Origin of the sequence: Streptomyces sp. NBC_01352 (assembly GCF_036237295.1) — a bacterium.
GTDB classification, from domain to species: domain Bacteria; phylum Actinomycetota; class Actinomycetes; order Streptomycetales; family Streptomycetaceae; genus Streptomyces; species Streptomyces plumbiresistens.
In genome coordinates this window covers 6,670,778-6,726,872 of the sequence record NZ_CP108354.1, presented here as the reverse complement: position 1 = coordinate 6,726,872, position 56,095 = coordinate 6,670,778, and the positions used below count along the sequence as shown (strand labels likewise).

Annotated in this window: 53 protein-coding genes, 1 tRNA gene and 3 pseudogenes (2 of these 57 cut by a window edge); 26 read left to right on the top strand and 31 right to left on the bottom strand. The window is 68.2% G+C overall.

All coding sequences use genetic code 11. The features are described from left to right. Positions 1-145, bottom strand: the 5' portion of a protein-coding gene (locus OG252_RS31340) for a peptidoglycan-binding protein (protein ID WP_266439124.1). The gene continues 1,229 nt to the left of window position 1, outside the view; the window shows 145 of its 1,374 coding nt (coding positions 1-145); it begins with the start codon at positions 143-145; its stop codon lies beyond the left edge, outside the window. A 188-nt stretch (positions 146-333) separates the two neighbouring features. Here OG252_RS31340 and OG252_RS31335 point away from each other — a divergent pair. The 3 genes from OG252_RS31335 (at position 334) to OG252_RS31325 (ending at position 4,795) form a co-directional block, all read left to right on the top strand. Next, positions 334-407, top strand: a tRNA-Lys gene (locus OG252_RS31335). A gap of 438 nt (positions 408-845) precedes the next feature. Then, positions 846-2,861 carry a glycosyltransferase family 2 protein gene (locus OG252_RS31330; protein ID WP_266439121.1) on the top strand — a complete coding sequence of 672 codons (2,016 nt, stop codon included), beginning with the start codon at positions 846-848 and terminating at the stop codon, positions 2,859-2,861. After that, a complete protein-coding gene (locus OG252_RS31325) occupies positions 2,858-4,795 on the top strand; it encodes a kelch motif-containing protein (RefSeq protein WP_266439119.1) in 1,938 nt (645 codons plus the stop codon). Before OG252_RS31330 ends, OG252_RS31325 begins: the two co-directional genes overlap by 4 nt. Before the next feature lie 71 nt (positions 4,796-4,866). On the opposite strand, the gene OG252_RS31320 is transcribed toward OG252_RS31325, so the two are convergent. Next, on the bottom strand, positions 4,867-5,886 hold the full coding sequence (locus OG252_RS31320; protein ID WP_266439117.1) for a glycoside hydrolase family 6 protein: 1,020 nt from the start codon (positions 5,884-5,886) through the stop codon (positions 4,867-4,869). Positions 5,887-6,053: 167 nt separating this feature from the next. Between OG252_RS31320 and OG252_RS31315 the strand changes: the two genes are divergently transcribed. Then, positions 6,054-6,968, top strand: coding sequence for a GAF and ANTAR domain-containing protein (locus OG252_RS31315; protein WP_266439115.1), 915 nt, complete (start codon positions 6,054-6,056; stop codon positions 6,966-6,968). Between the two features lie 178 nt (positions 6,969-7,146). Here the strand turns inward: OG252_RS31315 and OG252_RS31310 are convergent, their stop codons facing one another. The 6 genes from OG252_RS31310 to OG252_RS31285 form a co-directional block, all read right to left on the bottom strand. Next, on the bottom strand, positions 7,147-8,721 hold the full coding sequence (locus tag OG252_RS31310) for a hypothetical protein (protein WP_266439113.1): 1,575 nt from the start codon (positions 8,719-8,721) through the stop codon (positions 7,147-7,149). A gap of 354 nt (positions 8,722-9,075) precedes the next feature. Continuing rightward, positions 9,076-9,741 carry a class F sortase gene (locus tag OG252_RS31305; protein WP_266439111.1) on the bottom strand — a complete coding sequence of 222 codons (666 nt, stop codon included), beginning with the start codon at positions 9,739-9,741 and terminating at the stop codon, positions 9,076-9,078. Between the two features lie 6 nt (positions 9,742-9,747). After that, complete coding sequence (locus OG252_RS31300; RefSeq protein ID WP_266439109.1) at positions 9,748-10,326, bottom strand: hypothetical protein; 579 nt, start codon at positions 10,324-10,326, stop codon at positions 9,748-9,750. A gap of 128 nt (positions 10,327-10,454) precedes the next feature. Next, positions 10,455-11,234, bottom strand: a complete 780-nt coding sequence (locus OG252_RS31295; protein ID WP_266439107.1) for an HAD-IIA family hydrolase — start codon at positions 11,232-11,234, stop codon at positions 10,455-10,457. Between the two features lie 119 nt (positions 11,235-11,353). Beyond that, positions 11,354-12,157, bottom strand: a complete 804-nt coding sequence (locus tag OG252_RS31290; protein WP_329340289.1) for a hypothetical protein — start codon at positions 12,155-12,157, stop codon at positions 11,354-11,356. A 596-nt stretch (positions 12,158-12,753) separates the two neighbouring features. After that, positions 12,754-13,992, bottom strand: coding sequence for an ROK family transcriptional regulator (locus OG252_RS31285; protein WP_443068438.1), 1,239 nt, complete (start codon positions 13,990-13,992; stop codon positions 12,754-12,756). 56 nt (positions 13,993-14,048) lie between these two features. Between OG252_RS31285 and OG252_RS31280 the strand changes: the two genes are divergently transcribed. The 3 genes from OG252_RS31280 to OG252_RS31270 all read left to right on the top strand — a co-directional run bounded on the left by OG252_RS31280 (position 14,049) and on the right by OG252_RS31270 (position 16,612). Then, positions 14,049-15,131 carry a Gfo/Idh/MocA family protein gene (locus tag OG252_RS31280; RefSeq protein ID WP_266439101.1) on the top strand — a complete coding sequence of 361 codons (1,083 nt, stop codon included), beginning with the start codon at positions 14,049-14,051 and terminating at the stop codon, positions 15,129-15,131. Then, positions 15,131-15,664 carry a heme-degrading domain-containing protein gene (locus OG252_RS31275; RefSeq protein ID WP_329340287.1) on the top strand — a complete coding sequence of 178 codons (534 nt, stop codon included), beginning with the start codon at positions 15,131-15,133 and terminating at the stop codon, positions 15,662-15,664. Before OG252_RS31280 ends, OG252_RS31275 begins: the two co-directional genes overlap by 1 nt. 81 nt (positions 15,665-15,745) lie before the next feature. Continuing rightward, positions 15,746-16,612, top strand: coding sequence for an LLM class F420-dependent oxidoreductase (locus tag OG252_RS31270; RefSeq protein ID WP_329340285.1), 867 nt, complete (start codon positions 15,746-15,748; stop codon positions 16,610-16,612). Positions 16,613-16,711: 99 nt separating this feature from the next. Here OG252_RS31270 and OG252_RS31265 read toward each other — a convergent pair whose 3' ends face one another. The 4 genes from OG252_RS31265 to OG252_RS31250 all read right to left on the bottom strand — a co-directional run bounded on the left by OG252_RS31265 (position 16,712) and on the right by OG252_RS31250 (position 19,440). Next, positions 16,712-17,569 carry a fumarylacetoacetate hydrolase family protein gene (locus tag OG252_RS31265; protein WP_266439093.1) on the bottom strand — a complete coding sequence of 286 codons (858 nt, stop codon included), beginning with the start codon at positions 17,567-17,569 and terminating at the stop codon, positions 16,712-16,714. A gap of 145 nt (positions 17,570-17,714) precedes the next feature. After that, entirely contained in the window at positions 17,715-18,431 is a 717-nt protein-coding gene (locus OG252_RS31260; RefSeq protein ID WP_329340282.1) for a YidC/Oxa1 family membrane protein insertase, read from the bottom strand. Between the two features lie 91 nt (positions 18,432-18,522). Continuing rightward, positions 18,523-18,834 (bottom strand): DUF6412 domain-containing protein, encoded by a 312-nt coding sequence (locus tag OG252_RS31255; RefSeq protein ID WP_266439087.1) that lies wholly within the window; start codon positions 18,832-18,834, stop codon positions 18,523-18,525. Between the two features lie 78 nt (positions 18,835-18,912). Beyond that, entirely contained in the window at positions 18,913-19,440 is a 528-nt protein-coding gene (locus OG252_RS31250) for a winged helix-turn-helix transcriptional regulator (protein ID WP_329340279.1), read from the bottom strand. A 69-nt stretch (positions 19,441-19,509) separates the two neighbouring features. Here OG252_RS31250 and OG252_RS31245 point away from each other — a divergent pair, with 69 nt between their 5' ends. Beyond that, positions 19,510-20,922: an MFS transporter gene (locus OG252_RS31245; protein ID WP_329340277.1), complete on the top strand. Its 1,413-nt coding sequence runs from the start codon at positions 19,510-19,512 to the stop codon at positions 20,920-20,922. A gap of 90 nt (positions 20,923-21,012) precedes the next feature. Here the strand turns inward: OG252_RS31245 and OG252_RS31240 are convergent. From OG252_RS31240 to OG252_RS52390, 3 genes and pseudogenes are all read right to left on the bottom strand, one after another. Beyond that, positions 21,013-21,375, bottom strand: a pseudogene (locus OG252_RS31240) (sortase domain-containing protein); the annotation flags it as partial. Position 21,376: 1 nt separating this feature from the next. Next, positions 21,377-23,047, bottom strand: a complete 1,671-nt coding sequence (locus OG252_RS31235; protein ID WP_329345225.1) for a transposase — start codon at positions 23,045-23,047, stop codon at positions 21,377-21,379. A 199-nt stretch (positions 23,048-23,246) separates the two neighbouring features. Next, a pseudogene (locus OG252_RS52390) lies at positions 23,247-23,688 on the bottom strand (class E sortase); the annotation flags it as partial. Between the two features lie 253 nt (positions 23,689-23,941). Here OG252_RS52390 and OG252_RS31225 point away from each other — a divergent pair. From OG252_RS31225 to OG252_RS31205, 5 genes are all read left to right on the top strand, one after another. After that, positions 23,942-25,414 carry a glycoside hydrolase gene (locus OG252_RS31225; protein ID WP_329340274.1) on the top strand — a complete coding sequence of 491 codons (1,473 nt, stop codon included), beginning with the start codon at positions 23,942-23,944 and terminating at the stop codon, positions 25,412-25,414. Positions 25,415-25,475: 61 nt separating this feature from the next. Continuing rightward, entirely contained in the window at positions 25,476-25,859 is a 384-nt protein-coding gene (locus OG252_RS31220) for a hypothetical protein (protein ID WP_329340272.1), read from the top strand. 110 nt (positions 25,860-25,969) lie between these two features. After that, positions 25,970-26,983, top strand: a complete 1,014-nt coding sequence (locus tag OG252_RS31215; RefSeq protein ID WP_329340270.1) for an SEC-C domain-containing protein — start codon at positions 25,970-25,972, stop codon at positions 26,981-26,983. 38 nt (positions 26,984-27,021) lie between these two features. After that, positions 27,022-27,999 (top strand): NaeI family type II restriction endonuclease, encoded by a 978-nt coding sequence (locus OG252_RS31210; RefSeq protein ID WP_329340268.1) that lies wholly within the window; start codon positions 27,022-27,024, stop codon positions 27,997-27,999. A gap of 11 nt (positions 28,000-28,010) precedes the next feature. Beyond that, positions 28,011-28,508 (top strand): very short patch repair endonuclease, encoded by a 498-nt coding sequence (locus tag OG252_RS31205; protein WP_329340265.1) that lies wholly within the window; start codon positions 28,011-28,013, stop codon positions 28,506-28,508. On the opposite strand, the gene OG252_RS31200 is transcribed toward OG252_RS31205, so the two are convergent. Further along, positions 28,419-29,693, bottom strand: a complete 1,275-nt coding sequence (locus OG252_RS31200) for a DNA cytosine methyltransferase (protein ID WP_329340263.1) — start codon at positions 29,691-29,693, stop codon at positions 28,419-28,421. The genes OG252_RS31205 and OG252_RS31200 overlap by 90 nt on opposite strands. Positions 29,694-29,785: 92 nt before the next feature. Next, complete coding sequence (locus OG252_RS31195) at positions 29,786-30,493, bottom strand: HNH endonuclease (RefSeq protein WP_329340261.1); 708 nt, start codon at positions 30,491-30,493, stop codon at positions 29,786-29,788. 132 nt (positions 30,494-30,625) lie between these two features. Here OG252_RS31195 and OG252_RS31190 point away from each other — a divergent pair, with 132 nt between their 5' ends. Next, entirely contained in the window at positions 30,626-31,723 is a 1,098-nt protein-coding gene (locus OG252_RS31190; protein WP_329340259.1) for a DNA cytosine methyltransferase, read from the top strand. Here OG252_RS31190 and OG252_RS31185 read toward each other — a convergent pair. Further along, a complete protein-coding gene (locus tag OG252_RS31185) occupies positions 31,713-32,963 on the bottom strand; it encodes a DNA cytosine methyltransferase (protein WP_329340257.1) in 1,251 nt (416 codons plus the stop codon). The genes OG252_RS31190 and OG252_RS31185 overlap by 11 nt on opposite strands. A gap of 295 nt (positions 32,964-33,258) precedes the next feature. Next, a complete protein-coding gene (locus tag OG252_RS31180) occupies positions 33,259-33,846 on the bottom strand; it encodes an ATP-binding protein (RefSeq protein WP_329340255.1) in 588 nt (195 codons plus the stop codon). A gap of 261 nt (positions 33,847-34,107) precedes the next feature. On the opposite strand from OG252_RS31180, the gene OG252_RS31175 reads away from it, so the two are divergent. After that, positions 34,108-34,953, top strand: coding sequence for a helix-turn-helix domain-containing protein (locus OG252_RS31175; protein ID WP_329340253.1), 846 nt, complete (start codon positions 34,108-34,110; stop codon positions 34,951-34,953). A 1-nt stretch (position 34,954) separates the two neighbouring features. Further along, the gene (locus tag OG252_RS31170) at positions 34,955-35,215 is read left to right on the top strand and encodes a DUF397 domain-containing protein (protein ID WP_329340251.1); all 261 of its coding nucleotides are present in this window, start codon (positions 34,955-34,957) and stop codon (positions 35,213-35,215) included. A gap of 161 nt (positions 35,216-35,376) precedes the next feature. On the opposite strand, the gene OG252_RS31165 is transcribed toward OG252_RS31170, so the two are convergent. The 4 genes from OG252_RS31165 to OG252_RS31150 form a co-directional block, all read right to left on the bottom strand. After that, complete coding sequence (locus OG252_RS31165) at positions 35,377-36,801, bottom strand: PIN-like domain-containing protein (RefSeq protein ID WP_329340249.1); 1,425 nt, start codon at positions 36,799-36,801, stop codon at positions 35,377-35,379. Between the two features lie 161 nt (positions 36,802-36,962). After that, positions 36,963-42,551, bottom strand: coding sequence for a DEAD/DEAH box helicase (locus tag OG252_RS31160; RefSeq protein ID WP_329340247.1), 5,589 nt, complete (start codon positions 42,549-42,551; stop codon positions 36,963-36,965). Next, the gene (locus OG252_RS31155; RefSeq protein WP_329340245.1) at positions 42,544-43,491 is read right to left on the bottom strand and encodes a hypothetical protein; all 948 of its coding nucleotides are present in this window, start codon (positions 43,489-43,491) and stop codon (positions 42,544-42,546) included. Before OG252_RS31155 ends, OG252_RS31160 begins: the two co-directional genes overlap by 8 nt. After that, positions 43,491-45,590 (bottom strand): hypothetical protein, encoded by a 2,100-nt coding sequence (locus OG252_RS31150; protein ID WP_329340244.1) that lies wholly within the window; start codon positions 45,588-45,590, stop codon positions 43,491-43,493. Before OG252_RS31150 ends, OG252_RS31155 begins: the two co-directional genes overlap by 1 nt. A gap of 279 nt (positions 45,591-45,869) precedes the next feature. Here OG252_RS31150 and OG252_RS31145 point away from each other — a divergent pair, with 279 nt between their 5' ends. The 6 genes and pseudogenes from OG252_RS31145 (at position 45,870) to OG252_RS31120 (ending at position 47,708) form a co-directional block, all read left to right on the top strand. Continuing rightward, a complete protein-coding gene (locus tag OG252_RS31145; RefSeq protein WP_329340242.1) occupies positions 45,870-46,205 on the top strand; it encodes a DUF6247 family protein in 336 nt (111 codons plus the stop codon). A gap of 5 nt (positions 46,206-46,210) precedes the next feature. Further along, positions 46,211-46,489 carry a hypothetical protein gene (locus OG252_RS31140; protein WP_329340240.1) on the top strand — a complete coding sequence of 93 codons (279 nt, stop codon included), beginning with the start codon at positions 46,211-46,213 and terminating at the stop codon, positions 46,487-46,489. 153 nt (positions 46,490-46,642) lie between these two features. After that, entirely contained in the window at positions 46,643-46,765 is a 123-nt protein-coding gene (locus tag OG252_RS31135; protein ID WP_329340238.1) for a hypothetical protein, read from the top strand. A gap of 142 nt (positions 46,766-46,907) precedes the next feature. Then, positions 46,908-47,099 (top strand): annotated as a pseudogene (locus OG252_RS31130) (Scr1 family TA system antitoxin-like transcriptional regulator); the annotation flags it as partial. Between the two features lie 76 nt (positions 47,100-47,175). After that, positions 47,176-47,448 carry a Scr1 family TA system antitoxin-like transcriptional regulator gene (locus OG252_RS31125; protein ID WP_329340236.1) on the top strand — a complete coding sequence of 91 codons (273 nt, stop codon included), beginning with the start codon at positions 47,176-47,178 and terminating at the stop codon, positions 47,446-47,448. A gap of 56 nt (positions 47,449-47,504) precedes the next feature. Then, a complete protein-coding gene (locus OG252_RS31120; protein WP_329340234.1) occupies positions 47,505-47,708 on the top strand; it encodes a hypothetical protein in 204 nt (67 codons plus the stop codon). A 128-nt stretch (positions 47,709-47,836) separates the two neighbouring features. Here the strand turns inward: OG252_RS31120 and OG252_RS31115 are convergent, their stop codons facing one another. Next, positions 47,837-48,538, bottom strand: a complete 702-nt coding sequence (locus tag OG252_RS31115; RefSeq protein ID WP_329340232.1) for an NAD(P)-dependent oxidoreductase — start codon at positions 48,536-48,538, stop codon at positions 47,837-47,839. Between the two features lie 119 nt (positions 48,539-48,657). On the opposite strand from OG252_RS31115, the gene OG252_RS31110 reads away from it, so the two are divergent. After that, positions 48,658-49,374, top strand: a complete 717-nt coding sequence (locus OG252_RS31110) for a TetR/AcrR family transcriptional regulator (RefSeq protein WP_329340231.1) — start codon at positions 48,658-48,660, stop codon at positions 49,372-49,374. 68 nt (positions 49,375-49,442) lie between these two features. On the opposite strand, the gene OG252_RS31105 is transcribed toward OG252_RS31110, so the two are convergent. Beyond that, entirely contained in the window at positions 49,443-50,288 is an 846-nt protein-coding gene (locus OG252_RS31105) for an NAD(P)H-binding protein (protein ID WP_329340230.1), read from the bottom strand. Between the two features lie 97 nt (positions 50,289-50,385). On the opposite strand from OG252_RS31105, the gene OG252_RS31100 reads away from it, so the two are divergent. Next, complete coding sequence (locus tag OG252_RS31100; protein WP_329340228.1) at positions 50,386-50,802, top strand: winged helix-turn-helix transcriptional regulator; 417 nt, start codon at positions 50,386-50,388, stop codon at positions 50,800-50,802. Between the two features lie 125 nt (positions 50,803-50,927). Here the strand turns inward: OG252_RS31100 and OG252_RS31095 are convergent, their stop codons facing one another. The 5 genes from OG252_RS31095 to OG252_RS31075 all read right to left on the bottom strand — a co-directional run bounded on the left by OG252_RS31095 (position 50,928) and on the right by OG252_RS31075 (position 54,682). Beyond that, positions 50,928-51,377 (bottom strand): hypothetical protein, encoded by a 450-nt coding sequence (locus tag OG252_RS31095; protein WP_329340226.1) that lies wholly within the window; start codon positions 51,375-51,377, stop codon positions 50,928-50,930. A gap of 1 nt (position 51,378) precedes the next feature. Further along, positions 51,379-51,615, bottom strand: coding sequence for a hypothetical protein (locus tag OG252_RS31090; protein WP_329340224.1), 237 nt, complete (start codon positions 51,613-51,615; stop codon positions 51,379-51,381). Between the two features lie 254 nt (positions 51,616-51,869). Continuing rightward, entirely contained in the window at positions 51,870-53,540 is a 1,671-nt protein-coding gene (locus OG252_RS31085; RefSeq protein WP_329340222.1) for a glycosyltransferase family 2 protein, read from the bottom strand. A 220-nt stretch (positions 53,541-53,760) separates the two neighbouring features. Then, positions 53,761-54,240 carry a DUF2267 domain-containing protein gene (locus tag OG252_RS31080; RefSeq protein WP_329340221.1) on the bottom strand — a complete coding sequence of 160 codons (480 nt, stop codon included), beginning with the start codon at positions 54,238-54,240 and terminating at the stop codon, positions 53,761-53,763. Positions 54,241-54,256: 16 nt separating this feature from the next. Continuing rightward, a complete protein-coding gene (locus OG252_RS31075) occupies positions 54,257-54,682 on the bottom strand; it encodes an Hsp20/alpha crystallin family protein (RefSeq protein ID WP_266439010.1) in 426 nt (141 codons plus the stop codon). 155 nt (positions 54,683-54,837) lie between these two features. On the opposite strand from OG252_RS31075, the gene OG252_RS31070 reads away from it, so the two are divergent. Next, on the top strand, positions 54,838-55,140 hold the full coding sequence (locus OG252_RS31070) for a hypothetical protein (protein WP_266439007.1): 303 nt from the start codon (positions 54,838-54,840) through the stop codon (positions 55,138-55,140). Positions 55,141-55,183: 43 nt separating this feature from the next. Here OG252_RS31070 and OG252_RS31065 read toward each other — a convergent pair whose 3' ends face one another. Continuing rightward, entirely contained in the window at positions 55,184-55,543 is a 360-nt protein-coding gene (locus OG252_RS31065) for a VOC family protein (protein WP_329340219.1), read from the bottom strand. Positions 55,544-55,776: 233 nt separating this feature from the next. Here OG252_RS31065 and OG252_RS31060 point away from each other — a divergent pair, with 233 nt between their 5' ends. Further along, a protein-coding gene (locus tag OG252_RS31060) for an alginate lyase family protein (RefSeq protein WP_329345224.1) crosses the window boundary here: on the top strand, positions 55,777-56,095 show its 5' portion. The gene runs 1,133 nt beyond the window's last position; only the first 319 of its 1,452 coding nucleotides appear in the window; it begins with the start codon at positions 55,777-55,779; its stop codon lies off the right edge, out of view.

Sequence of the window (56,095 nt, the reverse complement as noted above, 5' to 3'; positions counted from 1 at the left end):
CCGCGAGGATCACCGCCCGGTGGGCGGCGGGGTGACGGCCGGTCGGGGACGACGGGGAAGACGGCAGGACCCGTCGCCAGTGAACGCATCCGGGGCAGTCGCAGTCGCTCACGGGATCGAATTCCTCGAAGACCGGAGTCGTCATGCGATTCCCCTCACACTCCAGATGGAAATGTCCGCACCTGTGCACGTTTGCCAGTTTCTCAACTGTCGTCCCGACGCGCATGCTGACGGTCCGAATGATGTACGGCGGCCCGCTCCGGGCCCCTCTCCGGCCCCCGCCGTCGGTCCGGAGCACCCTCCGCCATCCGGTAAGCTCGTGCAGGTCAGCAGGCGCCGCTAGCTCAGTTGGTTAGAGCAGCTGACTCTTAATCAGCGGGTCCGGGGTTCGAGTCCCTGGCGGCGCACAGACACGACAGGCCCCCTGCTCAGGCGGGGGGCCTGTCGCGCTTCCGGAGGGGTCGTCACCCACCCTGCTGTCCACAATGACTCCACAAGGTCCCCACAGGCGCCACAATGAACGCGTATGACCGGTAAACACCGCGTTTCGCATCTTGCGATCATGATGAACACCGTAGAACCCTGGTTTTCAAGATGCTGCGGATTCGCGGCAGTTGGGGGGAAGGAGCCGGTTGCCCGGTTGATCGGGGAGAGGGGCCCCGTTCATGACCGGATGCCGAGGGGGGCATCATGCAACCGGAAGGTCGTGGTTCCGTGTCTTGTAAGTGTGGAGCATGTGGTGACTGCGACCCACCGCTGATACGAATGTGAAGGTCGAGGGGGACCTGAGCAGACGTAAGGAAACGACGAAACACGCGGCGCTCCCGCGTGTGGGGGGATGACTCATGACGTCGACGCCGACGGGCGCCCGGCAGGGCTTCGACCCGTCCGAGACCACCCAGCTCAGGGTGCCTTCTCATAGAACCGGTTCGTTCCGCCGGATCAAGAAGACCCTGCCCAAGTACGACTACGAGCACTACAGCAGACTGGCCGGTCCCCTCACGCAGCCCGATCCGGGCAAGCCGTACAGGGTGCAGTACCGCTCGTTGATCTCGCAGGAGCCGCACCGCATCAGGGTCGCGCTGATGCTCGCCGCCGCGCCGCTGCTCTCGCTGGTCCTGCTGGCCTGGCTGCTCCAGCCCGAGCACTGGACCGAGCGCGACTACCCGGCCTTCTCCTGGCTGCCCGCGCTCGACATCGTGATGCTCGTCTCGATCGGCCTGATCGAGTTCTTCCGCTGCATGAACGTGCTGTCGAACGCGCACGCCACCCTGGTCGCCCGCGACCCGATCCCGGTGGTGCCCGAGACCGGCACCAGAGTCGCCTTCCTCACCTCCTTCGTGCCCGGCAAGGAGCCGCTGGAGATGGTGACGAAGACCCTGGAAGCCGCGGTGCGGATCAGGCACCGCGGCCTCATGCATGTCTGGCTCCTCGACGAGGGCGACGACCCGGCGGTCAAGGAGGTCTGCGAGCGCCTCGGCGTGCACCACTTCTCCCGCAAGGGGGTCGCGAAGTGGAACCAGGCCTCGGGCCCGCACCGCGCCAAGACCAAGCACGGCAACTACAACGCCTGGCTGGACGCGCACGGCGACAACTACGACTTCTTCGCCTCCGTCGACACCGACCACGTGCCGCTGCCGAACTACCTGGAGCGGATGCTCGGCTTCTTCCGCGACCCGAACATCGGCTTCGTGATCGGCCCGCAGGTCTACGGCAACTACGACAACTTCGTCACGAAGGCCGCCGAGTCGCAGCAGTTCCTCTTCCACGCGCTGATCCAGCGCGCCGGCAACCGCTACGGCTCGCCGATGTTCGTGGGCACCTCGAACGCCGTGCGCATCAAGGCGCTCAAGCAGATCGGCGGTCTGTACGACTCGATCACCGAGGACATGGCCACCGGCTTCGAGATCCACCGCCACAAGAACCCGGCGACGGGCAAGAAGTGGCGCTCGGTCTACACCCCGGACGTGCTCGCGGTCGGTGAGGGCCCCAGTGCCTGGACGGACTTCTTCACCCAGCAGATGCGCTGGTCACGAGGGACGTACGAGACGATCCTCAAGCAGTACTGGAAGGGCTGGTACTCGCTGCCGCCGAGCAAGCTCTTCAACTACACGATGATGATCATCTTCTACCCGATGTCCGCCCTCAACTGGATCCTCGCCGCACTGAGTTGCGCGCTGTTCCTGGGCCTGGGCGCATCTGGTGTGAACATCGACCCGACCGTGTGGCTGATGCTCTACGGCAACGCCTCCGCGCTGCAGATCGGCCTCTACATCTGGAACCGCCGGCACAACGTCTCCCCGCACGAGCCCGAGGGCTCCGGCGGCGTCGCCGGCATGGTGATGTCCGCGCTGTCCGCGCCGCTCTACGCGAAGGCGCTGATCGACTCCGTCCTGCGGCGCAAGAGCAAGTTCGTGGTCACCCCCAAGGGCGACTCGGCGAGCCCGGACCGGTGGTTCGGGACCTTCCGGTACCACTGGTACTTCATCGTGCTCTTCACCGGCTCGATCGCCGCCGGATTCGTCCTCGGGCACTCGCACCCCGCCATGATCATCTGGGCGATGTTCGCCACGCTGATCACCGCGACGCCGATCTTCGCCTGGCGCCACATGCTGCGGCAGGCGAAGAAGCGGCCCGACGTGCCCGAGCAGGGGCCGCAGGACGCGGCTCCCGTCGCCGCCCCCCAGCCAGCGGCCGCCGCAGCTCCCGCGGCGGGGCCCTACGAGCCGCAGCCGCTGCCCGCGCAGCGCACGCCGGCCCAGCACGCCCCGCAGCACAAGCCGAGCTGGGCCGCGTCGAACGGGACGGAAGACCAGACCATGCAGATCGCCCTTGGTGGACTTGGGGGACGTAAGGAATGAAGGACCAGGCCGGCCGCCGGCGTGTCCGTCGACTCGCGATAGGCACAGCGGTGGTGCTCGCGCTGGCCGGGATGAACGGGCCGTGGCTGTACCGCTTCGGCACCGAGAAATACCACCAGTACCAGATCAACAGACCCGAGTACAAAGCCGAGAACGGCAAGTGGGACGTCATCGAGTTCCCGGAGGAGTACCGGCAGAACACCATCCACGCGGCGCTGCTGCGCACCGGCAAGGTCCTGCTCGTCGCGGGGTCGGGCAACAACCAGCAGAACTTCGACGACAAGAAGTTCGACACACGGATCTGGGACCCGATCAAGGGCACCATCAAGAAGGTCCCGACGCCCAAGGACCTGTTCTGCACCGGCCACACCCAGCTCTCCAACGGCAACCTGCTGATCGCGGGCGGCACGAAGCGGTACGAGAAGCTGAAGGGTGACGTCACCAAGGCCGGCGGTCTGATGATCGTCCACAACGAGAACCCGGACAAGCCGATCACCCTGCCCGCGGGCACCAAGTTCGTGGGCAAGGAGAACGGCAAGACCTTCGTGTCGAAGGACCCCGTCGTCGTCGAGCGGGCGAAGAAGAACTTCGACAAGGAGACCGGCAAGTTCCTCGGCAACACCCCGGGCCTGGGCCGTATCTACGTCGAGGCGCAGAAGAGCGGCGCCAAGTACGAGACCGGTACGCAGGACAACTACACCGTCCAGGGTCTGTCCGGCGCCGACGCCAAGAACACGTACGGCATCGCGCAGAAGCTCGCCCTCGACAAGAAGGACTTCCAGGGCATCCGGGACGCCTTCGAGTTCGACCCGATCGCCGAGAAGTACATCAAGGTCGACCCGATGAAGGAGGCCCGCTGGTACCCGACGCTCACCACCCTGAGCGACGGGAAGATCCTCAGCGTCTCGGGCCTCGACGACATCGGGCAGCTGGTCCCCGGCAAGAACGAGGTCTTCGACCCGGAGACCAGGAAGTGGAAGTACCTGCCGAAGACCATGCAGTTCCCGACGTACCCGGCGCTGTTCCTGATGCAGAACGGCAAGATCTTCTACTCGGGTTCGAACGCGGGCTACGGACCGGACGACGTGGGCCGCGACCCGGGCGTCTGGGACGTGGACACCAACAAGTTCACCAAGATCCCCGGGCTCAGCGATCCGAAGCTGCTGGAGACGTCCGGGACCGTGCTGCTGCCGCCGGCGCAGGACGAGAAGTACATGGTGATCGGCGGTGGCGGGGTCGGCGAGTCCCCGCTGTCCAGCAACAAGACCCGGATCGTCGACATGTTGGCGGACAGCCCGAAGTTCGAGGACGGGCCGACGCTGGAGAAGGGCACGCGCTATCCGCAGGCCTCGGTGCTGCCCGACGACACCGTGCTGGTGTCGGGCGGTTCGGAGGACTACCGCGGGCGCGGTGACTCCAACATCCTGCAGGCGCGGCTCTACCACCCGGACACCAACACGTTCGACGAGGTCGCCGAGCCGCTGGTGGGCCGGAACTACCACTCCGGGTCGCTGCTGCTGCCGGACGGGCGGGTGATGTTCTTCGGGTCGGACTCGTTGTACGCGGACAAGGCGAACACGAAGCCCGGGGTGTTCGAGCAGCGGATCGAGATCTACACGCCGCCGTATCTCTACCAAGGCTCGCGGCCGTCGCTCTCGGGCGGGCCGCAGACCATCGAGCGCGGGGAGTCGGGGACGTTCACCTCGCAGCACGCGTCGTCGGTCAAGTCGGTGCGGCTGATCCGGCCCAGTGCCGCGACGCACGTGACGGACGTCGACCAGCGGTCGATCGCGCTGGACTTCAAGGCGTCGGGCGACAAGCTCACCGTGACGGTGCCGAAGAGTAAGAACCTCGTTCAGTCGGGGTGGTACATGGTGTTCGTGAACGACGACCAAGGGACGCCCAGCAAGGCCCAGTGGGTCAGGGTTCCCTAGGACGTACGAAAAAAAAGTGGGGGCGCCCTCCGGGTCGGAGGGCGCCCCCACTCACGTACGGACCGGCCGGACTAGTCGGAAGCCCTGGCCAGCTTCAGCGCGTAGTCCGCCCACCACTCGCCCGCCTTCGGGCCGCCCTTGCACTCGCCGTCCGACTCTCCCGGGCGTTTGACCCAGACGTAGGCGTCCACCAGGGGATCCGCCGTCTTGGTCGTCGGGGTCTCCCCCAGTGCCCGGCCGGGCGGGTTGCACCAGCGTTCGTCGGGGTTGCCGCCCGTGTAGGGGCCGTTGCCGTTGCGGCTGGTGTCGATGACGAAGGGCTTGTTGCCCACCTTGGAGGAGAGCTCCTTGCCGTAGGCGATGGAGTCCTCGGTGGAGTAGAAGTTGGAGACGTTGACGGAGAAGCCGTCGGCCTGGTCGATGCCGGCGCGCTGGAGGGGTTCGAAGATCTGGTCGGGCTTGCCCCAGCCGGCGTTGCCCGCGTCGATGTAGACCTTGGTGTTCTTCTGGGACGTGAGCTTGCCGACCGCCTCGTTGAGCAGGGCGTAGCGCTCCTCGTGGAACTCCTCCGGCGTGCAGTTGTCCACCATGTGCAGGACCGCGTCCGGTTCCAGGATCACCGTCGCGGGGCGGTCGCCGATGCCCTTGACGACGCCGTCGACGAACGCCCGGTACGCGTCGCCGTCGGCGGCGCCGCCTCCCGAGAACTGGCCGCAGTCCCGGTGCGGGATGTTGTAGAGGACGAGCAGCGCGTCCCGGTCCGCCTTCTCGGCGGCCTCGGTGTAGCCGCGGGCCTGCTCCTCGGGGTTCTCCGGGACGATCCACTCGGCGGTCGGCTGCTCGGCGATCTTGCGGATCTGCTCGGCCTCCGTCTTCTTGCCCGCCTTCTCGTACTCCTTGATCTGCTGGGCCGCGTTGCCGTCCGGGTTGACCCAGAACGGGTCCGTCTCCTTGGGCTGTTGGCTGATCGCGGCACCGGCGTTGTCGTTCTCCTTGTCCCCTCCGTCGTCCGAGGAACAGCCTGCCACCAGCAGTGCCGCCCCCAGCACCACCGCGGCAGTCCGCGTTCCGGCCCCCCTACTGACGTACATCCACTCCCCCTTGGGTGCACCGTTCCAAGTCTCAATCCTGACACACCAGACACGTTGCCCACGAGGCCGTCCGAACCTTGTCCAGGAGCTGTTACAGCGCCGATGGTCGGGGTACGTGCGCGCCCGTCCGGGGGCGCCCGTCCGACTCGTAGGAGGAGTGCTCGGATATGCGGTACACCACCAGGGAGATCCGGCTCGCGGCAGCACTGGTGGAGGCCGCGGACACACTCACCGACGGCTTCGAGACCACGCCCTATTTACAACGGATGTCCGACCACTGCGTCGAACTGCTCTCCGCGCGGACGGCCGGGGTCATGCTCATCGACGGCGGCGAGGCGGTGTCGCTGGCCGCCAGCAGCCGGCACCAGGAGGTGGCGCTCGACCTGCTGGAGGCGCAGTACGGCGGCGGACCCTGTCTGGAGAGCTACGGCTCCGGGAAGCCGGTGGCGCCGGTGTCCATCCGGGTGGCTCACGCGGACGCCCGCTGGCCGGCCTTCACCGAGCGGGCCCTCAGGCACGACATCGTGGCGACCTACGCGGTCCCGCTGCGGCGGCGCGAGACGCTGCTGGGCGCGCTGAACGTGTTCGTGCCGACGCCGCCCTCCGGGCCCGGGGGCCCCGAGGACTCCGACGAGCCCGAGGACGGTACGGCCCAGGAGCTGCTGGTGGCGCAGGCGCTGGCCGACGCGGCTGCCGTCGGCCTGCGGAACCACCGTGTGTACAGCCAGTACCGCACCCTGTCCGGGCAGTTGCAGCAGGCCCTGACCAGCAGGGTGCGCATCGAGCAGGCGAAGGGCATGCTCGCCGAGCGCTGGCGGGTCGGCGCCGACCAGGCGTTCCTCGCGATGCGCCGGCACGCCAGGCGGCGCCAGCTGTCGCTGGACGGGGTCGCGGGCGCGGTCGTCGAGGCTCGCGGACGACGCCGGACTGCGCCGGGAGGTGGCGGGGCCGCTCGACGGGCCGTCGTAGAAGCCTCGTACCCTTCGCGTCGCACCAGGCATCACCAGCATGGATCACGCAGAGCCACCGGCCTGGGACTTGGCGTCAAACGACCTCTAGGCCCGGGCGCACATCCGTTCTAGAGTCTTCTCACACGGCCCCGGCCCCCGGCCACGCATTCACTTGCTCCGTGGCTTCCAAGCCTCCCGCGCCGGCGCCGGGTTACTCCCGCGACCCGTGCGCGCGCGGTCGAGGACCAGCCCGGTCGGCGGCTTCGGGGGGAGCGGGTCGCCGACCGGGCCGGGTGCGACTGACTTCCGGTCAGGCCCGCCTGTGCCTCACGAAGAGGACCAGCGCGCCGCCGAGCAGCAGTGCGCCGGCGCCCGTCGCGGCGGCCACGGGCAGGACGCCGCTGCCGCCGGTGCTGGCCAGGGAGCCGGTGTCGCCGGCGTCGGAGACCGTCTGGGTCCGGGGCGTGTTGCCGTCGGCCGTGGGCGTGGCGGACGCCGACGCGGAGGCACTCGGCCCGGCGGCGCCGTCGCCGCCCTCCACCTTGACCGTGACGGCCGCGGTGTCGTTGCCGTGCCTGTCGTCGAAGCTCAGGGCGCTGCCGGACGGCGTGCTCGCCTGGGCCTGCCCCGTCGTGGTCACGGCGTTGTCGCGGACCTGCAGGCCGAACCGGTAGGTGCGGATGTCCCCGACGGTGAACTCGCTCGGACGGGGCACGCAGATGTACTCCGGTGCGCCCGGCGTCTTCTCACCGGTGCCGGACGACGCCTCCTTGCTCCACACGCTGCACTGGTCGGGGATCTCCACCGCCTTGGCGCCGGTGGGCACGGTCAGCACCAGGGACGGATAGAAGTCGCCGTTGATGTAACCGACGCGGCCCGGGCCCTCGTTGCTCAAAGAGACGTCCACGTACACCATGTCGCCCGGTGCGCCCTCGGCGGTGTCGCCGCCCGCGACCATGTCGGCGGTGTTGGCGACGTCGATCTCCTGCCGGCCGACCTCCGTGGCGTCGGCGGCGGCGTCTCCTGCGGGAACGAGGGAGAGCGCCGAGCCGTTGCCCGACGGCGGTGTGGCGTCGGCGCCGGACACGGGCAGGGCCTCGCGGCCGAAGTACTCGAACAGGGCGTCCTCGCCCACGTCCAGCCCGACGGGCCGGTCCAGCCGGTAGCTCTTGCCGGGCTCGATGACCGTGTCGAACGTGCACAGCGCCTGCTGCGGCGCGTAGGACTCTCTCGGGCCGCTGGTGACCGTGGAGTACACGCAGTTGGAGAAGCGGTTCTCGTACGAGAGCCCGAGGGTGGTGAGCATCCGCAACTGCACGCCCTCGGCGGGCAGGCTGCCGGTGTTGCTGATGGTGACCGGGGCTTCGATCGTGGACCCGGGCCTGTCGCCCTCGCGGTTCGGCAGGGGGTTGACCTTCAATTCGGTGCTGCCCACGGTCACTTGCACGGTGACGGGGACCACGGTGCCGTTGGCGGAGGTGCCGCTGAGCGTCACCGTACCGGTGGTGCCGAGCGGGGTGCCGGGCTTGGCGTTCAGGCCGATGAGCGAGCCGTCCGCCGCGCCCTCGGGGACGTCACGGGCGGACCAGGTGTAGACGTGGTCGGCCGGCACGGACGCGTCCGGGGTGACCCAGTCGATGACCTCGCTCAGGTCCGCCTTGATGGTGACGTCCTCCGCGGTACCGGGACCGTCGTTGTGCACGCCCCAGTTGATCAGCGGCGGGTCGGACGACGGCGGCAGGGGCAGGGCGAGGTCGTCGTCCTGCAGGTGAATGCGTAGGACCGGGCCGTCCGCTGCCTGCGCGGACGTCACGGGCAGCCATACGGCGATCGCGGCCGCGAAGGCGGCCACTGCGGCCCCGACACGGCGCCGACGGGTGGTCATCCTGGCTCCTCCCGGAGGAGCGCCCTTCGCCCCTGCCAGCCCTTCAGACACGCAAGGAACACCAAGGGTTGTCCGGGAGTTGGGCCCGAAGTCCCGTGCCCGTGAGGTACGTCCGAGGTCCCGAACCCGGGAGGTACGCCCAGAGTCCCGAACCCGGGAGGTACGCCCAGAGTCCCGAACCCGGGAGGTACGCCCAGAGTCCCGAACCCGGGAGGTACGCCCAGAGTCCCGAACCCGGGAGGTACGCCCAGAGTCCCGAACCCGGGAGGTACGCCCAGAGTCCCGAACCCGGGAGGTACGCCCAGGGTCCCGAACCCGGGAGGTACGCCCAGGGTCCCGAACCCGGGAGGGCGCCTAGAGTCCCGTGCCCGTGAGATAGGCCGAGACGATCACGTTCGCCGTGTAGCTGCGGCTCGCCCGGTCGAAGTTGCCGCCGCAGGTGATCAGCCGCAGCTCGGCCCGTCCGGTCTGGCGGGGGCCGTACGCCTGCTGGGCGTCGAAGTGGTCGCGGGTGACGACCTGGACGTCGTCCACCGTGAACTCGGCGACCTTGCCGTCGTCGCGGATCACCCGGACCGTCTCGCCCGGCTTGAGGGAGCTGAGCTTGTAGAAGACGGCGGGCCGGGTCTCGGTGTCGACGTGCCCCACCATCAGCGCGGTCCCGGCCGCCCCCGGCTTCACGCCCCCCGCGTACCAGCCGACGACCCCGGACTGCTCGAACGGGGGCGGGTCTATCGCCCCCGCCCCGTCGAGCCCTCGCGCCACCACCGGTGCCTGCACGTCGAGGAAGGGGATGTCGACGCGCTGCGGCAGGGCCGCGCCGAGCGGCCGGTGCGCGGGCGGGAGTTCGACCTCCGGCGGCCGCCCGACCGCCGCCATGTCACCCGTGGTGGGCGCGGAGGTCCCGTGCCGTACGTCGGTCACCTCGCGCCCCCACAGCCACAGCCCGAGCAGCAGCACAGCCCAGGCGATGCCGGTGATCAGACGTCCGGTGCCGGAGGAACGTTCGTGGTCGGACATGGCGGGTCAGCCCGTCCCGCGGCTCCGGCGGGTACTCCGGAGCACGACGGCCACCGCGGCGGCCGCGGCGAGAAGCAGTCCGATCACGGTGTGTCCGGTACCGGGACCGGTGGCACGGGCGTCCTCGCCGGCTTCCGCACCGGTTTCGACCGCGGCGAGGTGCGCGGTACCACCGCCGCCGGCCTGCACGGGGGCGACCGGGGACGCGTGGGTGGTGGGCTGATGGGTCGGCTGGTCCGGCCGCGGTGACTTCTCCACGACGGTCAGGCGGGCCTTGCGGTCGGCGCCGCCGCAGGTGACCGTCACGTCGTACGCGCCCGCCTGGAGCGAGGTGCGGATGCGCGTCTCGCCGAAGAGTGTGCCGTCGGCGGCGGTGAGCCGGACCTCCGCGACGAAGGCCGCGGAGACCGCCGTGGCGGTCTGGGCCGTGCAGCCGGAGACGCGCAGTGCGATGTCGGTGCCGGGGGCGGGGGACGAGGGGGTCACCGCGATGCCACCGCCTCCGTCCGCCGCGTACGCCGCCGGGGTGAGGCCGGCGGTGGCGAGCATCAGGCCGGTACAGAGAGTGAGACGTAGGGAACGCATCGTGAACCTCCAGATACCTGGAGCCTCCCCCTCCGGACCGGGCCCCGCATCCTCAGCGGGGCCCGCACTGCTCCGAACGGGGGACGTTCCACCGCTCCGAACGGGGCACGTTCCGCCCCTGCCGGGTTTCAGACCCGGTCGACGAGGTCCGCGATCGAGTCCACGACCTTCGACGGCCGGTATGGGAAGTTCTCCACCTGCTCGGGCCGGGTCAGGCCGGTGAGCACCAGGTACGTCTGCATTCCGGCCTCCATGCCCGCCAGTACGTCGGTGTCCATCCGGTCGCCGATCATGGCGCTGGTCTCGGAGTGCGCGCCGATCGCGTTGAGCCCGGTCCGCATCATCAGGGGGTTCGGCTTGCCCGCGAAGTACGGCTGCTTGCCGGTCGCCTTGGTGATCAGCGCGGCGACGGCACCGGTGGCCGGGAGCGGGCCCTCGGTGGAGGGGCCGGTCTCGTCGGGGTTGGTGGCGATGAAGCGGGCGCCGCCCTCGATGAGCCGAACGGCCTTCGTCATGGCCTCGAAGGAGTAGGTCCGAGTCTCCCCGAGGACGACGTAGTCCGGCTCGTGGTCGGTGAGGATGTAGCCGATGTCGTGCAGCGCGGTGGTCAGGCCCGCCTCGCCGATGACGTACGCCGATCCGCCCGGCCGCTGGTCGTCCAGGAACTGGGCGGTGGCCAGCGCCGAGGTCCAGATGGACTCGACCGGCACGTCCAGGCCCATCCGCCGCAGCCTGGCGTGCAGGTCGCGCGGGGTGTAGATCGAGTTGTTGGTGAGCACCAGGAAGGGCTTCCCGGACTCCTTAAGCTTCTTGAGGAAGGCGTCGGCGCCGGGGATCGGTACGCCCTCGTGGATGAGTACACCGTCCATGTCGGTGAGCCACGACTCGATGGGCCTGCGGTCTGCCATGTGCGGGATCTCCTGCCGTACGCATGCCGCATGTACGCGGTGCTGGATGCGCCCCCAGCCTAAACAGTGGCCGGATCTTGGGGAATGGCCAGTTCCTGGCGGGGTGGCGGAGAACCGGGTCAGCGGCGTCTGCGGGCCCGCAGCAGGGTGGCGCCGGTGACGATCAGCAGGGCGGTGCCCGCGAGGGCGGCGACCACGGGGCGGCCGGTGCGGGCGAGTTCGTAGGCATGGTCGGGACGGTCGGCCCTGTCGTCTTCATCGGCTTCGCCGGTGCCGGTGCCGGTGCCGGTGCCGGTGCCGGGGTCGGTGGACGCGGCGCTCGGGTCGCGCTCCCGCTCCTCGGTCGGTTCGCCGTCGATGCGGAAGCGGTAGTCGTTGGACTGGCCGATCCACTCGCCGTCGTCGTCGTGGCGTTGTACGACGGCCGCGTTGGCGGTGACCTCGTTCGGTACGGCGTCCGAGGTGACCGCGAGCCGGACCTTCACGGTGAGGGTCCGGCCCGGGCCGACGGTGAAGCCGGGGAAGGCGGCCCGCTCGTCGGCGAAGACACCCACGAGTTCGTCGGCGTCGGTGCGCTCGAATCGGACGGGGTGCGGGCGGCTGCCGCCCCGCGCCGTGCCGTCGTAGAACTCCAGGCGCGGCTGGGATGGTTCGAGCGCCCGCTCCTCGTCGGCGAGGACGACAACGGGGTGGATGTTCGCGCAGATCCGGCGAGTGGTGTTGGTCAGGTCCAGATACCAGGTGCCGTAACCACCCCCGGCCTCATAGGACTCGGGCCCGCCATGAATCCGCGTGGTCACCGGAAAGGCCCGGTCACCGGGCGCGGCACAGGAAGCACCGGAGTCGGCGTACGCCGACGCGGGAAGAAAGGCGGCGGCGGCTGCGAGACAGAGGGACACGGGCACGGGCATAGGCAGTCGCATGAACACATGACCATGCCGGGTGAGGGCGAGGAGGCTGCGGTGCCATGCCGGGCGGGGCGGGGGTGGCTGGTGGATTCCGCCCGTTTGGCGGGGTGGGGTGTGCGGTGGCCGGCTGACGCCGTCAATCCGCGGGCAGTCGTGCCGCTGGGGCGACTCCCGACCCAAAGAGGCGCGGCACCCCGCAGCGCCGGACTGCGCGACCCGCCCCGTCAATCCGCGGGCAGTCGTACCGCCGGGGCGACTCCCGACCCAAAGAGGCGCGGCACCCCGCAGCGCCGGACTGCGACACCCGCCCCGTCAACCCGCAGGCAGTCGTACCGCCGGGGCGACTCCCGACCCAAAGAGGCGCGGCACCCCGCAGCGCCGGACTGCGACACCCGCCCCGTCGATCCGCGGGCAGTCGTACCGCCGGGGCGACTCCCGACCCAGAGAGGCGCGGCACCCCGCAGCGCCGGACTGCGACACCCGCCCCGTCAATCCGCGGGCAGTCGTACCGCCGGGGCGGCACGGGTGGGCGCGGGCGGCACCCCGTAGCGCCGGGCTGCGCGACCCACCCCCCGTCAGCCACAGCCGACCTGCACGCACCACACGGCCGGCTATCCGTCGCCCCGCCCGAACAGCGGTGCCAGCAGCAGCTGAGCCGCCCCTTCCGCCACCCCGCCGGAGGCGACCCGTACCGGTACCGCCCCCTCACCCCGGGCGCGGGCGTCGAGAACGGCCGCGACCCCTCGTACGAAAGCGTCCGGCGCCCCGGCGACCGTACGGCCGCCCAACAGGACGAGGTCGATGTCCAGCAGGCCGACCAGGTTCGCCGCGCCCTCCCCCAGTACCCGCGCCGCCTCCTCGATCTCGCCGCGCGCCACCGCACCCAGACACAGGGTCTCCACGCAGCCCCGGTTCCCGCACTCACAGCGCGGTCCGTCCAGCTGGATGACCTGGTGCCCGAACTCCCCCGCACCGGTCCGGGCCCCCCGATGCACGGCCCCGCCGATCACGAGCCCGGCACCGAGCCCCGTACCGAGGTAGAGGTAGGCGAAGGACCCGCCCGCGCCGCCCTCTCCGGCCACCGCCAGTCCGAGCGCCGCCGCGTTGGTGTCCTTGTCGACGACGACCGGCACCCCGAGCCGCCGCACCAGCGCGTCCCGCAGCGGAAAGCCGTCCCACTCGGGAAACCCGGTGACCCGATGCAGCACGCCTCGGACGTGATCAAGAGGCCCAGGGAGAGCTACGCCGACACCGAGAAGGGAGCCGATGCCGGAGAGGGACGCGGCACCCGTGGAATCCGGACCAGGCGGGACAGGCGGGACAGGCCGAACAGGCGACGCAGTCGGCCCCGCCACCCCCAGCACCTCCGCCAGCCCCTCCCCCACCAACCCCTCGACCACCCGAGCCACCGCCCCCACCACGGCCTCCGCCCCCGCACCAAGGTCCAGCGGCGCCCGGCGCTCCCCCACCACAGCCCCGTTCAGGTCGACCAGCACCGCACGCAGCTCGTCCCGGTCCAGATGGACCCCGACCGCATGCCCCGCCCCCGGCACCAGCCGCAGCACCGTCCGCGGCTTGCCGCCCGTCGACGCCCGGTGCCCGGCCTCCGCCGCCAGCCCCTCTTCCCGCAGCCGGGCGGTGATCTTGCTGACGGCCTGCGGGGTCAGCCCCGTCCGCTCGGCGAGTTCGAGCCGGCTGATGCCCTCCGCGCCGGCCGTGCGCAGCAGGTCGAGCACCAGCGCGGTGTTGTGGCTGCGCAGAGCGAGCAGGTTCACCCCCACCGGGCCACCGACCACCCCCGCACCCCCGTCGGCCCCCGCACCGCCGCTACCGCCCTTCGCCCTGTTCACGCCCCCATTCTCCCCGGCGCTTGCACTTTGGCAACAGCGTTGCGAAAGTGGAGGCCATGACTGGACGCAAGACTGCTGGTACTCCCCTCCGCGTGGGCCTCGTCGGCTACGGCCTCGCCGGCTCCGTCTTCCACGCCCCGCTGATCGCCGCCACCGAGGGCCTCACCCTCGACACGGTGGTCACCTCGAACCCCGAGCGCCAGGAGCAGGCCCGCGCCGGGTTCCCGGACGTACGCCTGGCCGCCGCGCCGGAGGAACTGTTCGACCGGGCCGACGAGCTGGACCTGGTCGTCGTCGCGTCCCCGAACAAGACGCACGTCCCGCTCGCCACCGCCGCCCTGAAGGCGGGCCTGCCCGTGGTCGTGGACAAGCCCGTCGCCGGCACGGCCGCCGAGGCGCGCGAGCTGGCGGCCCTCGCCGAGGAACGCGGCCTGCTCCTGTCCGTCTTCCAGAACCGCCGCTGGGACAACGACTTCCTGACCCTGCGCAAGCTCATCGCCGAGGGCGAGCTGGGCGACGTCTACCGCTTCGAGTCCCGCTTCGAACGCTGGCGGCCCGAACTGAAGGGCGGCTGGCGGGAGTCCGGCGACCCGACAGAGATCGGAGGTCTGCTCTACGATCTCGGCAGCCACGTCGTCGACCAGGCACTCGTCCTCTTCGGCCCCGCCGCCTCCGTGTACGCCGAGTCGGACGTCCGCCGCCCGGGCGCGCAGACCGACGACGACACGTTCATCGCGATCACCCACACGAGCGGCGTGCGCTCGCATCTGTACGCCTCCGCGACGACCGCCCAACTCGGCCCCCGCTTCCGGGTGCTGGGCTCCAAGGCAGGCTACGTGAAGTACGGCCTCGACCCGCAGGAGGCGGACCTGAAGGAAGGCCGCCGCCCGGGGCCCGACTGGGGCCTGGAGCCCGAGGACCTGTGGGGCCGTGTCGGCGCCGGCGAATCCCCCCTGACCGGCGGCGGCCGCCCCGAACCGACCCTCCCCGGCGACTACCCGGCCTACTATGCGGCCGTGGCCAGGGCCCTGGCCGACGGCGGTCCCAACCCGGTGACCGCGCTGGAGGCGGCCGCCGCCCTCGACGTACTGGAGGCGGCGCGCCGTTCGGCCCACGACGGAGTGGCGGTGTCGCTGTGATGAGCAACCAGTCGCACAACAAGTCGAACCAGTCGCATCACCAGGAGATCACCCCGAAGTTCCACCCGGAGCTCACCCCGCCCCTGGAGGAGCTGGAGGCTCAGGAACGCCGGCTGGTCTTCCGCCAGTTCACCCACGACGACGCGTGGGCGCTGGGCTCGCTCCTCGTCGACCTGGCCCGCGAACGCCAGGCCCCCGTCGCCATCGACATCCACCGCGCGGGCCAGCAGCTCTTCCACGCGGCCCTGCCCGGTTCCGCCCCCGACAACGACGCCTGGATCGCCCGCAAGCGCCGGGTCGTGGAGCGCTACGGCTCCGCCTCCTACCTGGTCGGCGCCCGTTGCCGCGCCAAGGGCACGACGTTCGAGGAGTCCTCCCGTCTGGACCCGGACGAGTACGCGGCCCACGGCGGCTCCTTCCCGATCAACGTCGAGGGCGTGGGCGTGATCGGCGCGGTGACGGTGTCCGGGCTGCCGCAGTTGCAGGACCACCGGTTCGTCGTGGAGGCGCTGGAGCAGTTCCTGGATCTGTAAGGGCGCAGGGGAAGATCTCGACGCCCCCTCCGGTTGGCACCGACGTACCGCACACCCACCGACCGGAGGGACCCCCACCCCATGAGTGACGCCTTGAAGGAAACCATCGGACGGTACGGCATCTGGAGTGCCGGCCTGCGCTCGGATGACCCGGCGCGGCGCGGCGAACTGACCGAGGCGGCGGCCGAGTTGGAGGAACTGGGCTACGGCGCCGTCTGGCTGGGCGGCAACAGCTCCGCCGCCCACGCCGTACCGCTGATCGAGGCGACCTCGACGCTCACCGTCGGCACCAGCATCCAGAGCATCTGGGAGCACGAGCCCGCCGACAGCGCCGCGAGCTTCGCGGAGCTGGAGGCAGCCCACCCCGGCCGCTTCCTCCTCGGCCTCGGCGTCAGCCACGCCGTGCTCGCGGACCAGTACCGCCGCCCCTACTCGGCCCTGGTCGCCTACCTCGACGCCCAGGACGAGGCGGCCGCACCCGCGAACCGCCGCCTCCTGGCCGCCCTCGGCCCGAAGACCCTCGAGCTGGCCCGCGACCGCTCCGCCGGCTCGATCCCGTACCTGGTCACCCCCGAGCACACCGCTTACGCCCGCGAGATCCTGGGCGAAGCCCCGCTGCTGGCCCCCGAGTTGGGGGTGGTCCTGGAGTCGGACCCGGCCCGCGCCCGCGCGCTGGCCCGCGGCTTCCTCGCCATGTACCTCACGCTGCCGAACTACACCAACAACTTCCTGCGCCACGGCTTCACGGAGGACGACCTCGCCGACGACGGCAGCGACCGCCTGATAGACGCCCTGTTCGCCTGGGGCGACGAGACGACGATCCGCACCCGCATCGACGCGTTCTTCGAGGCGGGCGCGGACCATGTGGCGCTGCAGGTGGTGAACGGCGACCCGAGGGAAGCCCTGCCGCGCAAGGCATGGCAGAGCCTGGCTTCCCTACTGGCGTGAGCTGACCGACTTCTCAGGGGCGCGGGGAACTGCGCGACCAGCCACGGACGGCCCGCAGCCGCCGTACAAGCGCAGCCCCCGGCCCTCCCAGCGGAGCGTTTACGCGTCCTTGAACTCCTGCCGCTGCCGACCGAGCCCCTCGATCTCCAGCTCCACCACGTCCCCGGCCCGCAGGAACGGCTTCGGCTCGGGCGCCCCGAGCGCGACCCCCGCCGGCGTCCCCGTGTTGATCACGTCACCGGGATACAAGGTCATGAACTGGCTGACGTACCGCACGACTTCCCCCACGGGGAAGATCTGCTCGGCGGTCGTACCGTCCTGCTTCAGCTCCCCGTTCACCCACAGCTTCAGCGACAGGTCCTGGGGATCCGGCACCTCGTCCGCCGTCACCAGCCAGGGGCCCAGCGGGTTGAAGGTCTCGCAGTTCTTCCCCTTGTCCCAGGTCCCGCCCCGCTCGATCTGGAACTCCCGCTCGGACACGTCGTGCGCGACGGCGTACCCGGCGACACACCCCAGCGCCTCCTCCACGGACGCCGCATACCGAGCCGTACGCCCGATGACGACCGCCAGTTCGACCTCCCAGTCGGTCTTCACCGACCCGCGAGGGACCAGCACCGTGTCGTAGGGCCCGACCACCGTGTCCGCGGCCTTGAAGAAGATGACCGGCTCGGCGGGCGGCTCGGCCCCGGTCTCGCGGGCGTGGTCGTGGTAGTTCAGCCCGATGCACACGATCTTGCCGATCCGCGCGAGCGGCGGTCCGACCCGCAGCCCGGTGGCGTCCAGCGCGGGCAGCGAACCCGCGTCGACGGCGGCACGGATCCGGCCGAGCGCCGCGTCGTCGGCGAGCAGCGGTCCGTCGATGTCGGGTACCACGCCGGACAGGTCCCGCAGGGTGCCCTCGGCGTCGAGCAGCGCGGGCCGCTCCGATCCCGCCGTACCGACTCGCAGCAGCTTCATGATCACAATCTCCCTCGATCGCGGGGTCGTCGTCCGACGGGTGCAGCCATCGGATGACTGGTCGATCGTCCAAGGTCGGCGTCCAGTCCGCAATACCCGGTTCACGGACTGGACCGACAGACGGCAAGCCGGACGGTCTCCGTACTCAGCGGTACAGCACCGCCCGCTCCACCGCACTCCACGTCGTACTGGTCACCACGTACAGCGCGGCGGCGAGCGGCACCACCGCCACGGTGACGAGCGTGAAGAAGGACATGAACGGCATGACCTTGGTCATCGCGCCCATCCCGGGCACCGGCTGGTCCCCGCTCCCCACCGGCATCGCCGGATTCGCGGCCATCATCCGCTTCGTACGGCGGAAATTGAACACGGCCACCACGGCGACGAACACGAACAGCCCGACGTACACGAGCCCCGCGGCCCCGAACATCCCGCCGTCGCCGAGCGCGTCCGCCCAGCGGTCGCCGAGGGGCGCGGTGAACAGCTGGTGGGAGAGGAGTTCGTTGGCCTGTCCGCCGATCTGCGTGTTGGAGAACGTGTGGTAGAGCAGGAAGAACGCGGGCAGCTGGAACAGGCTCGGCATACAGCCCGACAGGGGCGACACCTTCTCCTCGGCGTGCAGCTCCATCACGGCCTTCTGGAGCTTCTGGGGATCCTTCCCGTGCTTCTTCCTGAGCTCCGCGACCTTCGGCTGGAGCGCGGCCCGGGCCTTCTGTCCGCGCGCGGCGGCCCGGGACAGGGGATGCACGAGGAGTCGTACGAACGCGGTGATCAGGACGATCGCGGCGGCCGCCGCGGTGGCTCCGAACAGCGGCTGGAGCAGGTCGGCGAGGTGCCGGACCAGATCGGCGAAAACGGACATGGGTGAGCCCTCCGAGGGTCTCGTCGTGCCGGGGTGAGGAGTGAGTCGGCATGACGACCCGCGCGAGGCAGGCCCTGGTGGGTGAGGTGCCCTACGCGACGGTCGCCGGGAGGGCGTGTCCCGGCGCTCGGGGGCGGGTGCGTCCCCTGGCGTCGGGGTCGCGTTGGGGCAGGAACGCCGTACGGCGGTCTCGGTCGCGGATGGCCGTACGCACCCTGGTGGGCGGCACGGCGAGCGCGGAGCGCGAGGCGACGAGCGAGCAGACGGCGAACGCGGAGCCGGCCGCGGCGGTCGCGGCGAGCGCGACGGTGGCGGAGAGGCTGCCGGCGTCGAGCAGCACGACGTCGAGGAAGAGGATCAGCAGGAGGGCGGCGGGGCGAAGCTTCGACACCGTACGGATCACGCTCGGCCCCTCCCCTCTCACGTCTGCCGGCTCCGTTGGCTCTACTGGCTCCACCGGCGCTACTGGTCCTGCCCTTGGTTATACCTGATCGACCAGGACAGGCTGCAACAGCCGCCTGGGCTTCAGCAGCGCCCGGCTGACCGGATCCGCCGGGTTCGGATCGAGTCCGGGGCCCGGCTCCATGAGGACGTCCTCGACCGGTACGACGGTTGTGCAGGCGGGGCATTCGCCGTACGGGCCGAGTTCGGTGCCGCAGTCCGCGTGCCGGAAGTAGCGCAGCTGGGCCGCGGAGAAGTGCTCGCGGCCCCACAGGCCGAGCGAGCGCACGGTGGGCCACAGCGCGATGGCGCGGGCGGTGACGACGTACTCGTCGCGCGGCGGCGACTCCTGATAGCGGCGCTTCTCCAGGATCCCCTCCGCGGTGAGCGTGTGGAGGCGGTCGGCCAGGACGGCGCGCGGGATGCCGAGGTGGACGAGGAAGTCCTTGTAGCGGCGGACGCCGTAGAGCGCGTCGCGGATCACCAGGAGCGTCCACCGCTCGCCGACGATCTCGAGCGCGCGGGCGATCGAACACTCCTGTGTCGCGTAGTCCTTGCCCAGTGCCATGGCGTCCACTGTAACCAGTTTGCGAGGGGTTGGTTCAATGAACGAACCGATGCTGCTACGGTACGCCGCATGGCCAGGTTCAGTGAACGAACCCTCGTCGACAACGAGGCTCCCCGCACCGCACCCGAAGCGGAGGTGCCCCCACGCCCCGCCGCCACCCTCGCCCTCACCAGCGCCGCCACCGCCGTGGCCCTGATGACGTACACCGCGCCGATGGTCACCCTCCCCGAGACCGCCGCCGCCCTGCACACCCCGCTGGCCGCCCAGGCCTGGCTCCTGAACGGCACCCCGCTGGGCCTGGCCGCGCTCCTCCTGGTCGCCGGCACCCTCGCCGACGACTACGGCCGCCGCCGGCTCTTCGTCTCCGGCACCCTCGCCCTCGGCATCACCACCGCCCTCGGCGCCCTCGCCTCCACGACCTGGCTGTTCACGCTGGCCCGGGTCGCCCAGGGCGCGGCCAGCGCGGCCCTCCTCGCGAGCAGCCTCGGCCTGATCGTCCACGCGCACCCGACGCCGGCCGCGAGACTCCGGGCCACCGGGGTGTGGGGCGCGTTCGTGAGCGGCGGCATCGCGCTCGGCCCGGTCGTCACCGGGGCGATACCGAACTGGCGGGTGGCATACGGCGTCCTGGGCGCGGCCTCGCTGATCGTGGCGGCCCTGGCGGCCCGCACGCTGACCGAGTCCCGCGCCCCGCGCGGCGGCCGCCCCGACCTCCTCGGCGCGGTGACCTTCGGACTGGCGCTGGTCGCACTCGTGGCGGCCCTGACGCTCGGCCGGGACGGCTGGCTGCGCGCCCCGGTGGGCCTGTTGCTGCTGGCGGCCGTCCTCCTGCTGGGGCTCTTCGCCGTCGTGGAGCGACGCATCCGAATGCCGATGATCGACCTCGGTCTCTTCCGCAGCCCCCGCTTCCTCGCCTCCTCCCTCGGCGGCCTGTTCACCGGCCTCGCCGTGATCGGCCTGTTCAGCTTCCTGCCGGCGCTGCTGCAACAGACCCTCGGACTGTCCGCGATGGACACGGCGTGGCTGTTCCTGCTCTGGTCGGGCCTGTCGTTCGCGGTCGCCCTGCAGGCGCGGCGACTGGCCGGCCGCGTCCCCCATCGCCTGCAACTGACCCTCGGTTTCGTCCTGCACGCCGCCGGCACCCTCACCATGCTCGGCGCCCTCGACGCGGGCTCCTGGCCCCGCCTGCTGCCCGGCCTCGTGATCGCCGGAGTGGGCAGCGGCCTGCTGAACGCCGCGCTGCCGCTGCTCGCCGTGGAGTCGGTGCCGGCCGGGCGGGCGGCGATGGGCTCGGGAGCACAGCAGACGTTCCGCTACATCGGCTCCTGCGCGGGAGTCGCCCTCACTATCGCCCTCGCGACGTCGACGGGCGGCGGCGGGATCGCCGGGCTGGCGCACGGGGCCGACATCGCGATGGTGGTGTCGGCGGGGCTGGCGCTGGTGGCGGCGGTGGGTGTGGGGGTGGCTCGGGAGCGGGCGTGAGTCCTTCCCGGTGCCCGGCCCAGCGGTTGCCTGGCGGTGGCCCAGCAACGGCCCAGCACTGGCTCAATGGCCTAGCAGCGGCCCAATGGCCTAGCGGGGCCGCATGGAGATGAGCTTGCCCCAGACCACCAGCCGGTACTTGGAGGTGTACTCCGGGGTGCAGGTGGTGAGCGTGAGGTAGTACCCGGGGTCGGTGTAGCCGCGGGCGGGATGGACGGCGGAGCGCGGGACGGGCCGGATCACGCCGCCGTCGCCGGCCGAAGTCTGCGGAAGCGTGGCGTCGACGGCGTACGTGTCGACCGCGCTCCGGGTCTCGACCTCGACGGTGTCCTTCGGCCGGAGCCGGTTGAGGTACCGGAAGGGCTCGCCGTGGGTGTTGCGGTGCCCGGCGAGCGCGAAGTTCCCGGCCTGGCCTGGCTGTTGGGTGCCGGTGTAGTGGCCGACGTACCGTTCACTAGAGACTGAGCGGGAGTGCGTCCTGTTGCCAGGACTGCTGCTCAGCCGGGTGTCCCGAACGGTGTTGGGCACCCTGGTCGCCCGCTTTCGCTCCACCACCGGGCGGCGCGCATCCGGTGCGCGGTCCGGGAAGGTGGGGACGGGTTTCCTCACGCCTGCGGATCTCCGGTCGGGCCTGGACGGTCCGATGCCCACCACGATCACTCTGGTCGGGGTGGGGCGGTGCCGTCCGTCGCCGGATCGGATGTCCGAGGGCGCGTCGCCCGACCGCGATGCTCGCCGCATCGTGCCGGGACGTCTTGCGTCGTGGGGTGGTCAAGGGCTTCTGCCAGTGCTGGGCACCCCACCTGGAGGTGTAGGCCGGGTCCACCGCGACGACGGCAATGTCCTGTTCGGCGGCCATCGACACCAGCCGGGCCCTGAGCTTCGCGGTGGGGAAGCGGGAGATGAGGCGGCGGAAGCGTTTGTTGCGGCCGTGATTCTCGCGACTGGTGCCGTCGGTGAAGTCGAGGTCCTCGATGGCGATCGCGGCGGCCCCGCAGCGCCGGGTGTGGTGCAGCAGCCGGGTCAGCGCGTGCCGGAGCTGTGCGTCCCGGTGCTCGGCGGTGCCGGTCAGGTCGTAGAAGTAGCGCTGCGGTTCGCCGACCGGGTTGCCGTGCCCATCCAACTGCCAGGCGGCGAGGTGGTCGTCGTTCATGTCCACCCCCACCACCCCCCGGGCCAGCGCCGCCTCCAATGGCAGGACGGGGGCAGCGGCGCGCTGCCAGGACGCGGTGACATACCAGCGGCCGCGCGCGGTGTCGTGGTGGATGCGGTAGGCCACCGCCCGGTTCGCGGTGATCCGGTCCCGCCACTCCGCGCCCCGGTGCTTGAACGCCACGGTCGCGTCGAGGAGGTAGCGGCCGTGGGACGCGTTGGCCAGATGGGCCAGCGGGGCGGGAAGCTTGACCGAGACCTGTCCGGTGTCGGTGACGCGGATCGTCTCGTTGCCGAACCGCTTGCCCGTTTCCCCGTCGGCGGCCAGGAACATCCGCTCCGCACGCCAGCGCTCCCGCCAGACCTGCTCGCTCAGTCCGGCCGCCTCAAGCTGGTGGCGGGTGTTCGCGAGGCGTTTGCCGCCGCGCACCACATGCACCCGGCCCGCCGCCCGGTCCGCCTCCACCACCGCAAGCCGGTCCTTGAGGGTGTGCAGGCGGCGGGACTTGGCATGCCACTCACCACGCGAGGCATACCCACGCACCAGCCCTGCCCGCTTGTCCGCCTTGGCACCCAGCGGCCGGGCCAGCCGCGCCTCAACGGACGCGATCTGCCTGTGCAGCCAGGCCAGGTGGGCGGCCTGGCCGCGCCGGGCCAGCGCCCACTGGTCATGGGTGGCCTTGGTGATACTGCCCGCCCACCGCGCCGACGACCTCCCCGTCAGCTCCCGCTTGCGCACCGCCCACGAGGCCGCATCATGCACCAGGCCCTGCCGGGACCGCTCCGCGAGATCACCCGCGGCCAGCGCCCCCAGGAAGACGCCGACCTCGGTGAGCACCGCCGCGTCCGACTCGCTCACCCGCAGCCGGTCCCGGATCGCCACCCCGGCCGGGCCGGGCACCACGAACGATGCCGCCAACTTCCGTAGTGCGCTCACTCGTTCACCCCCGCCCCGGTCGAAGATCCCCGTCACGGCAGTCAACGAGCAGCCTCCGTAAAGGTCACTCATTCGACCCAAGAACTCCCGTTCGCCTCCCAAGGGCGAAGGTCCACAACACACCCCAGGCCGCAGGAGCCCGGTGACGCACTGCGGAACAACCGCATTCAGCACGGGCACTCACTCACGCTCACCAGAAGGCACTCATGCTCAGTAAACCGGCAGCAGCTCCCGACCCCTCGTTGAGGACCCCGCCCTTGGTCGTCCCCTCGGCGACGGGGACGCGGAGGTCGAGGCGGGGGATGGTGAGGATGGCGTAGGCGCGGGACCAGTCGGGGCGGGGGGAGTCGGAGCCGGCGGGCCTGTCCGGGGAGGCGGAGGGGGCGGTCGTACGGGGCTCAGCCTACGGGCTCGGTCGTACGGGGCGCGACGGCCGTGGGTGACGGGGCAGGCCCGAGGTCGCCCTCACCGCCACCCTCGTCCCACTCCCGCTCCAGCGCCCGTACCTCCCGCTCGGCCCCCTCCCTGGCCTCCCAGTTGGTCCACCACACCTGATGGACGACGAACAGCAGAAGCACGACCCCGACGGTGACGAGGACCTCCCCGCCGGCCCACAGCAGGCGCCACCGAAGGGCGCGGCGCCGCCGGGTGCCGTGCCGTACGACGGGTACGCGCATCGGTGCACCGCCTCCTCCCCGGGCCGCCCGCACGATAAGGGCCGAGGCTTCAAGTAGCCAGGGGTAGCTGGTCCGGGCGGCCTGTTCGGTACCTCGCACACCTTCCCGGGCCCCTTCTTCCACAGGTTTGGAAAAGGGCTGTCGCAACCCTCGACAACCCCACACACCACACCCGATGCTTCGTCGTGGCATGAACGGGACAGGCCGCCACGACGTCGGTTCAGGGCCGTCGTCGATTCGAATCGGAGAAGCCATGATCCGACGCAGAACTCTGCTCACGGCCGCGGGCGGGACGCTCCTCGGCAGCGCCCTGGCAACCGGCACCGCCCACGCGGACGCCACGATCGCCGTGAACCCCGGCACCTCGTACGGCACTTGGGAGGGCTGGGGCACCTCCCTGGCCTGGTGGGCCAACGTCTTCGGGACCCGCAACGACTTCGCGGACGCCTTCTTCACCACCAACTCGGTGACGTACAACGGCACGACGCTCCCCGGCCTGGGCCTCAACATCGCCCGCTACAACCTCGGCGCGTGCAGCTGGAACACCGTGAGCGGCGAGTCGATGGTCGAGTCGGCCAACATCCCCGCCTTCAAGCAGATCGAGGGCTTCTGGCAGGACTGGAACAACGAGGACCCCACCTCCTCGGCCTGGGACTGGACGGCGGACGCCAACCAGCGCGCGATGCTGCAGAAGGCGGTCCAGCGCGGCGCGACGACAGAGCTGTTCGCCAACTCCCCCATGTGGTGGATGTGCGCGAACCACAACCCGTCCGGCGCCTCGGGCGGCGGCAACAACCTCCAGACCTGGAACTACCGCCAGCACGCCTCCCACCTGGCCGCGACCGCCCTCTACGCCAAGAACAACTGGGGCGTGAACTTCGCGACGGTGGACCCCTTCAACGAGCCGGCCGCCTCCTGGTGGACCGCCACCGGCACGCAGGAGGGCTGCCACATGGACCCGGCCGTCCAGGCCGCCGTACTCCCCTACATGCGCAGCGAACTCGACAAGCGCGGCCTGACCGGCACCCGCATCGCCGCCTCCGACGAGACGAACTACGACACGGCCCGCTCCACCTGGGCCTCCTTCAACTCCTCCACCAAGGCCCTGGTCAGCCAGGTCAACGTGCACGGCTACCAGGGTTCCGGCGGCCGCCGCGACCTCCTCTACACGGACGTCGTCACGACCTCCGGCAAGAAGCTCTGGAACTCGGAGACGGGCGACGGCGACGGCACCGGCCTCACCATGGCCTCGAACCTCTGCTACGACTTCCGCTGGCTCCACCCCACCGCCTGGGTCTACTGGCAGGTCATGGACCCGACCGCCGGCTGGGCGTTGATCGCGTACGACCAGAACACCCTCCAGCCGACGACCGTGCAGCCGAAGTACTACGTCATGGCGCAGTTCAGCCGCCACATCCGCCCGGGCATGCGCATCCTCGACACGGGCGTCAGCTACGCGGCGGCGGCCTACGACGCGGCGGCGAGGCGCCTGGTGATCGTGGCGGTGAACACCTCGACCTCGGCCCAGACCCTCACCTTCGACCTCTCCCGCTTCACGACGGTGACGGGCGGCTCGGGCGGCCTGGTCCCCCGCTGGAACACGGTCACGACGGGCGGGGACAAGTACGCGGCGTACTCGGACACGCGGCTGAGCGGCAAGTCGGTGGCGGTGCCGTTCGCGGCGAAGGCGGTGCAGACGTTGCAGATCGACGGGGTGACGATCTAGAACGGATGTTCACGCCTCCGGAGTCCCGGGGACGCCGGAACCCCGGGAAGGACACCCACAAGTGCTCGCGTCCGTTGCCGAAGAGTGGCTGTGGCTGATGGCGGCCACAGCCACCGTCGTCCACTGCTCCGCCATGGCGAGATGGATCCCCGCCCAGAAATTCTGGAGGGTGTACCCCTTCATCTGGGTTCTGTGCCTGGCCGGCATGATCGCCTTCGGCCAGGCAACGGGCCGTTCCCTGGCCGCCATGCTCGTCATGTACGCCTTCCTGCTCATCGGCCTCACGATCGGCATGTTCCCGACCCGCAAGCTGTTCGCGCAGTGGAGCACCGCGATCAAGGCGGGCGAGACCCCCGAGGGCTACGACTATCCGCGCTCCCACCTCACGTTCTGCGCGGTCATCGTGGTCCTCATGCTCTTCGCGGCGTTCGCACTGACACGCTGATCCACGTCTGTGCCGATCTGAGAGTCGAGGAAAGCCGACGATCTACAGATCCACGGGCTGGCCTGGGGATACCTCTCCCTTTGTCACGGCCCGGCAGTACCGTGTCCTGCATGCGCCCCGACACGCCTGCCGAGAACGTCGACCACACCGCCGAAGCCGCCCGCCTGGAGCGGACCGCCGGCCTGTATCCGGAGGACGCCGAAGCCCTGCTCCTGCAGGCCGCGGCCCACCTGGAACTCGCCGGCGACCGCCCCGCCGCGAGCAAGCTCTACGACCGCCTGCTGTCGTCACCGGCGGACCTGGAGAACCCATATCTGGTACGGGCCCTCAAGGCGTCCAACCTCTGGGAGTACGGCCACGAGGCCGAGGCCCGCGCCATCATCGAGGGCGTCCGCGCAGCGTCCCCGCGCGACGCGGCCCCCTGGGTGATCGTGGCGGAGGCCCTGGAGGCGCACGACGAGCTGGAGGCCGCGCAGGAGACCTTCACGGAGGCGGTACAGCTGCTCCTCGCCGAGGACGCGCAGCCCCCGTACTCCACGCACCCCCTGCTCTTCGGCCGCCACAGGGTCCGCCGCATGCTGGGCGTGGGCCACGACGACTGGGACGTCCTGGCCGACACCCTCCACTCCTCCCCGGTCTCCCTCGACGAACTCCACGATCCGAAGCGCGTGTGGTCCCTCGGCTCGGACAACCCGGCGGAGCTGGCGGCAGAGATCTCACGTCTCCGAGCAGAACTCGGCACCTACCGCGAGGCCCTCTCCCGCCCTTTCCCGGTCGCGGTACTCCACTGGCCGGCGAGCGAACTGACAGAACTGCTCTCGGCGTACCCGTCGCTGGCGCTGGAGTACCCCTCCCATGAGGAGCACCTCGCGACGATAGAGGCCTCGCTGAGAGAACTGGCCTCTTCGGGAACGCCGAACCTCGGCATCGTGACGGGCACTGTGCCGTCGTACGAGGCGTTCGCGGCGTCGGAGGGCGTGTCGCCGGGGGACGTGGCGCTGCTGCCGCAGTACGCGACGACGTTGGCGGCGCGGGGGCGGGCGGTGGTTTGGCCGCCGCAGCGGGGGGCGGTTTGTTGGTGTGGGTCGGGGCGGGGTTACGGAGAATGCCATGGGCTTTCTTAACTAGCGGAACTTCCCGCACAATTCGAGGAAAAAGAGCTTTGGAAGACGCCCTATTCTCACGCGACGTAGCCGCCGCGAATAACATTGCCCGACCCACAGGGCCTCTCGAAGAAGATCCCAACCTACAGGAAGTCATCAACTGGTTCACGAAGCAGCCAGAACTTGAGAGGCGGTTCGGTCAGTCAATTAGGCAATCGATCGATGAGGTGCTTGACGGCCAGCGGACGGGTCGATTCAACATTGATGAACTCGAGAAGACAGAGAAGACATACCTGGGCACAAAGGTCGAGATCATCCTTAGAGCGGAGTTCCGCCTTGGCCGCGGACGGGATATGGATTATTCCATAGCAACACACGAAGTGGACTCAAAGTTTACAATAGGGGAAAATTGGACGATACCCGGCGAGGCTGATCAGCATATCTGCCTACTGGCCAGGGCAAGTGACCACAAAGCCAACTACAGGGCAGGGTTACTGCGCATCCATAGCGAGTTCCTGAACGCAGGAAAGAACAGAGATGGAAAAAGAACTCTATCCACTGCGGGCAGATCTGCCGTAAGATGGATTATTCCCGACGGGAAGCTTCCCGAAAACATCTTGCTTACTCTATCCAGTGAAGAAAGAGCCGCAATATTCAATGCCTCCGCTGGACATCGCAGCAGCGGAAACGGCGGCCAATCACGGACGAATGAGCTGTTCCGCCGAGTCCAGGAGCGTCTCATCAATAGAAACACAGTCCTCACTGTGGCTCGACAAGATGACAGCCCAAAGCGAGTGCGTGACGCCCGAATCCATCTTCGCGGTGATGGCATCATGATACTCGGCCACATGAAGCAGCACCCGCATATTGCTCGCGACCTGGGTCTTCCTGTGCCCGATAAGGGATCCTGGGTAGCAGTCCGCGTTGCAGAGGTTACCGCCTCTGATTCAGCACGGAGAACAACGCGGATCTCTGGCAAGGACTATGCGATTTGGCAGAAGGGTGACCGCGATGATGTTGCCCCTGCCGAATACTGACAGACGGCGAAATGAACGAGAACGAACCAGGGAACGACCATTCCACCTGGACGCCCCCGGAAGGCTCATGGGCATCGTCCGCGGCGCGTCGCCGCAACATGCAGGCCATCCGCAGTCGCGACACCGCTCCTGAACGCCTAATCCGTCGGCTTGTCCATGCTCAAGGGTTGCGCTATCGGGTAGGAACCAGGCCGCTACCCGACCTTCGCCGGACCGCAGACATGGTGTTCCGGCCGACGAAGGTCGCCGTCTTCATCGACGGTTGCTACTGGCATGGCTGCCCGGAACACTATGTGCCGCCGAAAACCAACCCGGGCTACTGGTCAGGCAAGGTCGCCGGAAACGTGGCCCGTGACCGGGACACGGATCACCGCCTCATCGAAGCGGGCTGGGCAGTCCTGCGATTTTGGGAGCACGAGTCACCGGAGGAGTGCGCTAGCACTGTCCTCCGCGTCGTCCTCGATCGTCGGGACGCTCTGCTGAAAGGGAAGCTCCGGAGCCAGGAATGACGGGTCTTCTTCAGGCTCAAATTCGGGGTTCGGGTCGTCGCGAAGTGGTCCAGTGCGACTGAGCGCCTCCCTGATGCACTCACCTACGGCATGAGCCACGGGCGGCGGAAACGCGTTACCTACCTGGCGGTAGCGCGTGGTCTTTCCTCCGTGAAACTTCCAAGCGAGGCTCCCGTCAGCTTCTTCAGGGAAGCCCTGGATAATCGCCGCCTGCTCCACTGTAAGCTTCGGCCCCCTGTCCGAGGTGCCTAGGTCACGCTTCGGATCGACCATCTCACGTTCATCGTTGGCTACACCCATTGCGTCCACACCTAGGGCTGCCCACGCCTTCTTTGCCCGGGTGGGCCCCAAATCCGCGCCACCGTGCTTCTTGGACCCGCCCACAAGAGTCGGTGCAACTGTGCCATGTGCGACATTCTCCAGCCAACGCTTGTGGAGCGGACTGCCCTTGCCGAGCCGCCGCTCCATTGACGGCCCCAGTGCCTCAAGAACCGTTCTCACCTTGAGCTGAGGGGTAGGCCAGTCAAACCCTCTGTAGTGATCTTTGTGAATAGCGACAAGAATTGCCCGCGGCCGAAGCTGCGGAACACCATAGTCTTGAGCCTGAAGCAGACGCCACCCGCACACCACATATCCAGCCTTGCGAAGTCTGTTTTTAATGTGGTTCCGGTAGTAGCGGAATTTGTGTTCAGGCTCCACCAAACCGCGCACATTCTCAATCATTACAGCGCGCGGCCGGAGCTCCTCAACCAATGCAAGCATTCGAGGAAATAGATCCCGCTCGTCCTCGCGACCGAGCTGCTTCCCTGCAGCTGAGAATGGCGGGCAGGGCACTCCCCCGGCTAGCAGATCAAGCTGCCCCGGCTGGAGCAGTTCGGGCTTTTTCTTCCCTTTTGCCGCCTTCCCCCCCTTCGACCCCTCCGGGGTGTGGTCATGCAGCTCAGGGTTGGCCACCTCTTCCAGGGGCCGGAAGTCGTTGACGTCCGCTTCCCGGATCAGGCAGTGCTTCTTCTCCCAGCTCCACTCGGGGCGACTGTCAACGTTGATCCTCAAGGTCTGCGCCGCATCCTTGTCGATCTCAACCAGCGCAAGATGCCGGAAACCGGCACGGTGGAGACCAATAGCTTGGCCACCGGCACCCGCGCAGATCTCGATCGAGGTCAGTTTGCGGTCGGCGGTACCCATCGGCTCCTCCTGGGGCGGTGCTTACAGACACGCAAGTGTCGCATCCCCCACTGACAGGAGCCACGAGGCCGGCCGTATGTCCCGTACATCACTCAGCGCTGAACGAGTGCCTCTAGGTCACGCGCGAGCTCCTCCCGGGCGACGGCCGGGAGCTGCCGGTACATCCCCCAGACCTTCTCGGCCTCGTTGAGCAGTCGGCGGTCCTCCTGGATCCACTTCAGAAGATCCTTCTTGTCGCGGGCCCGAAGCTCCCGCACGCGATCCCAGACTTGCTCCTTGGTCATCTGCACACCGGTGAGATGCCTCACCGTCTCGTTGCAGCGAGCGCATTCAGTAATCAGGTCTTCGGCGTTCGCTGCGCTACCTGAGTTGTGCGGCTTGACGTGCCCTAGCGTGAGCTGGGCCCGTGTGCCTGGATCGTCCGCGTACGCTTCGCCGGCTGCAATCCCACAGCGCCGGCACATGTGGCCATCATGCTCAAAGACAAATCGCTTCGTCTTGGCACTAATCTGCCTCAGGCCCGCCGCACGATGCTCTGGCTCCCAGACCGGCAGCCCCATCTGCTCCAGGTACAGCTGGTCCGGCTGGAGGCTCGGCATATCCCGATAGGTCCTGATGACCCAGCCTGCAGGCCGCAGATCCCGCATGCGGCGATCCACTTGCTCCGTGCCCTTGATCGCCTCTCGAAGCCGGGCCTTGGAGAACGTTCCGCCCTCGCCGACCTCATCCCGGAGCCACAGGGCCACACGGATCCGGGCCCCCAGTGATTCGTTGCGCCAGTCCAGGCCTCTATCAGACATGCGTTTCCCTATCGCGTTTTGAATCCAGAATTAACCAGTTCGAGTGAGCACCCTAGCTTGCCGCCACTTGCCGCGGCAAGTGGCGGCAAGCTGACCTGACTTCTTGCTACCGCCCTCAGAGAGGACCCGGCTGTGTCCCACCAGCACACTTGCACTGCCAGCCATATCTGCGTCGAACTCTGTGCGGGTGCTGGCGGACAGGCGCTTGGCCTGGAGCAGGCCGGCTTCCGCCATATGGCGCTCATCGAACTGGACAAGGACGCATGTCGGACGCTGCGCACGAATCGGCCCAACTGGAACGTCGTGGAAGCGGATATCCGGTCGCTTCCCGCAGTTTCGATCAGCGGCGGTGACCGCGTCTCACTGCTGGCAGCAGGGGTTCCTTGCCCACCCTTCTCCCTTGCTGGCAAGCAACTCGGAGCCGACGATGAACGCGACCTCTTCCCTTCCGTCTTGTCACTGATCTCAGTGATCAAGCCGCGGGCAGTCCTCATCGAGAACGTGAAGGGTCTGCTTCAGCGAAAGTTCTCCAAATACCGGTCCAACATCATCGAGACTCTCGCCGGCCTGGGCTACACCGCCGAGTGGAAGCTTTTGTACGCCCGTGACTTCGGCGTCCCCCAACTCCGCCCGCGTGCGGCCCTGGTAGCCCTGGAGGCAGACGCCTTCGGAAGCTTCCAGTGGCCGAGCGCTGAGTCGACGATCAATGGGAACGCACTCGTGGGCAATGTCTTGCGCGACTCGATGGCCTCCCGTGGATGGGAGCTGGCAGATCTCTGGGCCCAGCAGGCCCAGCAGATTGCTCCTACGCTCTGCGGCGGTTCGAAGAAGCATGGCGGACCAGACCTCGGACCCTCGCGCGCGCGGCAGGCTTGGGCAAGGATCGGGGTGAACGGCTCGGGCGTTGCTGACGTACCACCCGCTCCCGGCGATCCCCTTCCTGTGAAACTCACTATTGAGCAGATGGCCCTTCTCCAAGGCTTCCCCCCAGACTGGAAGTTCGAGGGACTCAAGACATCGGCATACCGACAAGTGGGCAACGCCTTCCCTCCCCCAGTAGCTCAAGCGGTCGGCATCAAAATTGCGGAAGCGCTGCGTCAAGCGGACGTGCCAGCAAGCCGCGATACGCCGCAGACAGACTTGGATGCTGAAACAGCTCTCAACGGAACCTGCCGACCGTCTCCTCTGAACCTGCCCGAAGCGACGAGATCACTCTCATCTAAGCCCTGAAACCGCTTGCTGCCGAGATCCGTCCCCGAGCAGACTCGCCGCATGCCCCAGCTGCAAGGCGTCCGTAGATGGCGTCGGCGAGTGCACGGCCCAACCCAATAGGTACGGCGTTGCCGATCTGTCGGGCGATATCAAGCTTGTTTCCGTACCAGCGGTAGTCGTCTGGGAAGCCCTGGATCAGCGCTGCCTCGTAGTGTGTGATGGGGCGGTGCTCGGTGGGGTGGAGGTAGCGGCCCTTTTCGGGCTTGAAGAACTCGGTTCGGATCGTGACGGAAGGCCTGTTAGCGTGCAGGCGACCCATCACGTCTGCGGAGCCGCTGAGGTGGCTGTCCCAGCTCTTGGTGCTCAGGTACTGGCCATCGTCGCTCCACTTGCCCGTGAGGTGGTGCCGGTTGCCGCCTGGCGGGATCGCCTTGTACCGGGCCACGGACAAAGCAGTAGGCGTCCGTCCGATGTGCAGCTCGTCAGTACGGTACGGTCCGGGCAATCCGTGCGAACTGCGTCCCCCCGGCAGATGGTTGCTGCGGATCTCCAGCCCCGCCGACCGCTGGAAGACGGTGCTCACGGGCGCCCAGGACTCAAGGGCCTTCTCGGCGCCGAACAGAACCGCTCCATCCGCCACGAAGGGTTCCTTGACGTGGGTCGGTGCCGGATGGTGCACGGGTTCCCCCAGATCGCGGAGGGATCCGATGACGATGGTCCGCTTGCGACCCTGCGGCACGCCGTAGTCGGCCGCGTTGAGGACCTTTGCGTCCAAGTGGTAGTCGCGCAGCACACCGCCGGGTCGCGCTTCGTCCTTCAACAGAGCGAATTCTGAGGAGGCGGCGAAGCGGTCGACGTTCTCCATGACGAAGATCTTCGGCCGAACCACGGTGACGACCCGCAGGTACTCCTTCCAGAGTTCATTGCGAGGGTCGTTGCCGGATCCGCGGCTAAGGCCGGAAAAGCCTTGGCAGGGAGGCCCGCCAGCGATCACGTCAACACCGTCTTCGAGCGGGCCTGGGTCGAATTCGGCTATATCACCGGGGAACAGGAGGTCAGGCTGATGATTGGCTTCATAGGTCGCTGCTGCGGCCTTGTCGAGTTCCACTGCGGCAACAGAGCGGAAGCGGGGCAGGCTGGCGCCCTGGCCAACCGCCGACGAACGGAACCCTTCGCTGAAGCCTCCGCAGCCCGCGAAGAGGTCCATCACCGTGAACGAGTTGCCGTCAGGCTCCAGTTCGTGATCGCCAAGTGTCATGCCCTGGAGCATAAGCAGCACCACTGACAGTGGGCTTGACCTGCGGCGTCAGCACTTGTGACGACGCCCCTCGATGTATCAGTACGCATGCGTGGCTTCACTCCAACGAGCTCCACCAGCCGCGGGCAGTTAGCTTCCACGTCCTAAGGCGTGACGGGCGTTGGACCACGTGTTGAGGCACCGCTCCCTCAAAGAAAAGCAATCGGCGCCTCAACACGAAACGCACGCCTAGCTCAGTGGACTTGGCTTCCGCACGACAGCCGGCGATGCGAGGACGACGGAGAGGTACACGTGGTTACGCAGCCTCTGCCTCCGCCTCAAAATGCATCTGCGCCCGATCAAGCACGTCATCCGGATCTCCACCCTGCGCTGCGAGCCAGTGGAGCAGGTCCGCGATGACGTCCGTGACCGATTCCTCTAGCACGGCGTAGGTCGGTACGACGGTCGAGTCAGCACCAATCACCCGGCGATACTCATCGAGCACAGCCGCTGCCCGCTGGACCTGCATGCACTGTGGCACGGGGTCCAGCGAGATTTCACACCACACCGCCTTACCAGCCGCCGTGAGAAGAGTGCCCCATTCCAGGCTCATACCTGAGAGCAGATGGAGCCCGCGGCCACACTCCTCTTCGCAGCTCCCTGAGCTCGGAGTCGGCACCTCATGACTCTTGTCATGGAGTTCCAAACGCAGCCGGTCTGGCCTGGGTTCCAGGACCAACGTCGCAGCAGCTCCTTCCCCAACATGCTTGACGACATTCGTTGCCAGCTCGGTTACAGCAAGCTCCACCTCATCGGCCACAGCCGCCGCTCCCCACTGCCCAAGCGTGGAACGGACCCTCCTGCGCAGCAGCCGTAGCTCTGCAGGCACAGCTTCGAACGGCATGACACAGCGAAGCCGAGGTTCGAAGTTGCCACATTCCGACATAGCCACACTCCCTCCCACGCGCCACAGCGCTGCGCCCGCCGTATCCGTACGACTGCACTGTGTAACGCTTTGTGACGAGTATGGCATTGAGAAGTCTTGCTGTGTAACTTCTCACGATACTCGATCGGGTGAATCGGTAGTAGATCAACTCCCGCCCGACCTAGCCTGATTGACGCTCACCAGGCATGTGGTGCAGCACCACACCGGGAGGACCACACCATGTCCACAAGGGCCACAACTCGGCGTCGCCAACTTGGCGCCGCTATGCGCAAGTTGCGGGCACGCAAGGGCATGACACTGGAGGAAGCCGGGCGACTCGTCGGGGTTTCGAAGGCGACAGTCAGCCGCTATGAGACTCAGGCCGGGCCAGTTAAGTGGCTGGTCATTGATGCACTCTGCCGTGCGTACGAAGTAAATGATGCTGAGCGACAAGCTGTTGTCGCACTAGCGAAAGATGCCAAGCAACAGGGCTGGTGGAGTTCCTTCGCCGACTCCATCCCGGAGAGCATGAACCTTTTGCTCACGCTTGAGAACGAAGCTGTTCGCGAGGACCACTTCTCCTGTGTCTACGTCCCCGGGCTCCTGCAGACGCGGGGATACAGCACGGCTCTGCAACAGGCCAACGAAGTACGCCTGGAGCCCACTGAGATCGAGCGACTCGTGGACATCCGCATGAGGCGTCAGGAGATCCTTACGCGGCCGAGGCCTCCGCACCTATGGGCGATTCTCGATGAGTCCGTGATCCGCCGAGTCGTCGGTTCACCGGAGATCATGAAGGAGCAGCTCGGAAGGATGCTCGAAGCGAACGAGTCACCACACATCACGCTCCAGGTGCTTCCCTTCTCCAAGGGTGCCCACTCCGCGGCGCTCGGCAGCTTCGTCATCATCGGCGGCAGCGAACCGGCCCTGGACGTGGTCTATGTCGACTTCCACACGGGCTCCCTCTTCTTGGAGAAGGACGAAGAGCTGGACCGATACCGACTTGCCTTCGAGTACCTCCGCGCGCAAGCGTTGAACATGGAGGCTTCCTCCGCCATGATCCATCGCGCCCGCAAGGAGCTATGAAGTGACCCCTTCCCCCGGTTTCCAGCCCAGATGGTTTAAGTCGTCTTACAGTGGCGGTAACACGACCGAATGTGTTGAAACTTCATTCGTTTCATCCGGCGTGCTCGTACGCGACTCCAAGCGGCCGGGAGACCCACCTCTTGCATTTTCGGCTGGTGCGTGGAGCCGGTTCATAGCCAGAGCGCGGCATGGGCTGCACCAAAATCTCCGGACAGAAGAACCAAAGGTCAGCAGCAGGAGGCGGCTCAGGGCACGGAATTAAGGGCTTTGACGAACGCGGTTGGGGAAACTAGAGATGCGTTAGCCTTCAGGTCAAGTTGGGGTTGATGTTGGGCTTCAGCATGTGGATCTCCGTAGTGATCGGCGAGCCGGGCGCCAACGGTGACTGAATGCCGGAGACCCGCACACCAGCCGCCTGCACCGTCAGCTACGCGAGCGCCGGTTCTCCTCCGCCTGCTTCGCCGCGAGTCCGCGCAGTACGGCCCGGTCCATCTTCGGAATAGCCTCCAGCAGCTCCATGAACCACGGCGCGATCCACGACGAGTCCCGGTGCAGCCACTCGTCCGGCGGCAGAACCGTACCCGGCTTCCATTGCGGTGACGGCGGCTCAGAGTTCCTCGATGCCGCCGCGAAGCCGACACTGGGCTCCCTGTCGTCGGGAACCCTCCGCCCAAGCTGAGCAGTCACGCCGATGAGCCACCACTGGAACGTCCAATGGGACGGGGAGGACGAATCGACAACAGCTCGTACGGCCGGGGATACGAGGCCCACCGACTGCAGTGCGACAAGCGCCAGTCCCTCCGGTGGGGGAAGTTGGGGAGCCGTCTCCTCGGTTACAAGCGGCACGTCGTTGTGGATCTTCGCATCGAAGGTCTCAGACACCCGAACGATCTCTGCGTACGTGTCCTCAGCGAGTTCGACGTTCAGGAACTCCCTGATCCCGCTGTAGAAGTTCAGCTGGGTCTCGATCCTCAGCTCCGCCCCTGCCCTCCGCTTCAGCTCGTCGACCAAGCTCGGCCACGGGCGCGAACTGCGAGTGCCGGAGCCGGATTCGTACCAGTCGTCTTTCGTGTCATTCGATACAAACAGCACTCGGCGACTAGGCTCGGTCAGCTGGCTGACGTGCTCGACAACCTCTTCCCAGAGCAAGAAATCGCCAGCGGACTTAAGAGGCGTGTCCTTGTCGGAGTCCGCGAACCCTGGAGGAATCTTGTTCGGGAAACGGAAGGCGGTTGCTTCCTCTAGGCGCTTGCGCAGCACTTCATCGTCCGGCTGCTGACCGACACCCTCTCCGTAGAGCTCCGCGACGCGGGGGAGGATCGGATCCTCCGCATCAGTCGCGTTCAGGGCCAGGCCGTGATCGGTTTTCAGCATGTCCAGGTGGCGCCTGAACTCGTCCCCGTAGACAGACAGGTGCTTGTCGACCTCTGCGTCTTTGACCAGTGCATCCAGGCTGGCTACCTCTTCCGGCGCCCGGGCGTACTTGTCGAGTTGCGTACGCACGAGGTTCTTGGCCTCAACAATCGCCTTGCGCGCGGCCATGAGCTTCTTGTTCACATCTGACGCGGCGTCCGCGAGCGCTCTTTTCCGCGACTCAAGCGTGCTGCGGCGGCCGCGGATGAACTCGAGGCCGACCTGGTACGGCATCCACAGTCGCCCCGCAGTCTGCTCGAGCGCCGACAGGACCTCTTCCCGGGAGGTCTCCGTGTACTCGTACAGGCTGAGGAGCACGTTCGTGTCGAGCACGATGATCCCGTTCTGGAAGAACGCGCTGCGCTCAGCATCCACCGCCGACGGCTGCGGCTGGAGCCATGCCGCGAACCGCTGCAGGAGTACCGGGTCGCTCATGTCCGCCTCCGGTTCAACCATCCATTGCTTTCGCAGGTGATCATCCTGGCACAGGCCGTCGGCAGCCGCGGGCGCATGCACGGCTACCGACGCCTATCTCCCATCACAGATCTCAACTTCCCCTGCAGTTACGCCTTCCTGATAGCAGTGAGCGTCGCCTACTACATTGCGTCGAAGTCGGCGATCAGGGCTGTAACCCGTGCTGGCGCCTTGTCGAGGAGGAAATCGTCGACGAACACCACGTCGGGAACGTTCCGGCCATCAGATGCGGCAGCGTCGCGCACGACACTGATGCGGGCGGACTGCAGCGACCCGTCAGCGGCCTCGAACGGGCTCTTGGCCGCGACCCAAACCCGCTCCTCGAAGAGAACGGCAGGTCCGGTGCCTCCGAGGTCGTCCACGAAGTCCGCGTCTTCGGACGGGAAGTCCGAAGCCCAGTTCCGCAGCAGGCCCGCAGCGCGTCGGGCGCGCTGATCGCTTGCGGCACCCCGGCCCTGGAGGATGGCGAGGAGGTCGCCGGCCAGTCGCCAGTCGAGCAGGCTGTGGTACGCCATGTTTGTGTAGTCGCGAAGGCACTGGTAGCACGAGCCTCGGCAGTCCCGACCATGCGCTCCTGTGGCGAAGGCCGCCAGCATTCTGTTCGCTGTAGCCATTAGCTGCTCGAAGACGTCGCGCTCAGCGAGGTGCGTGCAGTAGCCAGCACCGTTGTCCAGGGTGTCGGAGAGGAAGGCGAAAGTGCGCGCCTCGCGGCTGTCGGAGCCTGCTCCGTGGATGCCGGACGCGATCTCGTTGGGCTGCACTTGGAGGATTGAGCCTGCGGCGGTTCGGAGCAGGGCAGCAAGCGAGTACCAGGCGGCCCGCCTGCCTGAGCGGTCGTCCGGGAAGCCGGTGCTCTGGGGCACGGACCTGAGGTTGAGACGCAGGCCGAGAGCGGGAATCTCGCCGGCCTGAGGTCCGAGGAGGAACAGGTCGGTGTGTTGGGTAGCGCCGATGGCTGTGGTCAGCGGTTCCTCGCCGGCTGCAATGTCTTTCGTGAGCCAGGGGAACAGCTCCGCCGCCCCAGTCTCCAGGTATGCGCCGGACCAGCGTGCGGTCGGGGTGAGCTTCGCGAAGCTGAAGAGCCGACCGCCGTTGTCGTTGACCGCGAAGCGTCGGCCCTTGCCCGCGTGGACGACCATTCCTGCCGTCGCGATCTTCTCTGGCGCGCCACGCTCGAGATCGGCGGCCGTGCGCGGTGCCAGCGACCTCGCACGCCAGGCGAAGTTGCCGTCGAAATCACGGGCCTTGCCCCCGGAGTAGAAGCCGGCTGGTTCGCGGAGTTCGATCTCGCGGTATGACCCGTCAGCAGCTCCGCAGGCGCGGCAGGGCTGTGGAGGCGCGCCGTCCTCCTGCACTGGAGACATTTGCACTTCGTCCGCAAGGTGCCCGCAGGCACCGCAGATCCCGATGGGGATGGACTGCCCGAGCGGCTGATCCACGGCTCGCGGGGCCCTGCCCATCGGCTCGAACGCGACCACTCCGGTAGCGGTGTGGACCTGTCCGTCCTTCACCGTCTCGGCGCCGGGTGCGAACTGCGAGATGGCGATGTCCAGAGAGCGGTCGACGACTCCGCTCGGCGGCCACGGGTACGAGTCGAAGGGACGCTTCGTGTACAAGTACCGGGCCGACGTGGGGAATCCAAACATCGGCAACAGGCCCGACTCTGCAAGCCGCTGGCTGAGCTCATGGTGGCCGCTGGCTCGGTCCGCGATCCGTGCAACGCGGTCGACAAGCTCCGAGGCAACCCATCCCGCCGCCTCGGCCGGAGACCATATGCTGCGGGTCAAGTCGGCGAGGGCTTCAGCGAGCCTCCGGATCTCGGCCTCGTGCGACTTGATCCAAGCGCCGACGGCCTCGCTGACGACGTGCCAGTCGGCACAGTGCCCGAACTGCCCGTGGACGTTGCGGGTCGGATCGATCCCTGCGTCGTCCTCCAGTGCAACCTGCACCGCGTCAAAGGCCCGGCGCAGCACTTCCGCGGCGAGGACCCTCTGGTAGATGTCCTTCATGTCAGTGGACAGGTAGGGCCGCGGGGTCGCGTCGTTGGTGATGCGCTTCGGGTCTTGGAAGTAGTACTCGTCGTGGCTGCGGCCACGGCATACGGTCAGAGCGAGTGCGACCGGCGAGCTGCGGCGTCCGGCGCGTCCCACACGCTGCTGGTAGTTGAACCGGGTCGGGGGCATGTTGGCCATGAGAACTGCGGACAGCGGGCCGATGTCGACACCGGCTTCCATGGTGGTGGTGACGGAGAGGACGTCGAGAGTGTCTGGGAGCTCGTGCTCTTTGCCATCGAGGAAGATGCCCTGGAAGCGGGCTTGGCGGGCCTGAGCGTCGAGGCGGTCCGTCTGGCCGGTGAGTTCAGCGGTGTTGAGCCGGAAGTGCCCGAACTGCTTGCGTGCCATCCAGGCGTAGTAGTCGGCGTCGATGCTCTCGAACTGCTCGGGCTCTGCAGGCAGGGGCCGTCGGCATTTCGTGCAGATGCCGACGCCCGGGTGGAGATGGCGGCGATTGCATGTGGAGCAGGTCCAGGACGCAGTACTGCCGTGGCGCAGCGCGACGTGCTCGGGTTGGATGACGTATTTGAGGACTGCGCTCCCCCAGATCCGCTCTACCGTGGCTTGGAGGTCCTCCGGGTCCTGACCGAGGTAATCGGCTGCACTGGCCCAGAAATCACGGAGCTTCTTGGGTGGGTTGTCTGCCGGCTTGCGCAGTCCGGCGAACCGGCGCATGTGGCCGAGGATCCTCAGGCTCGTCCGGGCCAGGGCGGCATCCGACGCCCGCTCGGCTTCGAGCGGCGCCTGGTCGGACACGAGGGTGAGCCAGCCCAGGCCGAGAGATTCGAAGTCGCGCCCGGCGCTGCCGAAGAGGCCGCTGAGCAGTTCGGTGCTGAGGGATTCGCGCATGTCCTGGCGCAGTTGTTCCTGGCGCTCGCTCAGGGCGAGGCCGGATTCATCCCGTACTCCGTCGTTCCCCCCCTCCGGCCAGCGGTACAGCGAGGTCCAGGGCTGCGGCTGGAAGCCATTCTGGTAGGCCGTCTGCTGGAGGGACGCCTTCGGTCCACCGGGATTGGCGCCGAGCTGCACGAGGCGTTGAGCAACGGCGGCGGCGTGGCTGTCGAGACTGGGCACCCGGCTCAGAAGGCCGTAGAGCGCGGCCTCCTCAGCCGGGTCCGGGAGATCGTCGTCAAGGTCGTCGAGGCTCGCTGCATCCTGGGGTTTCTGGAGCTTCTCCCACGCGTCGTACGAATCTCGGTCCCGAGCCCTGAGCCGGTCGCGTGCGGCCTTGGCCATGTCCCTGTCCACAGAGTTGTCGGGCGACTTCCGGTAGAAGCCTGATACGGCGGCGAGGTCTGCCACCGGGTCGCCCTGATCCGATACCTCCTCGGCGAGGAGCAGGCGCAGCAGGTCCTGGTAGTGGCGGAGGCTGAGGCCGGCGGAGAGCTTGGCCGCGTCCTGTCGGCTGTCGGAGAAGACGACTGCCTGCCGGTTCGGGAGGAGCGAGAGGATCCCGGTGGTCAGGACCTGGTTGACCTTCTCGAAACCGGTGCGCATCGACCGGACCGGGGTGCGCATGCGGCGCGGGTCGCTCAGGCTGAGGTGCTCGCTCCCGGCCTGCCGCAGCTCCCAGTCGTCGCCGCATGAAGGGCACTGGGTCGGCGCCGCGGGAAGGTTGTCGGCCTTGAGCCGGGCGCTCCCCCTCTTGGGCCGGGGAACACTGATGTGGAACGACCAGCCGGTGTGGGTGCTCTGGTTCCGGAGCATGCCAGTGCGTGGGTCGTACTTGCTGCGCTTGAACTCGAAGCTGGCGCTCAGCACCCCCTTGTCGGAGGTGGAGTTCCAGGCGAGCTTGTCCGTGGCCGGTTCATCCTTGCGCGGCCAATAGACGATGTAATTGGCCGCGCTCGGCCCGAGAGCAGCAGCGTCAGGAAGTGAGTCGAGGTCGGGCAGGTCGGCGAGCAGGCCGGCTTCGAAGGGACGTCCCTTGGTGTTCCGGAATGCCGATTCGGGCGCGTAACCGCCGAGGAAAGCGTCTCCGCAGTTCTGGCAATAGAGGAGTTCGAGAACGCGGGCGTCGCAGCTGCACCGGGGTGTGGGCCGGGAATACAGCTTACCGACGGTCCTCTCGACGCCTTCCGGGCGCGGGGCATCAGGGCATGCGGGGTCTGAACAGGCCCACACTCCGGGGATGTTACGGAAGAAGAGATGCCCGCGGAGTTTTGGAGTGCCGACGGCCTCCGAGTTGCGCAGCGCGGCAAGGATTCCGCGCATCGCGTCCGTCTGGGTTGGAGCATCAGCGCCTGGGAAGAGCCGCGCAGCGACTTCCGTGTCGAAGTCCGCGATGAGCCGGTCGCCGTCACGCAGAGCATTGACAAACGCATCGGCTGCTCCAGTGGCAGCCAGAAGCGCTTCTGCCTCAGTAGGTTCGGGGGCGGTGCCGAGAGCCGCGTACGCAGGGGCGTGCTCGGAGATGTCGGTGCGTGTGTGGGGCGGCAGTACGAGCTGGCCGCCTAGTACCTCGAACCGGTCGCGGTCAGCGCCGAAGAACTCCTGCAGGAAGTCCAGGTCGCGGGGCGCCTCGAGGGATGCGGAGGCCGCGAGAATCCGGAACTTCTCCGGCTTGTCGTCCAGGCCGAGCCTGTGGCGCAGGTTGCGCAGGAGGAAGGCGATCTCCGTGCCTGCGGTGCCCCGGTACATGTGGAGCTCGTCGACAACCAAGGTGAAGCGGGCGTCCGGGACTTCCTCGAGCCAGCGGCGCGTCTTGTCGAAGATGCCCGCCTCGCGCGAGCGCATCAGCATGACGTTGAGCATGCTGTAGTTCGTGATCATGATGTCCGGAGGGGCCTGGATCATGTCCCAACGGGAGCGCATCTCCGCGCCGTCGAGCCTCGGGATGAAGAACCGGCCGTCTCCGGCAGCCTTTTGCGCTTGGCTCGAGCGCTCCTCCGTCGCAGCAAACTCCTTGCGGAGCGTCTTCACACCGGCGGTCGAACCGAAGTCGCCGGGGACCGGTGTCGCTCCGGTGTACCGGCCGAAGTAGAAGCGGTGGCCGGGTCGTGATCGCGCAAGCCATGTGCGGACACTGTTGCTGTCGAGGGCCTTGCGCAGGCGCATCATCTGGTCGTCGACGAGGGCGTTCATCGGGTAGAGGACCAGAGCGCGTACGGCAGCATGCCGACCGTTCTCGCCTGCCCGCTGCGGCTGGTACTCGCCGTCTGGGGACGCCCACCAGCGGTTGGACGGCAGTGTCCCCGCCGACCAGGCCTCGGATTCGCGGACGAGGTCGGCCAGGATGGGCAGCATGAACGACTCCGTCTTGCCGGAGCCGGTGCCTGCCGTGACGACGACGTCGCGCCCATCGCGGACCGCAGCGGTGAGGGCTCGGTGCTGGTGCTCGTAGAGCGACGGAATGCCCTGCAGCAGACCAAGCTGCACCAATTCCGCGAGGTCGGGGTGGGCGCCCGCCGAGCGGACGGAGTCCGCGATCCCCGCGTCCATCGTGGCGTATCGCGGGCGGACTTCCAGGAGGGGGCGCCGCCACGCCCCGCCGTCCACGTCGAAGAGGGCCTGCCTCTCGGCTTCCAGGTGCTGGTCAGCGAGGCCGAACGGCGTGTTGTAGTAGCGGAACAGCGCCTCTTTCAGGTGCTCGAACGAACCCAGGATGTCGACGTCCCGGCCGCTGCTGCCGGGCTCTTCCGCGACGGTGTCACTCATCATTCTCTCCAAGGTGCTGTCCGAGCGAGTCTGCGATCTTGATTGCTACGGCCTTGGGCACGTTGTCGTACGCCAGGTTCTCGGCATGCGCATTGATGCGCGGCGCGAGGCCGGAGCACATGACAGCCACGCGCCGGTGCAGGTCGGGCAGAGGGTAGCCCCAGTCGACGTAAAGGGTCCCGAACCTCTCCCGCCCGCAGTCCTTTTCGGGCAGCCAGCGGAGCACATCAGCTTCCGGGTTCCGGGACTCTAGGACGGAGTACACCCCTTCCTCGTGGCTGGTCTCGTACCACTCGCCACTGCGCCGAACTTGGCATACGCGCTTGCCTTCGCGCTGCTTGAGCCGGTAAAGGCCATCCCCCTGTGGCCGGCCTGCAGGCTGGTATTCCCGGCGGTCCAGGCTGTAGTGCTCCAGCGGTTGCCCGAACTCCGGTGCAGAAGTCCGCACTTCAAGTCTGAGAGGTGGAAGCAGCGCAGCGCCCTGGAGAGCGAAGCAGGATGTGTACTCGGCTCCAAGCTCGGTCGCCCACTGCGCCAGCCCAGCCTCGTCGTCGAACTGGACGATCAGCGAGACAGGCAGGGGGATATCCCGTGGCGGGCGTGCACTGGGCACTCGGAAGAGCTCTACCAAGCCATCTCTCACGACCTGATCTAGGCGATCGTCGAAAGCAGCCGTCCGACTCCCGGCCAGCACGGCCAGCCCTCGGGCCTGCGGCAGGCGCGTCAGTACGGGCGGTGCCGCGGACCAGCGCCTGTTGCGCCAGTCGATGTCCATGTGGCCGAGGGAGACAGCGTCGCGCAGCCAGCGGCCCGCCGCACCCGGCTCGATGTCCGGGCAGTGTGTGGATGCGAGCCACCACATGCCCTGCTTGACGTCGGACAGCGCGCCCGCTCCCCGCTCGCTCACCCAGCGCAGCAGCAGGTCTCCTGGATCTGTCATCAGGCTCCCCGCTTTCCGGCAATTGCTTCTGCCGCCGCTACATACCCGAGCCAGACCGGGGCGTGCGAGCGCTCGGCGGCGCTGAGTACCGCATGTGCCCAGGCGTAGTCGTCGTGGGATGGTGCAGGGTCGGGAATGTCCTCTGCTGCGGCCAGTGCCCGGACGGACCACCGGGCAGCCGTCCGGTAGACCAGCCACACATATCCTTCCGGCACCTCGACCTCAAGGCAGGAGCCGCGGGCCTCTTCCGGCAGCCGTGACACCATCCACGCTGGGACTGACTGCTGCTTGACTCTGCGCGCACTGCCGCGGTGATCGATCAGCACTGCTTCCAGGACATCACTACGCACAAGCTCGGTGGGCGGCAGCCTGAGGCTGTCCGGTGCATAAGCACCTCGGATGGCCGCGTCGGAATCGCCGACCTCGCTCAGTTCGCGCTGGGCGGTGCCGTTGCAGTCGTACCCGAGCATCCCGGTCCCTGGCGGAAACCCGTCGTGCAGCCCGTCGTGCAAGGTGAAGACCTGGCTGCTCTGCGCTGTGCCTACCTGGTGCTTCCCCTCGTCAAGAGGGACGAGGCTCAGTGGGAAGGGAATGCGGGGGTCGGCACGCAACTTCTCCGTGCAGCCGTCGAGCACGACCTCCACGAGCCCGTCCGGGGATTCACTCGCGGGCAGCAGCAGATCCGGGCCGCCGCCGCGGAGGAAGTGGCCTGCAACGCCGGAGCCCACCCGGTACTCGGGGGCGATGCGGAGCCCGCCGGACAACTCGGCGTGCTGGCGGATCTGAGGTTCAAGGACGTAGGCATGCGCTCCACCGCGATCCAAAGTTCTAGCGAAGGCACCCCCGTTGACCGCACGGACGCCTTTGAACAGCTTCCAACCCACCGCCGGCGCCGCCGTCTCGCGGACCGTCCGGCCGCCAAGAGCATTGACCATGGAGCGCACTTCACCGACGGCGGAGTCAGCGGCAAGGATCCAGTGCTGCTCGCCGGGCTCGAAGTACTCGGTGCTCACCCACTCGCCGAGGTACGGGTGCATCCGCAGTAGCACGACCTCCTGCGGCACCCATTCAAGGACCAAGGCCTCACCCTCGAGACGTACGCCGTAAGCCAACTGCTGAGGGGATGGCCGGAGGGACTCCAACCCTCCGTAGACGTCGCCATACTCCTTGCGGAGCGTGAAAGTGCGCCCGCCTTGTAGACAGACCTCTGTCTCGGGCGTCGCTTCGACAGCCTCGGCCAGCCAGTCCAGTCGCCTTCCGCGGTCCGCGACTAGGAGCCGGAGCCCGAGAGCCCGGCGCCGGTGCCCGTGCTCCGGCTCATGGAGGGTCCCGTCCCAGTCATCGGCAAGTCGTTTGAGGAGACTGGTGATGAGAGTCTCGCCAGTGTCGGCAGCCTTGGCGAGCTCCTCCATGAGCCGGGGGGACAGGTGCCGTTCCCGGCCCGCTGTCCAAACACGGAGCCGCCGCAAGAGCTCTCGGCCGGATATCTCGGTCCGATTGCGCGGCCTCAGGCGAGTCGTGGCAAAGAAACGGGTGAGGATCTGCCGGTCCGAACCGCGGACCAGCGCCTGGGAGATAGGGAAGCCGATCTTCCAGTAGAAGTCGTCAGTGCTCACCGTGCTGGTGCCGAAGAGACCACCCGTATCCTGCAGCCAGCTGTCCAGCTGCTCCCACATCTCAGCGACGTCTTCGAAGGCCTTCCTCAGCTTGTTCGCGCGGTAGCCGGACAGCTCCTCGCCGAACACCTGAAACCAGCGCTTGTAGAAGTTACTCCTCAGCATCCCGTCGGATGACGCCATGCGGGTAGCGGCCAGCACGGACAGGGCGAGCACCGGAAGGCTAGGCGGCGGCCCCTCGATCCCGCCGTTCACCCATAGCACGCACTCGCGCTGGACGTCGCTGAACAGCGGTCTTTCCGGGTCGCTCCAGTTGAGTTCCACGGCAACGGCCTGGGCCAGACTCGTTTCGATGCCGTAGAGCTCGGCGAGCTGCCGTTCAATCTCGTCATCGACATACAGGACGGTGCTTCGCAGCGCGTGGTCCGCGCCGAAGAACTCTGCAGCGAGCACCTCGTGCCATTGCCTGTACGCCGCTCTCATGGCTCTTTCCGCTCCCCCCGTATCCGCATTCCTGCTGCGGCACATGGAGCGCGCACTCAGCGGGCGCTTACCGCCAGGGGAGATGACGCAGCTGTCTGTCCGCAAGTCAGAGTAAGCGGCAGGAACACACTTGATGCGTGCGCCGGTCAATCACCTTACTGCGGTGGCCGCTTACACAGCAGGTCTATCTGCGATATTTGTGACCTAACCTCGATCTTTCGTGGGTGGTCTGCCAGCCCTTGCTGGCGGCCGATCTGCGTTTGGTGGTGTTCTTCGGGCGTGACGGTGGACCCGCTGCCCTTCATCCGGGCGCCGATGGTGAGCGCACAGTACGCGGAGACGCCCGGACCTGCAGCGCTGCCGTTGAGGACCACCGGTGACATTCGAGCTGCTCAACGGTCCGGGCATGGCTTTCCGGGCGACCGGCAGTCCTTTGAAGCAGATCTTCAGCGTGCGCTGGAGGCATCGTCCGAGACGGACCTCGACGCTGTTGCCGCATTGATCGTCAACTACCGGGGCAGGGTCCGCCTCTACCAGGATCCTGACTTTGACATCGCCGTACAGGAGGGCATTGACCTCACGGCTCGGTTGAAGCAGGAGGAACAGGGCCGGTAAGCGGCGTGATTGCGGCCGTAACAGCTCGGGCGGCCGATTGGGCGAAGGCTCTTGGAGCCGAGCAGGCACTGGAGACGCTCCGGCAGGAGCTGGAACAGGTGCCCAGGCTCGGCGTCCTGCTCGGCCCACCCCGTCAGAACGGCACCGAAGTCCGCAAGACCCGGATCGAACCCCGGGGCAGAATGCCAGGGCTCGCGGTGGCGTACGTGTACACACCGGCGCCGCCGCCTCCCACAGTGGCCATCGTCGCGGTGACCCCCGACGACGGCATCCCGGCTGAATAGTTCCTGGGCTGGGGACCGTCACCTGGCATCGAGGCAACGAACTACCTCGTGCCACGGCACTGTCGTCGACGCGGACGGCGACGACGAAAAGCTGTGACTCCTTGCCTGCGATCTCGGCGGCCATCAACCCAGGCGAGTCGCGCGGGACCGGTGATGGCGTACTCAGATCTGCCCGGTGCGACCTGGACAGCGTACATCCGGCGTCGGTTCGCACTCGGCTCGCTCTTCGCCAACCACGATGTGTTGATGACCGACCGGATCACGCTGCCGCGCTAGTGAGCAAGTGTCATGCATCGCTTGGCAGTGTTGTCCGTTGGGTAGGTCGCACGCCGACCTACCTCAGAGGAGGGACACGTTGATCAGTTCCATTCCGTGGCAGCAGCGATTGTCCACCGGCACGGAAGACATCCAGGACGAGATGATCGGCTGGTATCAGCAGACGCGGCACGGCAAGGCCTACGTCCCCACGATGATCTGGGGCACACTCCAGACCGAGGCATACGCAACCGTGATTCTGCGCAAAGTCGTCGATTTCCTGTGCGTCCCGGACGACGTGCAGGCAGGCGTCGCCAAGCGCATGGAGCGCCAACAGGTGCTGTACGACGGCGAGCACCACTACGACGTGATCCTCGGCGAACAAGCCCTGTACTCGAACATCGGAGGGCCCGGAAGTGATGCGCGGGCAGATGGAGCGTCTCCTTCGCGACATCGACCTGCCATCCCTCAGCCTTGGTGTCCTCCCAGCCACCGCCGACGTAGGTGTCCTTCCGAAGCCCGGCTTCAACATGTATGGAGACAGAGCCCACTACGAACTCGTCTCAAACAGCGTGGACATCACCGACCCGGATGAAGTCGCCCTCCACCACAAGGCATTCGACGCCTATAGCAGCGCTGCCTCCCACGGAGACGCCGCCCGCGATCTGATCGCCAAGGCTCTCGCTTTCTGGAACCGTGATTGACGGCACCGCCAGTCGCAGACAGACAGGCATGTTGAGCCAGCCATACAGTCAGACGCATGAAATCGCCACAGCCCACGAATCCGGAAACCGAGGCCGCACAGGGCCGTATCGCGCTCTGGCTCGACCCGGAGGACTTGCGCTGGCTGGCGCAGCACTGCTGTTGCGCCGACGAGGCGACGGACGAAGACAAGGACCGCTGCGGACGACTCCGCTTCCGGGCCGGCGCGGCCTTGCACAAGCACCAGCACTCGGTCGGCTAGGCGCTCTGGGACGGAGGCGTGAGGATCATGAAGATCCCGAACACGCCTCCGTCGGCGCCGGTGCGCATCGGCGAGATGCGGACAGCCGAGGGTGATCCGCAGATGCGGCGTAGTTCGCTGGGATCGGCTCAATACCCGATCGTGAACCGCCGCTGGACGAACCGCGGCAACTCCGCCTCGTCGATGAGGGCGACGGCCGCGTCCTCCATGGAGATGCGGCTGCGCCCGTCCGCGTCGAGGACCGGCTGATCCGTGCCGATCCGGAAGCGGGCCGTGCGCTCGCCGGGGGCGATGTCCTCCGCGGGGCTGAGGTAGGTCCACAGCCGGTTGGACGTGCGCAGGACGTTCAGGGCGTCGCGGTGTCCGCGTACCGCGGCGGCGTACTCCCTCGGCAGGCCGATCGCGTCGAGTGCCTCGTGGAGGAGGTCGTCGGAGTCCGCCCGTACGAGTCCGGGTTCGATCTCCAGGCTGCCGGCGCCGCCTATGACGATCAGCCGGGTTCGGGGATGGCTCTCCAACGCCTTCAGCAGGGTTCGCGCGGCGGTGGCGTACACGGTCGGGTCGGCGATCGAGCGGGCGACTGTGTCGGCGATGTCCTTTGCCGCGTTGCCGGGCTGGAATCCGCTGATCAACACGTCGAGACCGGGGAGCGCGGCGGCGACGCTGCCCGCGTCGAGGACGTCGATGTTCTTCCAGATGACGTTCTCCCGGCTCTCCTCGATCTTCGAGGCGTCGCGGCTGAAGGCCGTGACCTGGTGGCCCCGGTCGAGGGCTTCGGTAACGACGCGGCTGCCGATACCCCCGGTGGCTCCGATGACTCCGATGTGCATGGCCTCTCCCCAGTAGCTGTGCATACCCCCGCGAATACAGGACCGTGCTTCACGGCACGCAGCGACTATACGGCATGAAGTAAATTTACGGCATGCACTATGGGGACGCTGTAGAGTCCATGGCTGTGGGAACGATCAGAGGGCGCCGCGAGCGGCTGCGGGCCGAGACGACCGCCGAGATCAAGAAGGTCGCGCTCGAGTTGATGGCTTCGGGCGGACCCGATGCGATCACGCTGCGGGCCATCGCCCGCGAGATGGGCATGACCGCCAACGCCATCTACGGATACTTCGCCACGCGCGACGACCTGGTCACCACGCTGATCAACGACGTGTACACCGCGCTGGCCGACACCGTGGACTCCGCCTGGGAGGCGGCACCCGCCCAGGATCCGGCCGCCCGTATAGAGGCGTGGGCTCGCGCGTTCCGTGGCTGGGCCCTGGAGCACCCCGAGGGCTTTCGCCTGATCTACGGCGATCCCGTCCCCGGCTACCGTCCTCCCGCGGGCGGTGCCGCCCCGGACGCCGCCCGCCGGGTCTGCACCGGCATCACCGCGCTGGCGGCCGCGGCCTGGCCGCACGCCGAACACCGCTACGCGGACAGCGATTTCACCTGGTCCGACTTCGACGTCGGCCTCCTCGACAAGGTCCGCCCGGCCTTCCCCGACCTGCCCCCGGCCGCCGTGGCTCTCGCCCTGCGCATCTGGAGCCACCTGCACGGCCTGGTCTCTCTGGAGATCTACGGCCATCTCCAGACCCAGACACTCAGCCCGGACAAACTCTTCCGCGAAGAACTGGCCCAGCTCATCCGGACTTTGGACCTCGCCCCGCAGCGATAGAAGGCGGCAGGGCACTGGGCTTCCCTCCCCATCAGCCGCGCGGCAGAAGTTCCGCCGGGGGCCCCGGCCTACTTGAAGGCCGCCACATTCCGCGCAGCCCACTCGCCGAACGAACGAGCCGGTCGCCCCAAGACCCGCTCGACGTCAGGGCTCACCCGCTGCTCGTCGGGGTTCGGTGTGCCCAGGATGCCGAGCGTGGCCTCGACCACCGGCTCGGGCATGAACCGCAGCATCTGGGCGCGGGCCTCCTCGCGGCTCTGCTCGACGAACGTCACCGGCTCCCCCAGCGCGTCGGCGATCGCCGATGCCTGCTCCCGGGGTGAGATCGGGGCCGGGCCGGTCAGCTCGTAGGCGTTGCCGGCGTGGCCGGTGTCCAGTAGTGCCGCGGCGGCGACCTCGGCTATGTCGGTCGGGTCGATGGTCGGCAGGGCGACGTCGCCGAAGGGCGCGGTCACCGTCCGTCGGGTGCGGACCATGTCGGCCCACTGCAGGGTGTTGGAGTCGAAGCCGCCCGGCCGCAGCAGGGTCCATTCCAGGCCCGACTGCGTGATGGCGTCCTCCAGTGTTGCCGGGTGGCTGCCCGTGGCGACGCCCTGGGAGGACAGCAGGACCACCCGGCGGATCCCGGCGGCCCGCGCGACATCGAGGACGTCGCCGACGCTGCCACCGGCGGATACGAAGTCGCCCGAGGTCAGCAGGAACAGTGCGTCGGCGCCGTCGAGCGCGGGGGCGAGGCTCGCCAGATCGGTCAGCTTCGCCAGGTCGGCCTGATGGCGCCGTACCTCCGCCGGAAAGTCCGGCAGGTCCTGCGCGGAGATGCCTCGCGATACCGCCGTCACCTGTTCGCCGGCCGTGACGAGCGCCCGTACCAGCGGCCGTCCGACGTTGCCCGTGGCTCCGGTCACCACAATCATGTTCGCTCCCGTTGTCGAATCCGTGTTCGCCCAACGGAAGCTACCGGCATGGGGATAGTAGGTACCTAGGGGAAAGTACTGGACAGGAAGGCCCACTGTGACGCAGCACACGAACCCGGCGGCTCGTATCGATGTCGCCCCCGAGCAGGCGTGCCCGATCGCCCCGGTGGTCGACATCGTCTTCAGCCGCTGGACCACTCCGATTCTGTGGGCGCTCCACGAATACGGGCGGCATCGGTTCGTGGAACTGGAACGCCGCATCACCAGCATCACGCCCAAGGTGCTGACCGACCGGCTGCGGCAGTTGGAACGCGACGGGCTCGTCGTGCGCACCTACCACCCCGAGGTTCCGCCGCGGGTGGAGTACGAGATCAGTGACCTGGGACGCAGCCTGGGGCCGATGTTCGCCGCACTCTCCGAGTGGTCGGTCAACCTGGACACGGTCGAGCAGGCCCGGCGGGAGTACGACACCAAGGAGCGGCCCGGCGGCCGTCGCGCCGTCAGGCGCGGGTAGGGTCCGCCCGCATGATCCAGGAGGGGGCGGGCGGTGCGGCGGACGCGTTGGGGTGAACCGCGCGAAGCGCCCGTCCCTCCGGCGGTGCCGGAGGGACGGGCGCTTGCGTAGAGGGCGTACGGGGCTCAGCCCTGGAGCTTCATGCCCTCGGGCGAGGTGAGGCCCTTGTCGGGGTGGGCACGGAACGTCGCTGTCCACGTGGTGGGCGGGCAGGACGTGCCGTTGGGGTGCTGCTCATGCAGTTTGGCCCGGGTGCTGTCCTCGACGACCGTGTCACCGCTCTTCACGGACGTCACGGTCAGCCGAACCGGCACGGTGGACGCACCGATGTCGTCGGGGAGCCGGACCGGCAGCGAGGCGAACGGGTCGTCGGGACTGCCCGATGTCCGCTCCTCGCAGGTGTCGTCCATGCACAGCCGGATCCTCACCGCGTCCCGGCCGCCGAAGTCGGCGGGCCGCCACACTGCGGAGACCTGCGAGTCCGCGTCGGCTTCGGTGCACGGTGTGCTTTGGCCGAGGAGCGAGCATCCGGTCAGGGATACCGCCAGCAACGGTGCGAGAAGTACGCGGCGCATGTCAGTACCTCGCTACCGTGCCGGGGAAGGCGCTGTTGGCCAACCCGATGTCGGTGAAGAATAGCCAGCACGGGTCGAACAACCCACCGCTGTCGCCGCCACCACCACCGCCGCCACCGCCGCCGCCACCGGAGATGACGCCCTTCGCGAAGGCGCGTCCGCTGCCGTCGACGGTGTACACCGGACCGCCGGGTTCGAGGGCGTCGATGTTGGTGACGCGGCGGGCCAGTTCGGCCACGACCTCCGGTGTGCCGTATGAAGCCGCCCGGTGCAACGGGCGGCTTCCGCGCACCAATCCGGATCGGCGCCCGCGTCCGGATACCGCCGGACAGCGTCGTGGTCCGTTCAGTCGCTCCAGCTCATGCGTGGCCAGCCGTCGTTCCGACCGACACCGTGCCCCCCTCCGGCGCAGGTCCGGGCAGCAGCTCTCCTCACACCGCCCCGTACGAGGGCCGACGGACCAGGGACCCATCTCCCCCTACGGACCGACGTTCAGTCCTTGCGGCCCGCCGTCCAGGGGTCCGCCCGGCGCGCGAGCGTACGAACCTGCTTGCGTACGTCCTTCGGGAGGCGCCGCACGAGGGTGCGGGCGGCGCGGCGGACGCTCGGGGTCGCCGTGGCGTGCAGGAGGACTCGGTGGGGGACGGAGATGTGGCCCGGTTGGCCGACGGACAGGCGGAGTTGGCCGGAGGGGCCGCCCCAGGTGGGCATGACCAGGCGGGCCGGGCTGCCGGTCGTGTACGCGGCGGGGCAGGAGGGCGTGCCGGTGAGGCGGTCCCGGCGGCCGACGCCGAGGAGCCGGGCGTTCGCCCACACCAGGTGGGTGCCGGGGGGCATCTCGGTGCCGCCGGCCAGGGTCAGGGGATCGATGACGGTCTCGCCGGTGATGATCACGCGGTGGCGGCCGTTGCCGAGCGGCTCGGTACGCGGGGCGAGGTCGGTGTCCGGGAACCACCACAGGTTGCGGGCGGCGTCGTGGACGAGGATCTCGCCGCGGGCGTCGCCGAGGGGGTGCGGGACCTCCCAGTCCTCGGCGCCCTTGATGTCCGCCAGCAGATCGGGGTCCAGGAGGAGACGGCCGTAGCGCTCCACGAGGGTGAGGGGTTCGCCGTCGGGGCGGAGCATGCCGATCGTCGTCCGGATGACGAGTCGGTCCTTGTGCCTGCGGATGGCGTCGACCGTGACCTGGGGCTTGATCTCCTGGGTGCGGCGCGCGAGTTCGACCAGGGACTCCAGGTTGCCCTCCTCCAGGAGGTGGGCTCTGAGTCTGGTGATCGCGGGGAGTCCCTCCCGTACGCCCGGCGGGTAGCAGTCCAGGGCCATGCGGCGTACGACGTCGAAGTACCGTTCGCGGCTGCTGCCCGTGCGCTGGAGGACGCGGGGTTCGCTGACCGGGCGCAGGAGTTCGACGCGGTAGGAGCGGCGCAGCAGGTGGTCCTGGAGGGGGCCCGGTTCGGTGCCCTCCTTGATGGCCTCCACGACCGTACGCAGGTGGCCGTAGTAGGTCTCGGGGGTGCTCGCGCGGCTGCTGGTGTTGCCTCCGTCTTCGCGGCGGTTCCATACGTAGCAGGGGTGGTCGCCGAGAATGGAGACCCGCTTCGCGCGCACGTACGCGCGGGCCATGAAGACCTGGTCCTCGAGGCGTACCGGTCCCTCGGGGAAGGTGATGTCCTCGGCGAGGAGGAATTCCCGGCGGAACATCTTGTGGGGCGTCAGGCTCTCCATGAGGGGGGCGTCCTCGGCCGTGCACTGTTCGACCGTGCGCCTGAAGAGGCTGCTGGGGCCCTGCATGGTGCCGACGACCTTGCCCAGGACGATGTCCGAGGCGTTGCGGGCGGCGAGGCGGTAGAGGCGTTCGAGGGCCTCGGGGGTCAGTTCGTCGTCCTGGTCGACGAACTGGACGTACTCGCCGCGGGCCGTCCGGACACCCACGTTGCGGGGTTTCCCCGGCCAGCCGGAGTTCTCCTGGTGGACCACGCGCACGTGCGGATGCTGTTCGGCCAGCCGGTCGACGCGCTGCCCGGAGTCGTCGGTCGAGCCGTCGTCGACGTAGATGATCTCGTACTCGTCCCGGCCGAGGCTCTGGTGGAGGAGCGACGGTGCGCAACGCTCGATGTAGTCACCCGCGTTGTAGACGGGCACCACAATGCTGACCTTGAGCATTAATTCCCCCAGGCAAGGACGGACCGGGATATTTCGTGACCGACCTCACGGTAGTCGGAGCCCGCGTTCGTGTCCTGCCGGGAGCGCTCTTCGGGGGAACCCGGGCTCGCCATGTCCGTCCCGCCGTGCCGGGTTTCGGCCTTGCACGTGCCGGCGTCGATGCCGGAAAGCCGAAACCCAGCAGGGAGGTTGACGACCGCGGCTCGTTCCGCCTGCTCGTTCAGCCTGCCGGTGTCAGTTCCGCTCGGCCGAACAACAGGGCGTAGCCCTGCGGGAGCCGGGCCAGAACGCGGTCCACCAGGTCGTCGCCGACCAGGCTCGGCAGGACGCTGAGGACCGAGCTGACGTCCCAGCGGGCCGTGGCCGGGGTGGCTCCGTGGATGCGGCCGGCCACGGCGTCCACGAACTCCGACGCCGTCAGGGGGCGGGTCACCGGGATCTGGGAGGCGACCACGCGGGCCGCCTCCTCGGGGAGGGCGCGGGCCAGGTCGACGCGTTCGTCGCCGGTGACGTGCCCGCCGAGCGCGGAGAGGACGATGCGGGTGACGCGCTCGGCCTCCGCGGTGGTCGCGTACTGGCCGGACTCCCGTACGGCGTCGATCAGTTCGGTCCATCTTGGCGTGCTCAGGGTGGTGCTCAGGGTGGTGCCCCTTGTGGTGGTCGGCGTCGTGCTGGGGGTCGTGCTCAGTACTGTCGTCATAGAGGCTCCCTCCCGGTCAGCCGTTCAGTTGCTTACGTTCGCTGCCGCCGCCCGTGATCTGAATGCGGCGCGGCTTGGCCTGCTCCGCGACCGGGATGCGCAGGGTCAGGACACCGGCGTCGTACGAGGCGTCGATGCGTTCCGTGTCGAGGGTGTCGCCGAGGAAGAGCTGCCGGGTGAAGCTGCCCGTGGGGCGCTCGGCGACGATCAGTTCCGCGTCCTCGGGGGCGGGGGAACGGCGTTCGGCACGGACGTTCAGGACGTTGCGTTCGACGTCGATCTCGATCGACTCGGGGTCGATGCCGGGGAGATCGAAGTGGACGACGAACTCGTCCCCGGACCGGTAGGCGTCCATCGTCATCGCGGTCGGGCGGGCGGTGGAGCCGAGGACCTGCTGCGCGAGGCGGTCGAACTCGCGGAAGGGGTCGGTACGCATGAGCATCACAGTTCACTCCTTTCCTCAGGTGCTGTCTGTGCGATGCCCTACGGCTTCTTATATAGCTCGGAGGAGAAAACTTGACAAGCCCCGACTCAGGAACGGGCGTCGTGGCCGGTGAGCGCTAGCCTCGGGGCACACGGACAGCGCAGGAGGCAGGCATGGCGAAGGTTCCCAGCTCCGTCGTCGCGGCGAGCGGTCTCGTCGGCGGGTACGGCGTGGCCCGCTGGACCAGGAAGCGGCAGCTGGGCGGGGCCGTGCTGGCCGTCGCCGGGGCCGCGGCCGCGCAGCAGTGGCGCCGGCAGGCGGGCGGGAAGGCGGCGGGGGCACTGACGGTCGCGTACGTCGCCGCCTTCGCCGGGTCGCACCCCCTGGCCAAGAAGGTGGGCGCCTGGCCGGCCGTGTTCGGGGTGGCCGGAGCGGTGGGCCTGGCCTCGTGGGCGGTGGCGGACCGGAAGGCCTGAACCGACCGACGGCGCCCATCGGCGACACCAGGTGCGGGACCGGCTACGCCCGGTGCGTCAGCACATTCACCACCCGCCCGTTCGGATCCCGTACGAAGAACCGCCGTACGCCCCATTCCTCGTCCCGCAGCTCCCGCACGACCTCCGCGCCGGACGCCACCACCTGCGCGTACGCCTCGTCGACGTCCTCGACCTCCACGCTCAGGTCGGGGACGACGGGGCCGGTGCGTTCCTCGGTGAAGAAGCTGATCTGGGCGGTCGGGTTGGCCGGGGAGGCCAGGGTCGTCACCCAGCCCATGTCCATGACCTCCTCGAAGCCGAGCAGGCCGTAGAAGTCCCTGCTCGTACGCATCGCCTCCTCGGACTCGACCTGGGTGTTGGGGACGATCCTGCGGACTGTCATCCGGCATCTCTCCTCGTCGGTGGCTTGCCAACGGTTCGCCGGCAGCTCGCCGTCGGCTCGACATCGGCTCGACATCGGCTCGCCTTGGGGCACGAGACTCCAGTTTTCGTTATCCGTCGTCACTTCTCGACGTCTCCTCACCGTCCCCTGCCACAGGGTCGCAGGAACGCGACTCACCCCCCGAGGACCGAAGAGGAATGCCGCTCGTGACACGAGAGATCAGCCGCCGGAGCATGCTCAAGGCCGCAGGCGTCGCAGCCGGAGCCGTCGGTGTCGGTACCGCCCTTGCCCCGAGTCCCGCCGCCGCGGCCGGCGCCGCCTACGCGCACCCCGGCCTGCTGCACACCCGCGCCGATCTGGCACGTATGGCCGCCAAGGTGAAGGCGGGCGCCGCCCCCTACACCGCCGGCTTCGCCAGGCTGACCGCCAACCGCCACGCGCAGAGCGGCTGGACGGCCAACCCGCAGGCGACCGTGTACCGGGGGGCGGGCTCCCCGCAGAACTACACGCTCCTCTACAACGACATCCACGCCGCCTACCAGAACGGCCTGC

Excerpts from the sequence above, each read along its gene's own strand:
- OG252_RS31215 (WP_329340270.1), top strand. The coding sequence starts at position 25,970 with ATGCGCCCCGACACGCCTGCCGAGAACGTCGACCACACCGCCGAAGCC.
- OG252_RS31115 (WP_329340232.1), bottom strand. The coding sequence starts at position 48,538 with ATGCACATCGGAGTCATCGGAGCCACCGGGGGTATCGGCAGCCGCGTC.
- OG252_RS31075 (WP_266439010.1), bottom strand. The coding sequence starts at position 54,682 with ATGCTCATGCGTACCGACCCCTTCCGCGAGTTCGACCGCCTCGCGCAG.
- OG252_RS31095 (WP_329340226.1), bottom strand. The coding sequence starts at position 51,377 with ATGCGCCGCGTACTTCTCGCACCGTTGCTGGCGGTATCCCTGACCGGA.
- OG252_RS31120 (WP_329340234.1), top strand. The coding sequence starts at position 47,505 with ATGAAATCGCCACAGCCCACGAATCCGGAAACCGAGGCCGCACAGGGC.
- OG252_RS31125 (WP_329340236.1), top strand. The coding sequence starts at position 47,176 with ATGGAGCGTCTCCTTCGCGACATCGACCTGCCATCCCTCAGCCTTGGT.
- OG252_RS31315 (WP_266439115.1), top strand. The coding sequence starts at position 6,054 with ATGCGGTACACCACCAGGGAGATCCGGCTCGCGGCAGCACTGGTGGAG.
- OG252_RS31200 (WP_329340263.1), bottom strand. The coding sequence starts at position 29,693 with ATGGGTACCGCCGACCGCAAACTGACCTCGATCGAGATCTGCGCGGGT.
- OG252_RS31270 (WP_329340285.1), top strand. The coding sequence starts at position 15,746 with ATGAGTGACGCCTTGAAGGAAACCATCGGACGGTACGGCATCTGGAGT.
- OG252_RS31320 (WP_266439117.1), bottom strand. The coding sequence starts at position 5,886 with ATGTACGTCAGTAGGGGGGCCGGAACGCGGACTGCCGCGGTGGTGCTG.
- OG252_RS31070 (WP_266439007.1), top strand. The coding sequence starts at position 54,838 with ATGGCGAAGGTTCCCAGCTCCGTCGTCGCGGCGAGCGGTCTCGTCGGC.
- OG252_RS31085 (WP_329340222.1), bottom strand. The coding sequence starts at position 53,540 with ATGCTCAAGGTCAGCATTGTGGTGCCCGTCTACAACGCGGGTGACTAC.
- OG252_RS31310 (WP_266439113.1), bottom strand. The coding sequence starts at position 8,721 with ATGACCACCCGTCGGCGCCGTGTCGGGGCCGCAGTGGCCGCCTTCGCG.
- OG252_RS31330 (WP_266439121.1), top strand. The coding sequence starts at position 846 with ATGACGTCGACGCCGACGGGCGCCCGGCAGGGCTTCGACCCGTCCGAG.
- OG252_RS31195 (WP_329340261.1), bottom strand. The coding sequence starts at position 30,493 with ATGTCTGATAGAGGCCTGGACTGGCGCAACGAATCACTGGGGGCCCGG.
- OG252_RS31080 (WP_329340221.1), bottom strand. The coding sequence starts at position 54,240 with ATGACGACAGTACTGAGCACGACCCCCAGCACGACGCCGACCACCACA.
- OG252_RS31300 (WP_266439109.1), bottom strand. The coding sequence starts at position 10,326 with ATGCGTTCCCTACGTCTCACTCTCTGTACCGGCCTGATGCTCGCCACC.
- OG252_RS31135 (WP_329340238.1), top strand. The coding sequence starts at position 46,643 with ATGGCGTACTCAGATCTGCCCGGTGCGACCTGGACAGCGTACATCCGG.
- OG252_RS31225 (WP_329340274.1), top strand. The coding sequence starts at position 23,942 with ATGATCCGACGCAGAACTCTGCTCACGGCCGCGGGCGGGACGCTCCTC.
- OG252_RS31160 (WP_329340247.1), bottom strand. The coding sequence starts at position 42,551 with ATGAGTGACACCGTCGCGGAAGAGCCCGGCAGCAGCGGCCGGGACGTC.
- OG252_RS31110 (WP_329340231.1), top strand. The coding sequence starts at position 48,658 with ATGGCTGTGGGAACGATCAGAGGGCGCCGCGAGCGGCTGCGGGCCGAG.
- OG252_RS31105 (WP_329340230.1), bottom strand. The coding sequence starts at position 50,288 with ATGATTGTGGTGACCGGAGCCACGGGCAACGTCGGACGGCCGCTGGTA.
- OG252_RS31260 (WP_329340282.1), bottom strand. The coding sequence starts at position 18,431 with ATGTCCGTTTTCGCCGATCTGGTCCGGCACCTCGCCGACCTGCTCCAG.
- OG252_RS31180 (WP_329340255.1), bottom strand. The coding sequence starts at position 33,846 with ATGCCGTTCGAAGCTGTGCCTGCAGAGCTACGGCTGCTGCGCAGGAGG.
- OG252_RS31065 (WP_329340219.1), bottom strand. The coding sequence starts at position 55,543 with ATGACAGTCCGCAGGATCGTCCCCAACACCCAGGTCGAGTCCGAGGAG.
- OG252_RS31245 (WP_329340277.1), top strand. The coding sequence starts at position 19,510 with ATGGCCAGGTTCAGTGAACGAACCCTCGTCGACAACGAGGCTCCCCGC.
- OG252_RS31265 (WP_266439093.1), bottom strand. The coding sequence starts at position 17,569 with ATGAAGCTGCTGCGAGTCGGTACGGCGGGATCGGAGCGGCCCGCGCTG.
- OG252_RS31165 (WP_329340249.1), bottom strand. The coding sequence starts at position 36,801 with ATGAGCGACCCGGTACTCCTGCAGCGGTTCGCGGCATGGCTCCAGCCG.
- OG252_RS31305 (WP_266439111.1), bottom strand. The coding sequence starts at position 9,741 with ATGTCCGACCACGAACGTTCCTCCGGCACCGGACGTCTGATCACCGGC.
- OG252_RS31280 (WP_266439101.1), top strand. The coding sequence starts at position 14,049 with ATGACTGGACGCAAGACTGCTGGTACTCCCCTCCGCGTGGGCCTCGTC.
- OG252_RS31155 (WP_329340245.1), bottom strand. The coding sequence starts at position 43,491 with ATGACAGATCCAGGAGACCTGCTGCTGCGCTGGGTGAGCGAGCGGGGA.
- OG252_RS31290 (WP_329340289.1), bottom strand. The coding sequence starts at position 12,157 with ATGCGACTGCCTATGCCCGTGCCCGTGTCCCTCTGTCTCGCAGCCGCC.
- OG252_RS31185 (WP_329340257.1), bottom strand. The coding sequence starts at position 32,963 with ATGACACTTGGCGATCACGAACTGGAGCCTGACGGCAACTCGTTCACG.
- OG252_RS31295 (WP_266439107.1), bottom strand. The coding sequence starts at position 11,234 with ATGGCAGACCGCAGGCCCATCGAGTCGTGGCTCACCGACATGGACGGT.
- OG252_RS31205 (WP_329340265.1), top strand. The coding sequence starts at position 28,011 with ATGAACGAGAACGAACCAGGGAACGACCATTCCACCTGGACGCCCCCG.
- OG252_RS31325 (WP_266439119.1), top strand. The coding sequence starts at position 2,858 with ATGAAGGACCAGGCCGGCCGCCGGCGTGTCCGTCGACTCGCGATAGGC.
- OG252_RS31250 (WP_329340279.1), bottom strand. The coding sequence starts at position 19,440 with ATGGCACTGGGCAAGGACTACGCGACACAGGAGTGTTCGATCGCCCGC.
- OG252_RS31275 (WP_329340287.1), top strand. The coding sequence starts at position 15,131 with ATGAGCAACCAGTCGCACAACAAGTCGAACCAGTCGCATCACCAGGAG.
- OG252_RS31175 (WP_329340253.1), top strand. The coding sequence starts at position 34,108 with ATGTCCACAAGGGCCACAACTCGGCGTCGCCAACTTGGCGCCGCTATG.
- OG252_RS31150 (WP_329340244.1), bottom strand. The coding sequence starts at position 45,590 with ATGAGAGCGGCGTACAGGCAATGGCACGAGGTGCTCGCTGCAGAGTTC.